Here is a 57671-nt window from a genome sequence, read left to right on the forward strand (position 1 = left end):
CGCCCGGCGTGCAACTGTTCTGGGTCGTCGGGAGTCTAGCGACGAGGGATTGTTCCCCACCCCCCGCCGGCGTGCTCCGCGGCCGGCCCGCGCCCTCCGCAACCGCCGTCGAAACACAACCGTTGTGCAACGGCGGCCGGCCGCTCGCCGCGCAGGTCATCCTGCTTCGGCCCAGGTCACGCCGCCGGGGTGGGCGCAACATCGCTCCGGAACCGGCTGTTCCCCGGCCCGCCTGCACGGATACCCGTGCCGGATCCCTTGACGAGCCAGTCTCCGGGGGATTAACTCACGTCCTAAATTAAGCCATGAGGGGCTTCGGAAGCCGAACGTCGGTCCAGGCGTCCGCATCAGCGGGCGCCCGGCCTTCGCGAAGCCCTCTCGGGGTTCTCGACTCCCGGAAAGGCACAGCTGGAGCCATGCGCAGCATCCGAGCCGCGGCCGTAGGCGCCGTCACCATGTCTCTCGCCCTCGCGGCCACGGCCTGCGGTGGCGGTTCGTCCACCGGCGGCGGGTCCAACGACTCCCCGAAGACGCTCACCTACTGGGCCTCCAACCAGGGTGCCAGCATCGAGGTCGACAAGAAGGTGCTCCAGCCGGAGCTCGACAAGTTCCAGAAGCAGACCGGCATCAAGGTCAAGCTGGAGGTCGTGCCCTGGTCGGACCTGCTCAACCGGATCCTGACCGCAACCACTTCCGGTCAGGGCCCCGACGTGCTCAACATCGGCAACACCTGGAGCGCCTCGCTGCAGGCGACCGGCGCGCTGCTGCCCTGGGACGCGAAGAACTTCGAGAAGATCGGCGGCAAGGACCGCTTCGTCGACTCCGCGCTCGGCTCCACGGGCGCCGAGGGCAAGGACCCGGCGTCCGTCCCGCTGTACTCCATGGCCTACGCCCTCTACTACAACAAGAAGATCTTCGCCGACGCGGGCATCGCCAAGCCCCCGGTCACCTGGGACGAGCTGATCGCGGACGGCAAGAAGATCCAGGCGAAGGGCAAGTCGGTCCTCGGCGCCGAGGGCGGCAACGTCTCGGAGAACATCCACCACGTCTTCGTCTTCGCCAAGCAGCACGGTGCGGACTTCTTCACCGCCGACGGCAAGCCCAACTTCACCGACCCGAAGGTCGTCGACGCGGTCAAGCAGTACGTCGACCTGATGGCCAAGGACAAGGTCATCCCGACCGGTGACGCCGAGTACGCGCAGAACCAGTCGGTCAGCGACTTCGCCAAGGGCAAGCAGGCCATGCTGCTGTGGCAGTCGGCGTCCTCCAACCTCAAGTCGCAGGGCATGAGCGACAGCGACTACGGCATCGCCCCGGTGCCCGTGCAGTCCGGTACCCCCGGCACCGGCACCCAGGTCAACTCGATGGTCGCCGGCATCAACCTGGCGGTCTTCAAGAACACCAAGAACCTCGACGGCGCCACCAAGTTCGTGAAGTTCATGACCAGCGACGACGAGCAGAAGATCCTCAACACGGCCTACACCTCCATCCCGCCGGTCAAGACCGCCCAGGAGGACGCGGCCTTCAACACCCCGGCCAACTCGGTCCTGAAGAACACCCTCGCCACCAGCGCCGCGGCCCTGCCCCAGGTGGCGGCCGAGTCGCAGTTCGAGACCACGGTCGGTACGGCCGTGAAGAACCTGTTCGCCGACGCCGCCGCCGGCCGCGCCATCACCACCGACACCGTCAAGGCCGAGCTGGAGAAGGCCCAGCAGCAGATGCCGGCGGCCTGAGCACCATGACGACCACCACCACCGCTGTGCAAGAACCGGCGCGGGTGAACTCCCCCGGGGCGGCGGGCGGCTCGGGCCGCCGCCCCGGGCGGATCCGCCGCATCGGACTGCCCTACCTGCTGCTCCTGCCCGCCCTGCTGCTCGAACTCCTCGTCCACATCATCCCGATGGTCATCGGCGTCGTGATGAGCTTCAAGGAGCTCACCCAGTTCTACATCCGCGACTGGACCACCGCCCCCTGGGCCGGATTCGGCAACTACAAGCTGTCTGTCGAGTTCAACGCCCCCATCGGCAACGCCCTGTTGCACTCGTTCTTCGTCACCGTCGGCTTCACCCTGCTCTCCGTCGGCCTGTGCTGGCTGATCGGCACCGCGGCCGCGGTGTTCATGCAGGACACCTTCAGGGGCCGCGGCCTGCTGCGCGCCCTGTTCCTGGTGCCGTACGCGCTGCCCGTCTACGCGGCCGTCATCACCTGGGTGTTCATGTTCCAGCACGACAACGGCCTGGTGAACCACGTCCTGCACGACCAGCTGCACCTGACCGACAAGCCGTCCTTCTGGCTGATCGGCGACAACAGCTTCTACGCGCTGCTCACCGTGTCGGTGTGGAAGGGCTGGCCGTTCGCCTTCCTGATCGTGATGGCCGGCCTCCAGAACATCCCGCGCGAGCTGTACGAGGCGGCCGCCCTGGACGGCGCCGGCCTGTGGCAGCAGATCCGCCGCATCACCCTGCCGTCGCTGCGCCCGGTCAACCAGGTGCTCGTCCTGGTCCTGTTCCTGTGGACGTTCAACGACTTCAACACGCCGTACGTGCTGTTCGGGAAGTCCGCGCCGGAGGCCGCCGACCTGATCTCGGTCCACATCTACCAGGCCTCCTTCGTCACCTGGAACTTCGGCACCGGCTCGGCCATGTCCGTGCTCCTGCTGCTCTTCCTGCTGGTGGTGACCGGCGTGTACCTGGTGTTCACCTCGCGCGGACGGAGGTCCTCGGATGTCTAGCTCGCCCATGGCCCCGCCGAGGTCCTTCCTCTGGTCCCGGCGGATCTTCCTCACGCTGCTCACCGGGTTCGTGCTGGTCCCCGTGTACGTGATGATCTCCAGCTCGCTCAAGCCCCTCTCGGACGTCACCGGCAAGTTCCGCTGGCTGCCGAGCGGGCTGACCGTCCGGCCGTACATCGACATCTGGTCGACGATCCCGCTCGCCCGGTACTTCGTGAACTCGCTGATCGTGTCGGTCGCGGCGACCGTCTGCTCGGTCGTCGTCGCCGTGTTCGCGGCCTACGCCGTCAGCCGCTACGAGTTCCGCGGCAAGCGCGTCTTCACGGTCACCGTGCTGTCCACGCAGATGTTCCCGGGCATCCTCTTCCTGCTGCCGCTGTTCCTGCTGTACGTCAACATCGGCAACGCCACCGGCATCGCCCTGTTCGGCTCCCGCGGCGGCCTGATCCTCACCTACCTGACGTTCTCGCTGCCGTTCTCGATCTGGATGCTGATCGGGTACTTCGACTCGGTGCCGCGGGACCTGGACGAGGCGGCGCTGGTGGACGGCTGCGGACCGCTCGGCGCGCTGCTGCGGATCGTCGTACCCGCCGCGATCCCCGGCATCGTCGCGGTCGCCGTCTACGCCTTCATGACGGCCTGGGGCGAGGTGCTGTTCGCGTCGGTGATGACCAACGACACCACCCGCACCCTGGCCGTCGGCCTCCAGGGCTACTCCACGCTCAACAACGTGTACTGGAACCAGATCATGGCCGCCTCACTGGTGGTCAGCGTTCCCGTCGTGGCCGGCTTCCTGCTCCTCCAGCGCTACCTCGTCGCCGGGCTGACCGCCGGCGCCGTCAAGTGAACTCGCCAGTTCCGAAGGGAATTTCGTGACCATCGACCTCGCCGCCCTCCCGCACGACTTCCTGTGGGGCACGGCAACCGCGGCGTACCAGATCGAGGGAGCCGTCGCCGAGGACGGCCGCGCGCCCTCCATCTGGGACACCTTCTCGCACACCTCGGGGAAGATCGCAGGCGACGACAACGGCGACGTCGCGTGCGACCACTACCACCGCTGGCCCGAGGACATCGACCTGATGCGTCGGCTGGGCGCCAACGCCTACCGGCTGTCGGTCGCCTGGCCGCGCGTGCGGCCCGCCGGGGACGGCCCGGTCAACGCCAAAGGGCTCGACTTCTACGACGAGTTGATCGACGCCCTGCTGGCGGCCGGGATCACCCCGTCGGTCACCCTCTACCACTGGGACCTGCCGCAGGCCCTCCAGGACCGGGGCGGCTGGCCCGAGCGGGCGACCGCCGAGCACTTCGCCGGGTACGCCTCCGTGGTCGCCGAACGCCTCGGCGACCGGGTCAAGCACTGGACCACGCTCAACGAGCCGTCCTGCTCGGCCTGGATCGGCCACCTGGAGGGCACGATGGCCCCCGGCTGGACCGACCTCACGGCCGCCGTCCGGGCCTCCTACCACCTGCTCCTCGGCCATGGCCTGGCCGCCCAGGCGATCCGCGCCGCCGCGCCCGGCGCCGAGGTCGGCATCGTCAACAACCTCTCCACCGTGTTCGCCGCCACGGACCGCCCCGAGGACGCGGCCGCCGTCCGCCGCCACGACGGGCACGTCAACCGCTGGTGGCTGGACCCGGTGCACGGCCGCGGCTTCCCCGCCGACATGGTCGAGACGTACGGCGTCGAACTCCCCGAGCGCCCCGGCGACCTGGAGACCATCGCCACCCCGCTCGACTGGCTGGGCCTGAACTACTACTTCCCGGCCTACATCGAGAACGACCCGGACGGCCCGGCGCCCTACGCGCGTTCGGTCCACCGCCCCGGGGTCCCGCGCACCGGCATGGACTGGGAGATCGACGCGAGCGGCATCGAGACGCTGCTGCTGCGCCTCACCGAGGAGTACGGCGCCCGCAAGATCTACGTCACCGAGAACGGCTCCGCCTACCCGGACGTGGTCCGCCCGGACGGCACGGTCGACGACCCCGAGCGCCAGGAGTACCTGGTCGGCCACCTGGCGGCCTGCGCCTCGGCGGCCCGCAAGGGTGCCCCGCTGGCCGGTTACTTCGCCTGGTCGCTGCTGGACAACTTCGAGTGGGCGTACGGCTACGACAAGCGCTTCGGCCTGGTCCACGTCGACTACAAGACCCAGGTCCGCACCATCAAGGGCAGCGGCCACCGGTACGCGGACATCATCCGCGAGCACCGGGGACAGGCCCACCGGGCGGCCTGACACGCACCGCGGTGGGCGCGGACCGGGGGAGTGCCGCGTCCACCGCATGTTCGACCGTCCTACGCGTGAGCGACGACAACGCACCCTTCCAGGTGCGCGATGCGTACGCTGCCTCGGCGTACGAGGGCAATGCGTGGACCGTACGTGGATCTTGCCGTCACTCTGGGTGAGTTGAGCGCGGGGAGCGGAGTGCGCACGTACCTGGAGGTGGCCGCGTATGACGAACGGTGTGGACGAGAGTGACGGCGACGACCTGGTGGGCTGCGAGGTGGAGCGCGAGCCCGATCCCTCCGACAGCCTGCGGACCTTCGGGGCCGTCGTCCATGCCCTGCGGGAGCACGCCGGGTACAGCAGGTCCGAGTTCGCCGAGCTGGTGCGGTACTCCAAACACACGGTCGCGTCCGTGGAGCTGGGAAGGCGGATGCCGGACCGGGCGTTGGTGGAGCGGGCCGAGGAAGTGCTCGGCAACACCGGGGCGTTACGGAAGGCGGCCCAGTTCCTGACGCGGGGCGACAAGGGGTTGGCGGTCTGGTTCCGGCGGTGGGCCCAACTGGAGCGGATCGCGGTCAGCCTGTGCACCTACGAATGCCGGCTGGTGCCGGGGCTGTTGCAGTCGGACGGATACGCGCGGGCCGTGTTCGACGGCACCATTCCGGTGGTCACCGACGAGGGGCTGGAGAACCTGCTCGACGTACGGATGAAGCGGCAGCGCATGCTGTTCGAGCGGCCGACGGTGCCGTTCAGCTTCATTGTCGAGGAGCACGTGTTCCTGCGGCGGTTCGGGCGCGCGGAGCTGATGCGCGAGATGTACGACCACGTGCTGGAGCGGGCCGCCCTGCGCAACGTGACGCTGCAGATCGTGCCGTTGGAAGCGGGGCTGCACGCGTGTCTGGACGGACCGGTCCAACTCTTGGAGACGCCGGAGGGGCGGCGCTTCGCTTATTCGGAAGGGCAGCAGAACGGGCGGCTGATCGGTGACGTGAAAGAGGTGAGCCTTCTCCAGCAGCGCTATGACACACTGCGCTCGCAGGCCCTCAACCCCAAAGAATCGCAGGGCTTGTTGGAGCGACTGCGAGGAGAACTATGAGCACGACGGATCTCGCCTGGTTCAAGTCCAGCCACAGCGGTAGCCAGGGAGACAGCTGCATCGAGGTCGCTGTCACTGAGCGGGCTGTCTGCGTACGGGACTCCAAGGATGTGTCCCGACCGCACTTCGCCGTGTGCCGTGACGGTTGGACGGAGTTCGTGGCGTTCGTCGCCGAGGCCTGATCCTCGGGACGTTCACGTGTCAGGGGGATGCATTCCGGCTGGCTTCACCTTCACAGCGGCCGACGCCGAGGAGGCGAGGCGGCGCGTGCATGAAGACCCGGGGCGGCATACGGACCCGCCCGCCGGATGTGTGGCCGAGGAACGGGTGACATCGCGCTGCGCTGCGAGCGCCTCGGAGCCACGCTGCTCGACGCGGGCCGGTCACGGCCGTGCTGAGCTACTGCGGCTGCTCGACGCAACTGGGATCCGGTGACAGCAGACCGCGCTCACAGCAGACCGCGGCCGTCGCACGGGAAAGCCCCAGCCATGAGTGAACGGGGCGTCCCCGCCGCGCGTACCACCCCACCGTGGGAGGATCGCTCACCATGAATGCGTCGCCGGCGGTACGGAGCCTGCGTGCCGCGGTGTTCGCCGCGGTGTGCGTGCTGCTGGGTGCCGCCGGGCACGGGCTCGCCATGGGCGACCTGCCGCCGCTGTGGGCCGACGCGGCCGGGTTCGTGGCGGTGTTCGCCCTGGGCCGCGGACTCGCGGGACGCGAGCGCGGACTGCCGGAGATCGGCGTCGGCATGCTGCTCACCCAGGCAGGCCTGCACTTCGGCTTCGACGCGGCCCGCGCGGTCACCCCCGCTGCTCACGCGCCCGCCATGCCCATGGCCCAGATGCGCATGCACGGACATGCCATGGCGGGCATGGCCGGTATGCGTGGGGTGGCGCAGCAGCATCCGCACCTGCATGTCCTGACCGCGCACGCCACCCTCGCCCACATCGTCGCCGCGCTCGTCGCCTCCTGGTGGCTGCGGCGCGGTGAGGCCGCGCTGTGGTCGGTGCTGCGGCGGACCGCCGCGCTCGTCCCCGGTCTGGCCGCCTGGTGGCGCGACGCCCCGCTGCCCGCCCCGGCCGGCGGCCCCCGCCTGGCCCCGGCCGGCCCGATCCGGCCCCGCCCGCTGCGCGCGCTGCGGCACGCGGTGAGCCGGCGCGGGCCCCCCACCCCGGTCCCGTACACGGCGTAACGCCTCCAAGGCCCTCTGACAGACTTCACCCGTACGGAGATCGACTCACTCATGTCCAGCACCAGGCTCACCCTCCGCCGCGCCGCCACCGTCACCGCGCTGACCGCCGTGTCGGTCCTGGCCGCGGCCGGTATCGCCGCCGCGCATGTCACCGTCCACCCCGAGAGCTACGCCAAGGGCGCCACCGACGGTGTGCTGACCTTCCGCGTGCCCAACGAGGAGGACACCGCCTCCACCACCAAGGTCCAGGTCTACCTGCCCACCGACCACCCGGTCCTGGGCGTCCTCGTCACCCCGCACGACGGCTGGACCGCCAAGGTGACCACCACCAAGCTCAAGACGCCGGTGAAGACCGACGACGGCACCATCACCGAGGCCGCCTCCGAGATCACCTGGACCGGCGGCAAGATCGGCGCCGGTCAGTTCGAGGACTTCGACGTCGCCTTCGGGCAGCTGCCCGAGGACACCGACCAGTTGGCCTTCAAGACCCTGCAGACGTATTCCGACGGCAAGGTCGTCCGCTGGATCGAGGAGGCGCAGAGCGGCGACGACGAGCCGGAGAACCCGGCGCCGACGCTCAAGCTAACCGCGGCGGGCGCCGACGCCGCGGGCGACGACTCCGCCGCGTCGGCCGCCCCGGCCACGAAGACCGGCGGCAAGGCGGCCACCACGACCGCCGACTCCAGCGACTCCACCGCCCGCGGCCTCGGCATCGCGGGCCTGATCGTCGGCGTCCTCGGCCTGGCGGCCGCCGCGTTCGCCGTCGTACGGACGCGGGGCGCGAAGTCGTAGGCCGTCACCCGTCGGCAGACACGGAAGGGGCCCGGACCGGTGAACGGTCCGGGCCCCTTTTGTGTGCCGGGTTCAGCGCACCGCCAGTTCCAGGATCTCCAGCTCCTCGGCGGAATCCGGCACCCGCTCCGCCGCGGCGGCGGCCGCCTCCCGGGCAGCCGGCCGCGCGTTGCGCCACAGCCACCGCACGTCCCGGCCGAAGGACCACACGAGGGAGCCGAGCGCCAGCAGCACCACGCCCAGGTTGGCCAGGTACGGCAGCAGGTCCGCGCCGGCGAGGAGCAGGCAGATGCCCTGCATCGCGGCGACCGTCTTACGGGCCATGGAGTGCGGCAGCGGGGCGTTGAGCCAGGGCGCGAACCTGGCGGCCGCGACGAACGCGTAGCGCATCCCGCCGATCAGGAGGACCCAGGGCCCGAGCTGCGTGGACACGTACACGCTCAGCACCAGGATCAGGAACGCGTCGACCTCCATGTCGAAGCGGGCGCCCAGCGCGGTGGACGTACCCGTCCTGCGGGCCACCTTGCCGTCCACGCCGTCGAGGATGAGGGCCACGGCCGTCAGGCCGACCAGGAGGGTGACCGGCGGGGAGCTCTCGAAGGAGTCGGCGACCAGGGCGGTCACGCCGCCGACCAGGATCGCGCGGCCGAGCGTCACCCGGTTGGCGGGGCCGAAGGAGCGCGGCCGGGTGCGGTGCAGGGCCCGGGAGAGCACCGCCCAGGTGGCTATCGCGAACGCGAGACCCGTGAGCCAGCCGGCCGGCCCCATGCCGATCGCCGTCCCGAGCAGGGCCAGCAACAGGACCTGTACGCCCGCTCCGACAGCGGTCTCCTGCTGGACCAGCCTGGCTTCGTAAGTGTTGTTCAGGGCCACCGCACGTCCTCCGGCCGAGTGACAGAGTCGATCAACGCCGCGTACTGTGCGCGGCCTGTGCACTTCTCGCTGTGCACAACTCCGTACGTGAACCACTTCCCGATCGTTCAGGAGGATGCCGATGAACTCCTCGGCCCGCGCGTTCTGGCTCCGCTCCCCGGGCCACGGAGAGCTGCGTGACGTCACCCTCGCGGCCCCCGGTGAGGGCGAGGTGCTGGTGCGCGCGCTGTACTCGGGGGTCAGCCGGGGCACGGAGACACTGGTGTTCCGGGGCGGGGTGCCGAAGAGCCAGCACGACGTGATGCGGGCGCCGTTCCAGGAGGGCGACTTCCCCGGTCCGGTGAAGTACGGCTACCTCAGCGTCGGCGTCGTCGAGCAGGGCCCCGACGACCTGGCCGGGCGCACGGTCTTCTGCCTGTATCCGCATCAGACCCGCTACGTCGTTCCGGTGAACGCGGTGACGGTGGTACCGGAACGGGTACCCCCGGCGCGTGCGGTACTCGCGGGCACGGTCGAGACCGCCGTGAACGCCCTCTGGGACGCGGCGCCGCTGCTCGGCGACCGGATCGCGGTCGTCGGCGGCGGCATGGTCGGCTGCTCGGTCGCCGCCCTGCTCGCCCGCTTCCCCGGTGTCCGGCTCCAGCTGGTCGACGCCGACCCGGGCCGGGCCAAGACCGCCGAGGCCCTCGGCGTGGACTTCGCGGCCCCCGAGGACGCGCTCGGCGAGTGCGACCTGGTCGTGCACGCCAGCGCCACCGAGCAGGGCCTCGGCCGCGCCCTGGAGCTCCTCGCGCCGGAGGGCACGGTCCTCGACCTGAGCTGGTACGGCGACCGGCGGATCGCCCTTCCGCTCGGCGAGGCCTTCCACTCCCGCCGGCTCACCGTGCGCAGCAGCCAGGTCGGCACCGTCTCCCCTGCCGCCCGCGCCGGCCGCACCTACGCCGACCGGCTCACCCTGGCCCTGGACCTGCTGGCCGATCCGGCGCTGGACGCCCTCATCACCGGGGAGAGCGCGTTCGAGGAGTTGCCGGAGGTGCTCCCGAGGCTCGCCTCCGGGGAGTTTCCGGCCCTCTGCCACCGGGTCCGCTACGGCGACAACGGCTGACGGATCGTCCAATAACGGCCGGTGGGGGCCGCCAAGAGGTCCTGACCTGAGAAAAGAGTGAGAGTGGACTGAACACGGGGAAGCGAGGAGCCGTATTAAGGGCATCCCCCGGCAGGGATCCGCCGGGGGACCAGACGCGCCGCACCTGGAGGGTCGTCCGTTGTTCAGCATCACCGTCCGCGATCACATCATGATCGCCCACAGCTTCCGCGGCGAGGTGTTCGGGCCCGCGCAGCGACTGCACGGCGCCACGTTCCTGGTGGACGCCACCTTCCGCCGTGAGCAGCTGGACGACGACAACATCGTCGTCGACATCGGTCTTGCCACCCAGGAACTCGGCGCCGTGGTCAGCGAGCTGAACTACAGAAACCTGGACAACGAGCCCGACTTCGCCGGGATCAACACCTCCACGGAGTTCCTCGCCAAGGTCATCGCCGACCGGCTCGCCGAGCGCATCGAGAAGGGCGCGCTCGGCGAGGGAGCCCGGGGCCTCGCCGGTCTGACCGTCACCCTCCACGAGTCGCACGTCGCCTGGGCGAGTTACGAGCGTGCCCTGTGACCGACATGGCCATCGGCCGCCCGGCGGCCCTCACCTACGTGCCCGCGCAGCGCGCGGCCACCACCGACAGCAAGGCTCCGGCGAGCATCGGGATCCTCCCCATGTCCCTGCGCAACGTGCACTTCGTCATGCCGGGCGGCGTCGACGACCCGGCCAGCCCGAGCGGCGGCAACGCCTACGACCGGCGGGTCTGCCTGGACCTGCCCGGCTTCGGCTGGCAGGTCACCAGGCACGCGGTGGCCGGCTCCTGGCCGCGCCCCGAAGCCGCCGCCCGCGACGCCCTCGCCCGCACCCTGCGGGAGCTGCCCGACGGCACCGTCGTCCTCCTCGACGGCCTGGTGGCCTGCGGGGTCCCGGAGATCGTCGTACCGGAGACGGAGCGGCTGCGGCTCGCCGTCCTCGTGCACCTCCCGCTCGGCGCCGAGACCGGCCTCGACGCGGCCGTGGCCGCCGACCTGGACGCCCGCGAGCGGACGGTGCTGCGCGCCGTGCCGGCCGTGATCGCGACCAGCGACTGGGCGGTACGACGACTGGTCTCGCACCACGGCCTGGCACCCGAACGGGTGCACGTGGCCGCACCGGGTGCGGACATCGCCCCGCTGGCCGGCGGCACCGACGGCGTCTCGCACCTGCTGTGCGTCGCCGCCGTCACCCCGCGCAAGGGCCAGCACCGGCTGATCGAGGCGCTCGCGACCGTCCGGGACCTGCCGTGGACCTGCACCTGCGTCGGCGGGCTCGACACCGCTCCCGAGTACGTCGCGCACCTGCGGTCGCTGATCGCGGAGCACGGGCTGACGGACCGCCTGCACCTGGCGGGCCCGCGCGCCGGCGCCGACCTGGACGCCAGTTACGCGGCCGCCGACCTGATGGTCCTCACCTCTTACGCCGAGACCTACGGCATGGCCGTCACCGAGGCCCTCGCCCGCGGCATCCCGGTGCTCGCGACCGACGTCGGCGGCCTGCCGGAAGCGGTCGGGCGCGCACCCGACGGTGGGGTACCCGGCATCCTCGTGCCGCCGGAGGACCCCGCCGCGCTCGCCGTCGAACTGCGCGGCTGGTTCGGCGAGGCGGACGTACGCCGCCGTCTCAAGGCCGCCGCGCGCGGCCGGCGGGCGGCGCTCGACGGCTGGGCGACCACCGCCCGGAGCCTGGCCGGAGTCCTGCTGCGGCTCCCTGACGAACCCCGGAGGGCGGCATGACCAGCGAGACCACCACCACTGCTCCGGTCGGCGCGATACCCGCGCAGCCGGGATCGACGGATGTTACGGATACTGGAGTGGGACGAGAACGCGAACAGACGTCTTCCGAGGTGATACCCGGCGCCGGCCCCGTCGTCGGTCCGGGCGAGCGGGCCACCGTACGGCTGCGCGAGACCGGGCCCGAGGAGCCGCCGCGGTACGCCCCCGAGTGGCTGGAGCTACGGGAGAGCGCGGACGCGGCCGCCCGCGCGCACGACCTGCTGGACCCGCTGCGGATCCGGCTGGCCAACCTGCCCGGCAAGGCGGGCGGGATCGTCGTGCACGACCTGGGCTGCGGCACCGGCTCGATGGGCCGCTGGCTCGCGCCCCGGCTCGACGGCCCCCAGCACTGGATCCTGCACGACCGCGACCCCTACCTGCTGCACTTCGCCGCCGTCGCCTCGCCCCGCGCGGCCGCCGACGGCAGCCGGGTCACCGTGGAGACCCGGCGCGGCGACGTCGCCCGGCTCACCCCCGACGCGCTGGTCGGCGCCTCCCTGGTGACCGCGTCCGCGCTCCTCGACGTCCTCACCCGGGAGGAGGTCGACACCCTCGCCGCGGCCTGCACCGGGGCCGGCTGCCCCGCACTGCTCACCCTCTCGGTCGCCGGGCGGGTCGAACTGACCCCCGCCCACCCGCTGGACGCCGAGCTCACCGACGCCTTCAACGCCCACCAGCGGCGCGGCGGCCTGCTCGGCCCGGACGCCGTCAACGCCGCCTGCGAGGCGTTCGCCGACCGGGGCGCCACCGTGAAGCTGTACCCCAGCGCCTGGCGGCTCGGCACGGACGAGAAGGCGCTCGCCGAGCAGTGGCTGCGCGGCTGGGTCGGCGCCGCCGTCGAGGAGCGGCCCGAACTGGCCGGGCGCGCCGAGGCCTACCTGGCCGAGCGGCTCGCCGCCAACGCGGCCGGCGAACTGCGGGTCGTCGTGCACCACAGTGACCTGCTCGCGCTCGCCCGGCCGACCGGAGGCACCTCATGAGTACCCCCACCCTGGTCCGGCAGCCCGTCGCTGCGCCGGCCGTGCCCCGGCGCCTCGACCTCCGTGCGGTCCGCACCCACCTGGGCACCGTCGCCGGAGCCGCCATCATCGCCGTGCTGCTGTGGCGGCTGGGCACCGGCGTCTTCCTCGACGGCCTGCGCCGGATCGACACCCCGACCCTGGTCGCCGGCCTGGTGATCGGCGCGGTCACGACCGTACTGAGCGCCTGGCGCTGGCAGTTGGTGGCCCGCAGCCTCGGCCTGAGGCTGCCGCTCGGGCCCGCCGTCGGCGACTACTACCGGGCCCTGTTCCTGAACGCGGCCCTGCCGGGCGGGGTCCTCGGGGACGTGCACCGGGCCGTCCGGCACGGGCAGAGCGAGGGCGACATCGGCCGCGGGGTCCGCGCCGTCGTCCTCGAACGCGCCGCCGGGCAGATCGCGTTGACGGTGTTCGGCGCGGCCGCACTGCTGATCCTGCCCTCGCCGGTCCGTGACGAGGTGCGCAGCTTCGCCCCGCTGGCGGCGGCCGGGCTGGCCGGTGCGTGCGCGATCGTGGTCGCGCTCCGCATGAACAAGGCCCCGGGCAGGCGCGCCGGCGCCCTGCGGGCCACCCTCGGCGAGGCCCGCCGCGCGCTGCTGTCGCGCCGGAGCGGGCCGGGCGTCGCACTGTCCTCGGCGGTCATCCTCGCCGGGCACGTCGGGATGTTCGTGGTGGCCGCGCGGGTCGCGGGATCGGCCGCGTCCGTGGCGGTCCTCGTCCCGATCTCCGTCCTCGCCCTGGTCGCGATGGGCCTGCCGCTGAACGTCGGCGGCTGGGGCCCCCGGGAGGGTGTCACCGCCTGGGCGTTCGCCGCGGCCGGCCTCGGCGCGGACAGCGGCTTCGCCACCGCCGTGGTCTACGGCGTCCTCAGCTTCGTGGCGGCCCTGCCGGGTCTGGCGGTCCTGGTCGTCCGCTGGTACGCCGGACTGCGCTACTCCCGCCCGGCGGTGAGCAGTTCGAAAAGCGGGCCGAAGGAATCCGCGAGGCTCGACAGGAGTTCCTTCCCCTTTTCCGCCGATCCCAGGGAAGGACGGCCGATGACGCCCGACTCGGTATAGGCGGACATTCCCAGGGTGAGGAGATGACGACGGTCGTCAGCGGTGAAATCGGCAGACTCGTAACCAGGGCGGACCAATTCGGGATGAGTATGCAGCAGGATGGAGGTCTCGATTTCTCCGGCATGCATGTCGGAGAGCGCCGAGGTCTCCACTCCGGCCCGCGTGAGCGCTGTCTCCCAGTCCTCCACGGCCGGGTACAGCGCCAGCCGCTCGCCCCGCGCGGACGCCTCCTGCACGACGTTGCCCAGCACGTAGTTGCCGCCGTGGCCGTTGACCACGACCAGCGCCTCGACGCCCGAGCGGCGCAGCGAGCCGGCGATGTCGTTCACCACCGCGTGCAGTGTCACCGCGGAGATGCTGACGGTCCCCGGCCAGGCAGCGTGCTCGTGCGAGCAGGAGACCGTGACCGGAGGGAGGAGGTGCACCGGGTATGCGTCGGCGATCTCCCGGGCGACGGCACAGGCGACGAGGGTGTCCGTCGCGAGCGGAAGGTAGGGGCCGTGCTGTTCGAAGCTCCCCACGGGAAGGACGGCCACCTGTGTTGAAACGCCCGCCGCCCTGGTCCGTACCTCTTCCGTAGTGTCCGCCGGCAACAAACCGTCAGCCGCGGTACGCGCGCCCGAACCACTCATCTTTTCACGGCCTTTCGTCTCTGCTTAGGAATCAGATCATGACAGAAAACATCGGCGTACTCGGCACGAAGTCCCCACGGCGTTCGGGCGTGGAACGCGTCGTGAATGCACCGCTGCCCACCGTGTACGGGAAATTCCAGGCGATCGGCTACCTGGACCACGACCGCGGCGACGAGCAAGTCGCCCTGGTCTACGGGGACATCGACAGCGACCGGGTGCTGACCCGGCTGCACTCCGAGTGCCTGACCGGGGACGCGTTCGGCTCCCAGCACTGCGAGTGCGGCGACCAACTGGCCGCCGCACTGCGCGCGGTCGTCGCCGAAGGCAGCGGCATCGTCGTCTACTTGCGGGGCCACGAGGGCCGCGGCATCGGCCTGCTCGCCAAGCTGCGCGCGATGGCCCTGCAGGCGGAGGGCCTGGACACCGTCGAGGCCAACCTCGCGCTCGGCCTGCCCGTGGACGCCCGCGACTACGGGGTCGCCGCCGGCATCCTGAACGACCTCGGGGTGCGTTCGGTCCGCCTGATGTCCAACAACCCGCGCAAGCGCGAGTCCCTGGTACGGCACGGCGTCGAGGTCGCCGAGACGGTCCCGCTGCTGATCGAGCCGTGCGAGAACAACATCACCTACCTGCGCACGAAGCGCGAGCGGCTCGACCACGTGCTGCCCCACCTGGACGCGGTGGCGCACTGGTCCTGAGGTACCGGGCGGCCTCCCGGGGCAGGATCCGGGGAGACCGACAGGAGGTACACGCGTGAATCTTCGGGCCCAGGTCGTGATCATCGGCGGCGGGGTGATGGGGACCAGCATCGCCTGCCACCTCGCGAGGGCGGGCGTCCGCGACGTCGTCCTCGTCGAACGCGACGAACTCGCCGCCGGATCCACCTCGAAGGCAGCGGGCGGGGTGCGCGCCCAGTTCTCCGACGAGCTCAACATCCAGCTGGGCGCGCGCAGCCTGGAGGCCTTCGCCCGCTTCGGCGAGGAGACCGGGTACGACATCGGGCTGCACCGGGTCGGCTACCTGTTCCTCCTCTCCACCCCCGAGGAGGTCGTCTCCTTCGAGGCAGGGGTCCGGCTGCAGAACCACCTCGGCGTGCCCAGCCGGATGCTGACCCCGAAGGAGGCGGCCCGGCTCTCCCCGCTGATCACCACCGACGGACTGCTGGCCGCCGCCTACTCCCCGGACGACGGCCACTGCACGCCCGAGTCCGTCGTGCACGGCTACGCGGCCGCCGCCCGCGCCCACGGCGCCCGCATCCTGCGCCACACCGAGGTCACCGGCATCGAACGGGACGGCGCCTGCCTCACCGCCGTGCACACCACCCTCGGCCGGATCGCGACCGGCACGGTGATCTGCGCGGCCGGCGCCTGGTCGCTGGCGGTCGGCGCGATGGCCGGCGTGGACCTACCGGTGCAGCCGCTGCGCCGCCAGATCGCGGTCACCGAGCCGGTCCGGGGGCTGCCGGCGACGCTCCCCATGACCATCGACTTCACCACCGGCCTGTACTTCCACGCCGAGGGCCCGGGCCTGCTGCTCGGCATGTCCGACCCCGACGAGCGGCCGGGCTTCGCCACCGACACCCACGACCGCTGGATCCCGCGGCTGTACGCGGCGATGGAACGCCGCGCCCCGGCCCTGCTCGACCTGCGCCGCACCGGCGGCTGGGCGGGCCTGTACGAGAACACCCCCGACCACAACGCCCTGATCGGCGAGGCGCCCGGGGTCTCCCGGTTCCTGTACGCCACCGGGTTCTCCGGCCACGGCTTCCTCCAGGCGCCGGCCGTCGGCGAGGTGGTCCGCGACCTGTACCTGGGCCGTGCGCCCTTCCTGGACGTCGGCCCGCTGGGCGCCGGCCGGTTCGCGGCCGACGCCCAGCGCCCGGAGTCGAACCTCGTGTGAGCGGCGCTCAGTCCTGGATCGCCTCGTGGACCAGCCGGCGCAGGTCCGGGAAGATCTTCAGCGTCTTCGGCCGGACCTGTGTGTGGAACTGCACGGTCAGGTCGTGGGCGGGGTCGACCCAGAACGCGGTGGTCGCCGCGCCGGTCCAGCCGTAGGCGCCGGGGCTGCTCGGGGAGAGGGTGCGGCCCGGGTCGATCACCACGGAGACGCCGAGACCGAAGCCGAGCCCGTCGTTGCCGGGCTCCTGGTGGACCGGGGCGCCGTAGGTCCGCAGATCGGCCCCGCCGGGCAGGTGGTTGCCGGAGAGCAGCCCGACCGAGTCGGACGAGAGCAGCCGGACGCCGTCCAGTTCGCCGCCCCGGCGCAGCATCTCCATGAAACGGTGGTAGTCGTACGCCGTCGCCGCGAGGCCGCCGCTGCCGGACAGGAAGCGGGGGCGGCCGCGCAACGGCAGGCCGGGGATCGCCTCGATGCCGCCGCCCTCGGTCTCGCCGTACAACTCCGAGAGGCGGTCGGCCTGTTCGGGCACGATGTACAGGCCGGCGTCCGGCATGCCGAGCGGACGGAAGATGCGCTCCGCGAAGAACTCGTCGAGCCGCTGGCCGGAGGCCACCTCGACGACCCGGCTGAGCACGTTGAAGCCGACGGAGTAGTTCCACTGGGTGCCCGGCTCGAACTGCAGCGGCATCCGGGCGTACACCGCCATCGCCTCGGCGAGGTCCGCGCCCGACGGCACCGAGAACTCCAGGCCCGCCTCGCGGTACCGGGCGTCCACGGGGTGGGTGTGGTAGAAGGCGAAGGTCAGCCCGGCGGTGTGGGTGAGCAGATGGCGGATCCGGATCGGCCCGTCGGCGGGCCGGGTCACCATGGCGTCGCCCGAACCCGAGACATGGACCTGCGGGGCGGCGAACTCCGGCAGGAACCGGTCGACCGGGTCGTCCAGGGACAGCAGCCCGTCCTCCACCAGCAGCAGCACGGCGACCGCGGTGACCGGCTTGGTCATGGAGTAGATCCGCCAGATGGTGTCCGGCTCGACCGGCAGCCCGGCCGCGAGGTCGCGGTGGCCCTGGGCGGTGAGGTGGGCGACCCGGCCGCCGCGCGCCACGGCCACCAGGTAACCCGGCAGCCGCCCTTCGTCGACGTAGTGGGCGAAGTGCTGGTCGAGGCGGTCGAGCGCCTTCACGTCCAGCCCCACCTCACCGGGGTCGACTTCCTGTCGCAGCTGTGCCATCGCTCTCCTTGGGTCGTGTCGTCCGCGGTGCGGTCCGACCTCGGACCTCATCGTCGCGCAGGAAGAGCGGAACGGTCCCGCTCAACCGCGTGTGGTGTGACGGACGCTATAGAAGAGGCACCGGGAAACGGGCGCGCCCCCGCCACGCGCCGGGCGCCCCGCCGTACCCGTGCCGAACCCGCGTTCGTCGGCCGGAACCCGTCGTACGGCGCGGCCACGGCCGCGGGCCGGAGTCGTACGGCGGGTGATGACGGCTCATCAGTACATACCTGCCCGCTACGGCCCGCGCCGACTCCGGGCACACCCCGGCCGCTGCGGCGACCTGTGCGCCGGGCGCGGCCGCAGCGTGGCCGGGCGGCCACCCTCCGCGCACGGCCGGCTCCGCGCGCCCCGGCACGCGACGGGCGATGAGCGGGCGGGAATGCGCGACGGTCGCGAGAGGGTTTCACCTGACATGACCCAGGACGCTCTTCTCAAGCTGCTCGCCGAAGGACACGACGGGGTGCTGGTCACCCTCAAGACCGACGGACGCCCCCAGCTGTCCAACGTCAACCACGCCTACTACCCCGACGAGCGGACCGTGCGCGTGTCGATCACCGACGGCCGGGCCAAGACCCGCAACCTGCGCCGCGACCCCCGTGCCTCGTACCACGTCACCAGCCCGGACCGCTGGGCCTACACGGTCGCCGAGGGCACCGCGGAGCTGTCGCCGGTGGCCGAGGACCCGTACGACGCGACCGTCGAGGAGCTGATCCGCCTCTACCGCGACGTCCGCGGCGAGCACCCCGACTGGGAGGACTACCGGGCCGCGATGGTCCGCGACAGGCGGCTGGTGCTGCGGCTGCGGGTGGAGCGGGCGTACGGCGTGCCGCGCGCCTGACGGCGGGCGCAGCCGGGCCTAGGACCTGTGACGCAGGGCGATCGGCCGATGGTCGCGCGAGCACCGGGCACCTAGGCTGCCGGAGAGGAAGCGGCAGCTCAGGAAGAGGTCACGATGCCCGTCAACGGCCGTAGTCGGATCCGGATCGCCCGGCCCTCCCGGGACCTGGCGGCGGCCGAGCGGTTCTGGGTGCGGGGGCTCGGGCTCGGCGTGCTGTGGCGGGCCGAGGGCGGTCCCGAGCCCGGCGAGCACGACCTGCTGATGACGGGCTGGCCGGACGCCGACTGGCACCTGGAGCTGGTGCACGAGCCCGTCCGGCCGGTGGCGCCCCGCCCCACCGAGGAGGACCTCCTGGTGATCTACCTCGACGGGCCGGTTCCGGAGGACCTGGTGGCCCGGCTGGAGGAGTGCGGCGGTCGCCGGGTGCCCTCCCCGAACCCGTACTGGAACCGGTGGGGGGTCACCGTCGAGGACCCGGACGGGTACCGGCTGGTGCTCTGCGAGCGGGGCTGGTCCAACGCGTGAGTGGAGGTCCTTGCCGCCCGGCTCTCCCGGGGCTAGCCTCCGCGCGTGATCAATGGGGCACATGTGGTGATCTACACGCGCGACGCCGAGGCGGACCGGGTCTTCCTCCGGGACGTGCTGGGCTGGCCGCACGTCGACGCCGGACACGGCTGGCTGGTCTTCCGGCTGCCGCCGGCCGAGGTGGCGTGCCATCCGGCCGACGGCGAACCGTCGCACGAGCTGATGCTGATGTGCGACGACCTGGACGAGACGGTCGCCGAACTCACCGTCAAGGGCGTCACGTTCAGCCGACCCGTCCAGATCGCGGCCTGGGGCCGGGTGACGGGCTTCCGGCTGCCGGGCGGAGGCGAGGTCGCCCTGTACGAGCCGCGTCACCCGCGCGCCTAGTGCCGGTCTCCTCCCGCACCCAGGTCTCCAGCCACTGTGTGAACTCAGCGGCCTTGTCGGGCCAGTTGAAGTGGGTGAGGGCCGCCTCGCGGCCACGCTGGGCCGCGGTGTGACGCAGGACCGCGTCGGCGCCGAGCCGGTGGATCGCCTCCGCGGCCGCTCGCGGATCCTCGTACGGGACCACGATTCCGCAGCCGTGCCGCTCCACCATGTCCGCGGCCAGCGGGGTGGGCGTGGTGATGACGGGCACGCCGTGAGCCATGTACTCGACGACCTTGGTGGGCCGGGAATGGCGGTAGTTGGGCTGGTCGTGCAGGAGCGAGAGGCCGGCCAGGGCGCCCGGGAACAGGGCGAGGGCGCGGTCGTTGGGCAGGAAGCCGTGCCAGCGCAGGACACCGTCCCGGTCGGCGGCCCTGAGCGCCTCCCGGACGTCGGGGTCGGCCGCGCCGGCCACCTCGACGCGCACGCCCGGGCCCAGGTGCCGGGCCGTCGCTATCAGGTCCAGCGCGCCGCGCGCCCGTGACAGATGGCCGACGTAGACGACCCGTTCGGTGCCCGGCGGCTCCGGTGCCTCGACCGGGGCGGTCGTGAAGTTCGGCACCACCGGGTGGGTACGGCGGAACCGCTCCTGGTAGGCGTCCTCGGCGAGCAGCAGCCGCAGATGGCGCTCCGCCAGCCGCTCGGCCGCGCGGACGCCGAGCCGCAGCGGCGGCCGCAGGGCTCTCGGCACCCAGCGCTTCATGGCGAGCGCGGCCGCGGTGTCCTCGTGCACGTCCCAGACGACCACCGGACAGGTGCCGGACCGCCGCCAGCGGCGCAGGGTGCCGGGGAGGGCCAGCAGCAGCTCCGGGTCGTGGAGCAGGATCAGGTCCGCCTCGTGGCCGTGCCGGGCCAGCATGGCCCGGGCCGCGCCGACGGCCGTACGGCGGCTGCGGCCCGCGGCCCGCGGCAGGTCGATGCCCTCCAGGTCCGGGCGGGGCCGTACCTCGCGGGCCGAGAACGGCGCCGCGTAGACGACATGGTGCCCGCGGTCCCGCAACGCACCGATCTGCCGGTGCAGGATGCGCGCGTCCTCGGGGTGGTGAACGACGGTGACGACGAGTATCCGCATCTGAGCGCCTTTCGACTCCGTGGCCCGGAGCCCTTCGACTCCGAGCCACGGAAGGGGAGTTGCTCCACAGGTCGGCTACAGCACCTCGACACCGGGCCGGAAGATCCGCCCCCGGGTGTCGAAGAGCAGGCGGGCCTCGTCGCCGAGGACCGGGAGGTCGTACGCGGAGTGGTCCTGGAGCAGGATCGTCAGGTCGTGCGAGCGCACCGCGGCCATGACGTCAGTGACGCGCGGCACGGCCACCCCGTCCACGAACCAGGCCGGTACGAACGGGTCGTGGAAGGCGATCTCGGCCTCCCGCTCCCGCAGCAGCCGGGCCACCGGCACCGCCGGTGCCTCGCGCTGGTCGGCGACGTCCGGCTTGTAGGTGACGCCGAGGAGCAGTACCCGGGAGCCGTGCAGCGCGCGGCCCTCGTGGTTGAGCAGGTCCTGGGCGCGCCGGACGACGTACTCCGGCATGTGCGCGTTGATCTCCCGGGCGAGTTCCACGAACCGGAACTCGTATCCGATCGAACGCACCTTGTAGGACAGGTAGTTGGGGTCGATCGGGATGCAGTGACCGCCCACCCCGGCGCTCGGCCGGAAGGGCTGGAAACCGAACGGCTTCGTCCCGGCGCAGCGGATCGCGTCCCACACGTCGACGCGCAACTCACGGCACAGAATGGCCAGTTCGTTGACCAGCGCGATGTTGACGTGCCGGTAGGTGTTCTCCAGGAGCTTGGCCATCTCGGCCTCGCGGGTGCCCTTCGCCTGCACGACCGTGTCGACGAGCTTGCCGTAGAAGGCGGCGGCCTTCGCCGCGCACGCCGGGGTGCAGCCGCCGACCACCTTGGGTGTCTGGCGCAGCCCGTGGGTGGTGTTGCCGGGGTCGATGCGCTCCGGGGAGAAGGCGAGTGCGAAGTCCTCGCCGGCCCGCAGCCCGGACTCCTCCAGGAGCGGTCTGACGATCTCCTCCGTGGTGCCCGGATAGGTGGTCGACTCCAGGACGACGAGCCGTCCGCGGCGCAGCCGGCCCGCCACCGCCCGTACCGCGGAGGTCACCGCGCTCAGGTCGGGGCCGCCGTCCTCGCTGAGCGGGGTCGGCACGCAGATCACCACGGTCTGCGCCCGGGCCAGGCACTTGTCGTCGGTGTACGCGGTGAACCCGGCCGCCCGCATCCGGGCGACGTCCTCGTCGGAGACGTCGTCCACGTGCGAGTGCCCGGCGTTGAGGCCCTCCACGACCCGTGGGTCGAGGTCGAGCCCGGCCACTCTCAGGCCGACCAGCGACGCCTCCCGCGCGAGCGGGAGCCCGACGTAGCCGAGCCCGATGACGGCCAGTTCGAAACTGTCGGTCTGTTCCTCATCCCCGAGCGATGCGCTCGATTCCCCGAGCGGTACGGCCTTTTCGACCTGCATAGGGATTCACTCCGCCCTCGACGGCAGCAACGGCAGACGCCGTATGGATCCGAAGAGCCCGGACGGTGAGCGGTTCCGGGCGCGGGGTCTCAGACACATCCAAGAGCGCGGTACGCGTCTCGGGTCGTGGCAGCGACCCTTTTCCAGGTGCGTTCACGCGCCACCAGCGCGCGGGCGGATGCTCCCCATTCATCCCGCCGTTTTCGACTGTAAAGCAATACTTCGAGAGCTTCTGCCCAAGCCTGTGGAGATCCGGGAGGGACGAGCCGCCCGTTCACGTCGTCCTGGACCAGTTCCCGTAGGGCGGTGAGATCACTGGCCGCCACGGGAACACCGCTCGCCATCGCTTCGACCGGCTTGAGCGGGGTGACCAGACGGCAGACCCGTTCGTCGGTGCGCGGGACCGCGAAGACGTCCAGAACCGCGTGGTAGGCGCGCACTTGGCGGTGCGGCACGCGGCCGGTGAACAGGGCCGTGCCGTCGCCGAGACCGAGCCGTCCGGCCAGCTCCTGGAGCCTGCCGCGCTCGGGCCCGTCGCCGACGATCAGCAGCCGCAACGGGACCCCCCGGCGGCGCAGCGCGGCACCCGCATGGAGCAATGTGCCGATTCCCTCGTGTGGAGTAAGGCTGCTCACGGTGCCCACCACGAAGTCGCCCGCGGCGATCCCGAGCCGGGCACGCAGTCCCGCCCCGTCCGGCAGCGGGGCGAGGAAGCCGTCGTCCACCGCGTTGGGCACGATCAGGACCCGCTCCCCGGGCACCCCGCGGGCCACGATCTCGGCCTTCATCGCCGCGCCCAGGGTCAGCACCAGATCGGCCCCGCGCATGCAGTACGTCTCCAGGGCACGCCGGGCCCGGTACGAGGGGTCGTCCGCACTGCGGCCGGGCGCCTGGGTCAGCCAGGTCTCCTCCAGGAAACCCCGCACCTCGTACACCACCGGCAGCCCGTAGGTCTCCCGCAGGGCCAGCGCGATCCGGCCGTTGCCGTGGTCGGTGGCCGCGTGCAGCACGGCGGGCCGCAGCCGCTCCACCAGCCGTCCGGCCAGCTCGGCGTTGCGGGCCAGCACCGCCCCCGGCCCGTGGGGCAGCGCGTACGGCAGCAGCCGGTGCTGCGGCACCCCGTTCACGACCTGCAGCGGACGGGCGTCCAGGACGCCCTGCGCCACCGGGAACCCGATCCGGGTCACCACGTGCGGGTCGAGCCCGGCGCCCCGCTGGGCCTCGGCGAGCGCCTGGGTGCGCACGGTGTAACCGGCGTGCTTGAACGGCAGCCCGTTGGTGACCAGATGGAGCACCCGGCCCGGCTCGGGCCGCACCGGCCGCCCGGCGGGCGCCGGCACCCGGGCGGCGGACGGGGCGGTGGTGGGCCCGGCCGTACGGGCCCGGCCGGCCAGCTGCTTCTCGACGGGCTCCAGCCCGCGCCGCACCCGCCCCGGCAGCAGCCGCACGGCGAGCAGCGCGGCCCGGGCGGGGTCGTGCCGCAACTCGCCCCAGGCGACGGATGCGGCCAAGCTGATTGCACGGGGGATACGACGCGGCTGGTGCCGGGACGGACGTCGGGCCATGTCGCCAAGGTAGGCCGACAGAGCGGAGAACGTACGACATGAACGGCCGCGTACTCCATGTCGTAGGGACCAGGCCGAACTTCGTGAAGGCCGCGCCCGTGGTCGCCGCCCTGCGCGCGACCGGGCACGACCAGGTCCTGGTGCACACCGGTCAGCACTACGACGAACGGATGTCGCACGTCTTCTTCCGGGAGCTGGGTCTGCCCGCCCCGGACACCGACCTCGGCGTCGGCTCCGGCAGCCACGCCCGGCAGACCGCCGACCTGCTGGTGGCCCTCGAGGCCGAGCTGCCGGCCCACGCCCCGGCCCTCGTCGTCGTCTACGGCGACGTGAACTCCACCCTGGCCGCGGCCCTCGTCGCCGCCAAGCTCGGCATCCCGGTCGCCCATGTCGAGGCAGGCCTGCGCAGCTTCGACATGGCGATGCCGGAGGAGGTCAACCGGCGCCTGGTCGACCAGCTCGCCGAGCTGCTCTTCGTCACCAGCCCGGAAGCCGTCGGCCACCTCGCCCGCGAGGGCGTCGACCCGGGCCGGGTGCACTTCGTGGGCAACCCCATGATCGACACCCTGCTCACCCATCTGGAGCATTTCGACCCGGCCGCCGCCCGCGCCGCCCACGCGCTGCCCGAACGGTACGGCGTGGTCACCCTGCACCGCCCGGCCAACGTCGACGACCCCGAGGCCGCCGCGGCCGCCGCCCGCGCCCTCACCGAGGCCGCCGGCCACCTGGACCTCGCCGTGCCCCTGCACCCGCGCGGCCGCGAGGCGCTGCGCAGGGCGGGCCTCGCCGACGCGCCCGGCATCCACCTCCTCGAACCGCTCGGCTACGTCGAGTTCATGGGCCTGGTCCGCGGTGCCGCCGCCGTGATCACCGACTCGGGCGGTGTCCAGGAGGAGACCACCGTGCTCGGCGTGCCCTGCCTGACGCTGCGCACCACGACCGAACGCCCGGTCACCGTGACCCACGGCACCAACCGCCTGGTGAGGCACGGCGAACTGGTGCCCGCCCTGCGCAAGGTCCTCGACGGGCAGCCGGCCGCCGGCCCCGAGGGACCACCGCTGTGGGACGGCAAGGCCGGTCCCCGGATCGCCCGCGTGCTCACCGAGTGGCTGGAACGCCACGACCACCGAGTGGCTGGAGCGCCATGACCGACGCCACCCGCACCTGCGCCGAAGCCCCCCTCACCTACTGGGACACCCGGCACCGCGAACGCGACGACCTCGCCTCCGGCGGCCACATCGGCCTGGACCGGCCCGGCAACGAGATCTTCTACGCGATCCGGCTCGGCCAGCTCCTCACCCTGATCGGCGACCTGGCCAGCCCCGCCGCCCCGCTCTTCGTCCTCGACGCGGGCTGCGGCAAGGGGCACTTCGCCCGCTCGCTGGCCCGCTGCGGCCACCACGTCGACGCCTTCGACGCCAGCGGGACGGCCGTCGCCCACGCCCGGACCGAGGGCGGCGGCCCCCGCTACGCCGTGGCAGGCCTCGACGAGTGGCGCAGCCCCTGGCTCTACGACGTGGTGCTGTGCGTGGACGTCCTCTTCCACCTCCTGGACGACGCCCAGTGGGCGGCGAGCCTGCGCAACCTCGCCTCACTCGTCCGGATCACCGGCCGGCTGATCGTCACCGACGAGAACACCGACGAACCCGTACCGCGCGGCGACTACATCGTGCACCGGCCGATCGCCGCCTACCGCAGGGAACTCGATCCCCTGGGCCTGCGCCACACCCTCTTCCGGCCCTACGGCTTCCGTGAGAACCGGGTCGGCTTCCATGTCTTCACAAGGACCCGCTGATGCGCCTGACCGATCTGCTCCACCCGCACCTGGACGACGTGACCTCGGTCGTGGACGCGACGAGCGGCGGCCTGCGTCTGGACCCCTATCTGCACCTGCCGCCCGGCGTCGAGCTGCGGCGGCACCAGGAACCCGTCGGCGAAGGGGAGCTGATGCTCCTCTGCTACGGCCCCGACCTCGCCCTGCACGGCGCCGAGGCGGACTGCCTCGCCGCACTGGAACGGATGCGGCCCGGCGGCCGCGGCCTGATCGTCTTCGGCCACCCCGGCACCGACCTGCCCTACCACCGGCTCCTCGACTCCCTGGTGGCACACCGCTGCCAGGTGCTGCACGCGGCCGCGCTCGGCTACACCCACCTGCACTCCGGCGCGGTGTTCGCGTGCACCGAGGAACTCCTGCCGCCGCACGACTGGTTCGGCCACCCGCTGCCGGCCGACGGCTTCGCCACCGCCCTCAGGATCGCCGACGAGTACGTCCTCGCCGACTTCGTCTCCCGCTCCCAGCGGGCCCGCCTGATCGACCTGGAGCGGGCCGCCGAGGACACCGCCCGCGCGCTGGAGAACGCCCGCGAGGACGGCCTCGCCGAACGGCTCGCCGCCGCGCTCCGGGACAAGGACCAGCTCTCCTCCGCGCTGCGCCGGGCCCGGGAGCGGACCGGCGTCCTGGAGGCCCGGGTGGCCATGCTGGAGGGCTCCACCTCGCTGCGGGTCGGCAAGGCCCTGGTGTCCGCGGCCCGGTCGCCGAAGCGCCGCGCGGCCCAGCTGCCCGGCGAGCTGTACGGGCTGTGGCGGCAGCGGAAGGCCAAGGGCGGCCGCCCGGCCGGCCCGCGGCCCGCGACCGTCGCCCCCGCGCCGGAGCCGCAGGCCGACGACCGCTTCCACCTCGCCCACCGCGCCCTGTCCGTGGCGCCCCGCGACCGGCTGGTGATCACCGGCGTGCTCACCGACGGCACCGCCCGGGACTTCGCGGCGGACGCCGTGGTCAGCCGGGTGCTGCCGCACGACGGCCGGCTGCTGGTCGAGCGCACCGACCCGGACGTCTTCCTCGTCCAGCTGAGCGCGTGCGCGGCCCAGGAAGGGCCCTGGTCGCTCACCGGCACCGGACTCGCCCCCGACCTGGACCGGCGCCTGGCCGAACTGGTCGCACAGGCAAGGGGGCTGGGCCGCACCGCGGTGCTGTGGCGGGACGGCCCGGCGTCGTCCGCCCCCGGCCTGTCCCTGCTGCCCTGGGACACCGTCCTCGACGGCGACACCGGGACGGCGCTGTTCCGCCTCGACCCGGTCACCGACGGCCGGGACCGGCTCCGGGACGTCTTCCTCCAGGACAGCACCCGCATCCGGCTGGCCCGGCTCGCCGCCCTCATCGGCGGTCCCGACCCGCTCGCCGAACGCCGGATCGCCGTCCTCGCCGCGCCCCGCGACGCCACCGACGTGGCCCGGCTCGTCGCCCAGGCGCTCGGCCAGCTGCACCGGCCGGCCGAGGTGGTCGTCGCCGACCCGGCGGGCCTCGCCCTCGACGAACTCACCGCCGCCTCGGTCGCCGTGCACGCCGGACCGCCCACCGCACCCTGGGTCGCCGACTGGACGGACCTGACCGAGGACCGCCCGGACACCCTCCTCCTCGACCTGCTCTGCGCCCAGGAGTTCTCGGGCGCCGACGCGGTGGGCCACACCCCCGCCGCCGACGACTACGCCTTCGTACCGGCTCTGAAGCCGCTGCTCGTGCGCCGGTCCCTCCTCGACACCGGCACCCCGCCGGACACCTGGTCGCGGGCCGGGCACCGCCTGTTCGCCGTGCGTGGAAAGGAACCGTCATGACCCGCACCCTCAGGGCGCTCGTCTACGGCGACGTGGACCTGAACCTCATCGACGGCTCCGCCGTCTGGGCCCAGTCGACGGTCCAGGCCCTGTCCCGTGCCGGCTGCCGGACCCGCCTCGTCCTCAAGGCCCCCGTCGAGACGGGCAGGCTGACCGACCCCCTCGCGGGCCTGCCCGGCGTCACCGTGGTGCGGCCGTACGAGGAACACCTCGTCCCCGGTCAGGGCGCGCACCCGCTCTCGCCCTTCCAGGCCTCGCAGCTGCTCGCCCGGCTGGACGCCGAGGAGCCCTGCGACCTGCTGGTGCTGCGCGGCCGCCGGCTGGTGAAGCAGATCGTCGGCGACGGCGCGTTCGACGGCCGGATCTGGGCCTACCTCACCGACATCCCGCAGTCCCCGGCCGACATGACCGAGGAGGCCCGCGCGGACCTCGCCCGCATCGCCGCCGCCTCCCGTCAGCTCCTGTGTCAGACGGAGGAGTTGCGCTGCTTCCTGGAGGCCTGGGTGCCGGAGGCCTGCGGCCGGTCCGTGCTCTGCCCACCCGCGGTGCCCGAGCCCGGCTTCCCGGTGCCGGACCGGAGCGGCCTGCACGGTCCCGTACGCCTCGTCTACACCGGCAAGTTCGCACCCCGCTGGAACACCCTGCCCATGACGCGGCTGCCCGCGATGCTCGCCGAACGCGGGATCAGGACCGAACTGCACACCGTCGGCGACAAGATCCACACGGATCCGGGGCACCCCGGCTTCGACACCGCCATGGCCGAGGCGCTGCGCACCACCCCCGAGGTCGTCCACCACGGCGGCGTGCCGCGCGATGAGGCGATGCGCCTGGCCGCCGACTGCGACCTCGGCCTCGGCTGGCGTCACGCCTCCCTCGACGCCAGCCTCGAACTCTCCACCAAGGTGCTGGAGTTCGGGTCTCTCGGCCTGCCCGTCGTACTCAACCGGACCCCCGCCCACGAGGCCCTGCTCGGCGCCGACTACCCCCTGTTCGTACCGGGCTCCGCCACCCTCGCGGACGCGGCGGACGCCGTGTCCCTCGCCGTACGCGACACCGCGGCCCGGCACCTCGCCGCCGACCGGTGCGCCGCGGCCGCCCGGGAGTACACCATGGAGGCGGCGGCGGCCCGCTGGCGCGGCCACCTCGACCGTGCCTTCCCCGCCGCACCCGCCGCCGTCACCGGCCGGGCGCGCCCGCTGCGGGTCGGGGTCGCCGGCCACGACCTGAAGTTCCTCACCCGCCTCCTCGACCACCTCGGTGCGCTGCCCGGCCTCGACGTCCGGATCGACGCCTGGCCCGCGCTCGCCCGGCACGACGCGGCCGCCAGCCGCGAACTCGCGGCCTGGGCCGACGTGGTGGTCGTCGAGTGGTGCGGGCCGGCGGCCATCTGGTACAGCCGCCACAAGCGGCGCGGCAGCCGGCTGATCGTGCGCCTGCACCGCTTCGAACTCGACGCCGGATACCCGCGCCAGGTCGACGTCGACGCCGTCGACCGGGTGGTGTGCGTCAGCCCCTACTACGCCCGCGCCACCCGGGACCGCACCGGCTGGCCCGCCGCGAAGATCACCACGATCGGCAACTGGGTCGACGTCGACCAGCTCGACCGGCCCAAGGCACCCGGCGCCCGCCACCGCCTCGGCATGATCGGCATCGCCCCCAGCCGCAAGCGCCTCGACCTCGGCCTCGACGTCCTCGAAGCACTCCGCGCCCGCGACCGGCGCTGGCACCTCTCGGTCAAGTCCAAGCCGCCGTGGGAGTACTGGTGGATCTGGAACAAGCCCGAGGAGCGCGCGCACTACGACGCGGTCCTGCGCCGCATGCAGACCTCACCGTTGCTCGAAGGGGCCGTCGTCTTCGACGAGTTCGGCCCCGACGTCCCCAACTGGCTGCGCCGCGTCGGCCACGTCCTGTCCACCAGCGACGACGAGAGCTTCCACCTCTCCCCGGCCGAGGGCATGGCCTCCGGCGCCGTCCCCGCGCTGCTGCCCTGGCCCGGCGCGGACGAGATCTACGACCGGCGCTGGATCCACGACACCCCGCAGGCGATGGCCGACGCCGTCGCCGGACTCGCCGAACAGGACGACTGGCAGTCCGCCGGGGCGGCGGCCCGCGAGCAGGTACGGGAGGGGTTCTCGCTGGAGCGCGTGGCGAGGGAGTGGACGCAGCTGCTGGTGTCCGGGTGAGACACGCGCCGACCGAGGGGGGTCAGGCCGCCGACTCCTGGTGACCGGCCGGCTCGGGGAGCAGCCGGGCGGTGAGGCGGTCGGCGGTCGGCCAGCGGACGTCGTAGGCCCAGCCGAGCTTCTCGAAGATCCGGATCAGCCGTGCCGACGGGTCGAGCTGGCCCGGCAGCACACCGTGGCGCGCGCCGGTGGGGTCGGCGTGATGGGAGTTGTGCCAGCTCTCGCCGAAGGACAGCAGGGCCAGCGGCCAGAAGTTGGTGGCCTTGTCGCGGCTGGCGAACGGGCGCCTGCCCGCGACGTGGCAGACCGAGTTCACCGACCAGGTGACGTGGTGCAGCAGGGCCATCCGCATCACGCCGGCCCAGAAGAACCCGGTCAGCGCACCGGCCCAGGTGCCGGTGACCAGCCCGCCGACCAGCGCGGGGGCCAGCAGCGAGGCGACGGTCAGCGGCCCGAAGAGCCGGCCGACGACCCGCAGGTCGCGGTCGGCGTCGATGTCGGGCGCGAACCTGGCCCGGTTGCTCAGCTCGCGCTTGAGCATCCAGCCGATGTGCGCGTGGAGCAGCCCCTTGAGCAGCGCGCGCGTGTCGGTCCCGAAGCGCCAGGGCGAGTGCGGGTCGCCCTCGCGGTCGGCGAAGGCGTGGTGGCGCCGGTGGTTCGCCACCCACTGCACGGGCGAGCCCTCGACCCCCAGCGAGCCCGCGACGGCCAGCGCGATGCGCAGCCCCCGCTTCGCCTTGAACGAGCGGTGCGTGAAGAGGCGGTGGTAGCCGACCGTGAGGCCGAAGCCGGACACGAGGTAGGCGATCACGGCCATGGTGACGTCCAGTGCCGACAGGCCCCGCCCCCACAGCAGTGGCACCGCGACGACCAGGCAGATCAGCGGGCCGACCACGAAGATCCACATCGCGGCGCCCGCCGCGGCGTTCTGCGGGGCGTCCAGGAGCGGCCGGGCTCCGGCTGCGGTGTCGGCGTCGCCTTGGGCGACGGTCTGTTCGGGACGGTCAGCTGTGCTCGGGTTCATCGGTTCCCCGCCGTTGCTCAAGGATGTCGGACACGGTGCCGCCTGCGCCCCACGGTCGCACCGCACGGCATCCCCGCAGGTCGTCGCGCATGTCCAGGGTGTGAACGGCGCGGGACCAAATCTCCTTCGGAGGAACGGCGACGGTCCGCCCGGGCACCGGAGGCCCGGGCGGACGACTGCCCGCTGCCCGGCGGGGGCTCAGGCCGTCACGGTCTTCGGCCGGGACGCCTCGCGGGCGGTGCGGGACCCGAGGTCCTCGGTCGCCACCGTGTGGGTCTCGCGGGCGGACAGCGCGGCGATCACCGGCGGTACGCACAGCGCGGCCGTGAACAGCGCCACCGCCGCCCAGTCGTCGCCGCCCGGACCCGCTATCCGCGCCGCGAAGGTCACCGCGAACCCGGCCACCGCGAACCCGATCTGGGTACCGATCGCCATGCCCGACAGCCGCACCCGGGTCGGGAACATCTCGCCGTAGAAGGACGGCCAGACCCCGTTCGCCGCGCTGTAGACGACACCGAAGGCGACGATCCCGAGCAGCATGACCAGCGGGTACGAACCGGTGGAGATCGCCCACAGGTAGCCGGACATCGCCACCGCGCTGCCCACCGCGCCCACCAGGTACACCGGCCGCCGGCCGATCCGGTCCGACAGCGTCGCCCACGCCGGGATCGCGCCCAGCGCCACCAGGTTCGCCAGCGCACCCACCCACAGCATCGACGTCTTCGACATCCCGACCGAGTCGCTCGTCGCGTACGCCAGCGCCCATACCGTGAAGATGGTGCTCACCGAGGCGATCAGCGCGCCCCCGACCACCCGCAGCACGTCCGCCCAGTGGTACCGCAGCAGCGTCACCAGCGGCAGCCGTACGACACCCTCGGTCGCCGCCTGCTCGGCGAAGGCCGGGGTCTCCTGGAGCCTGCGCCGGATGAACCAGCCGACCACGGCCACCAGGACACTCAGCCAGAACGGCACCCGCCAGCCCCAGGACATCAGTTGCTCCTCGGGCAGTTGGGAGACCGCGATGAAGACCAGGGTGGCGATCAGCTGACCGCCCTGGGTGCCGCCGAGCGTGAAGCTGGTGAAGAAGCCGCGCCGGTCCGGCGGCGCGTGTTCGAGGCTCATGGAACTCGCGCCGGCCTGCTCGCCGGCCGCCGAGATGCCCTGCAGCACCCGGCACAGCACCAGCAGCACCGGCGCGAGGCCGCCCACCTGGGCGCGGGTCGGCAGGCAGCCGATCAGGAACGTCGACAGGCCCATCAGCAGCAGCGTGAAGACCATGATCTTCTTGCGGCCGACCCGGTCCCCGAAGTGCCCGAGGAACAGGGCGCCGACCGGGCGGGCCGCGTACGCCACCCCGAACGTGGCCAGCGACAGCAGGGTGGCGTTGGCCGGGTCCGACTCGTCGAAGAAGACCTTGGGGAAGATCAGCGCGGCCGCGCTGCCGTAGATGAAGAAGTCGTAGTACTCCAGGGCGCTGCCGATCCAGGCGGCCAGGGCGGCCTTTCTCGGCTGGCCATCGGGCGGTTCGGCGGTGGCGGCGGGCTGGGCGGGGACGGACACGGCGGTGCTCCTTCGGGGGACTCCGGCGTGGGCGGAGTGAGCGGCGGGGGAGAAGGCCGGTTCCCAGGGATGACGGGGACGGCGCACCAGGGGGCCGAGTGCTAATTAACCCACTGGATAGTTAGTCGCGATGGGTACGGATGTTGCGCTCGCGTTTCCCCGGTGTCAAGAGGTCGTGCCGGTGCCGTACGGTCCCCACCCGGTTTCCGCCGTCCGGCGCGGTCAGTCCGCCGCGCGCTCCGCGGTGAGGTAGGCGATCACCATGTCGCCGAGCATGGCCCGATAACGCGCGCGCCGCGCGGGGTCCACCAGGTCGCGGCCGAAGAGGGCGCCGAAGGTCGCCCGGTTCGCCACCCGGAAGAAGCAGAAGGAGCTGATCATCGCGTGCAGGTCGACGGCGTCCACGTCCGCCGTGAACAGGCCCGACTCCTGCCCGGCGGCCAGGATCCGGCGGATCACCTCCAGGGCCGGGGAGCCGATCCTGCCGAGCTTCTCGGAGGCCGCGATGTGCTCGGCGCCGTGGATGTTCTCGATGCTGACCAGCCGGATGAAGTCCGGGTGCTGCTCGTGGTGGTCGAAGGTCAGCTCGGCGAGCCGGCGGATCGCCGCGACCGGGTCCAGGTGCTCGACGTCCAGCTGCTGCTCGGCCTCGCGGATCACGCCGTACGCGCGCTCCAGGACCGCCGTGAACAGCTGCTCCTTGCCGCCGAAGTAGTAGTAGATCATCCGCTTCGTGGTGCGGGTGCGGGCCGCGATCTCGTCGACGCGGGCCCCGTCGTAGCCGGCCCGGGCGAACTCCTGGGTGGCCACGTCGAGGATCTCGGCCCGGGTGCGGGCGGCGTCACGGAGCCGCCCGTTGGTCTGTGCCGGTTCGTCGACGCTGGTCATCGGGTTCCTTCGGGTTCCTGTCGGGTTCCTTCACGGGGGAGTCCGGTGCGGAGATTCTAGAAGCCCGAACGGGAGGTGTTGCAGGCGAGGTCTTCCCCCGTGGCGGTCGCCGGTGTTATAGCTAACGTACTAGTTCGTACATTAGCTGTTCGTGTCGCCGCTCTGGAGGGCCACGTGGCCAAGGACTCGTATCTCGTCGGACTGATCGGTGCCGGTGTCGGCCCGTCGCTCAGCCCTGCCCTGCACGAGCGCGAGGCCGACCGGCAGGGACTGCGGTACGTGTACCGGCTGATCGACATCGACGTGGTCGGCGTCCCGCCGGAGGGCGTGGGAGAGCTGGTGCGGGCGACGCGTGATCTCGGCTTCGACGGGCTGAACATCACGCACCCCTGCAAGCAGCTGGTCATCGAGCATCTGGACGCCCTCTCCCCACAGGCCGAGGCGCTCGGCGCGGTCAACACGGTGGTGTTCGAGGCCGACGGGAGGACCGTCGGCCACAACACGGACGTGACCGGGTTCGCGGCGTCGTTCGCACGCGGGCTGCGGGACGCTTCGCTGGAGAGCGTCGTGCAGCTCGGTGCCGGGGGCGCGGGGGCCGCGGTGGCGCATGCGACGCTCACGTTGGGGGCGGAGCGGGTCACCCTGGTGGACGCGCTCGCCGACCGGGCCGTCGATCTAGCGGGCTCGCTGAACCGGCACTTCGGCGCGGGGCGCGCGGTCGCCGCGACGCCGGACCGGTTGCCGCAGCTGCTTGCGGGCGCCGACGGGCTCGTGCACGCGACGCCCACGGGGATGGCCGCGCATCCGGGGCTGCCCTTGCCTGCGGAGTTGTTGCGCCCCGGGTTGTGGGTGGCCGAGGTGGTGTACCGGCCGCTGGAGACCGAACTTGTCCGTACCGCAAGGGCGTTGGGATGTGCCGTGCTCGACGGGGGCGGGATGGCGGTGTTCCAGGCCGTGGACGCCTTTCGGCTGTTCACGGGGAGGGAGGCGGACAGCGGGCGGATGCTGGCCGACATCGCGGAGTTGGCCGGGTCCGTGGAGCGCAATGCCGTGTGATCGCCGCGGGTTGTCCGTGGCTGGTCGCGCCGTTCCCCGCGCCCCTGAAAACAGGGACGCCGCCCCCTCCTCAAGGACAAAGGCAATGCGTACTTCCATCGCTACCGTCTCGCTCAGTGGATCTCTCACCGAGAAGCTCACCGCGGCCGCCCGGGCCGGGTTCGACGGGGTCGAGATCTTCGAGAACGACCTGCTCGCCAGCCCGCTGTCTCCCCGCGAGATACGGACCCGGTGCGCCGATCTCGGGCTGACCGTCGATCTCTACCAGCCCATGCGGGACGTCGAAGCCGTCCCCGACGACGAGTTCGCACGCAATCTGCGACGCGCCCGGCACAAGTTCGAGCTCATGCGGGAGCTGGGCGCCGACACGGTCCTCGTCTGTTCCTCGGTCTCTCCGTTCGCGATCGACGACGACGATCTCGCAGCCGAGCAGCTCTCCGAACTGGCCACGCTCGCACAGCAGTCAGGCGTCCGCGTCGCCTACGAGGCGCTCGCCTGGGGGCGGCACGTCAGTACGTACGACCGCGCCTGGCGGATCGTCGAGGCGGCAGGGCACCCCGCGCTCGGGACGTGTCTCGACAGCTTCCACATCCTCTCGCGGGGGTCCGATCCGAAGGGCATCGAGGAGATACCCGGCGAGAAGATCTTCTTCCTGCAGTTGGCCGACGCCCCATTGCTTGCGATGGACGTGCTCCAGTGGAGCCGGCACCACCGGTGCTTCCCCGGGCAGGGCGGGTTCGACGTCGCCGGGCTGGTGCGGCACGTGCTGCGCACCGGGTACGACGGGCCGCTCTCCCTCGAGGTCTTCAACGACGTCTTCCGGCAGGCCGAGGCCGGACCGACCGCCGTCGACGCGCACCGTTCGCTGCTGGTGCTGCAAGAGGCGGTAGGTGCAGGTGAGCTGCCCGCGCCGGTCGTGCCGACCGGAGTCGCCTTCGCCGAACTGGTCACGCCGGACGCCGAGCCGGTCGCGGCGCTGCTCGGTGCTCTCGGCTTCGCCCGGACCGCGCGTCACCGGAGCAAGCCCGTCGACCTGTGGGAGCAGGGCGAGGCCCGGATCCTGGTCAACACCGGTCCCGTCGCCCGCCGCGACGGCACCGGCCTGGCCGCGATCGGCCTGGAGTCCCCCGACCCACGGGCCGCCGCCCGACGGGCCGAGGCGCTGCTCGCCCCCGTGCTGCCCCGCCGCCGCGCCCCGCAGGACACTCCGCTCGACGCGGTCGCCGCCCCCGACGGCACCGAACTGTTCTTCTGCGCCGCCGGCCGTGATCCGGAACGTGCGGACTGGCGCGCCGACTTCACCGCCGTACCGCACGAACCGGGGGCGGCCGGGGCGCGCATCGACCACCTCGCGCTCACCCAGCCCTGGCACCAGTACGACGAGGCGACCCTCTTCCACCGCAGCGTCCTCGGCCTGCACCCCGAGGAGAGCGTCGACGTCGCCGACCCCTACGGGCTGCTGCGCTCCCGCGCCGTCACCAACGCCGACGGCACCGTCCGGATCGTCCTCGGGGTCGGCGCCGCCCCGGCCGACGACACCCTGCACGCCCAGCACATCGCCCTGGCCGTCCCGGACGTGGTCGCCGCCGCCCGCGCCCTCCGGGCGGCCGGCGGCGGCCTGCTGCCCGTCCCCGCCAACTACCACGACGACCTCGCCGCCCGGTACGAGCTCGCCGACGGTGAGCTGGACACGTACCGCGACCTCGGCATCCTCTACGACCGGGACGCGGGCGGTGTCTTCCGGCACTGCTACACGCGGACGGTCGGCCGGGTCTTCTTCGAACTGGTCGAACGGGATCCCGGATATCGCGGGTACGGCGCCCAGAACGCCCCGGTACGCCTCGCCGCCCAGCACGCCCGGCGGTGAGACACGGGCAGGACTCAGGATTCTTACAACCTCCATGACCGATACTCACGAACATCCTGAATGTTCCTTGACAGCCCGGACGTGACGTTCACCGGAATCCGGTCGTCCTACAGGCCGGAGCAATCCAGGGCGTTCCGGAAGCCCTGGACACCGGGAGTCCTGGAGGCCGTCCGCGATGCCGAGCCCTGTCAGCGCCGAGCCCCTCGAACGTGCCGAGGAGCCGCCGCCCCCGCCGGACCCGGCGCGGAGCCGCACCCGGCGCTACGAGCGCCCGATCCTCGCCGGCATCGCCGCCGTCGCCGCGCTGCTCGACTTCTGGGGCATCTGGCACAGCGCCTACCACACCTTCTACGCGAGCGCGGTCCGCAGCATGACCGACAACCCGGTCGCCTTCCTCTACGGCTCCTTCGACCCGGGCAACTCCATCACCCTGGACAAGCTGCCCGGCTTCCTGTGGCCGCAGGCCCTGTCGGCGCTGGTCCTCGGCTTCCACCCGTGGTCCCTGGTGGTCCCGCAGGCCCTGGAGGGCGTGGCCTCGGTGGTCCTGCTCCACGTGGTGGTACGCCGCTGGGCCGGCGTCCCGGCCGGGCTGCTGGCCGCGGTCTTCCTCACGCTCACCCCGGTGACCGCGGGCCTCGGCCGTTCGGTCACCGAGGACGCGCCGTTCGTCCTGCTGTTGCTGCTGGCCGCCGAGGCCACCCAGCGGGCCACCGCCCGTGCGCGGCTACGCACCCTCGTGCTGGCGGGTGTCTGGGTCGGGGTGGCCTTCCAGTGCAAGATGCTGGAGGCGTGGGCGGTGCTGCCCGCGCTGACCACCACCTACCTGGTGGCCGCTCCGGCCACGCTGCGCCGCCGCCTGCGGGACCTCGCCGTGTCCGGGGCGGTCATGCTGGCGGTGTCCCTGTCCTGGATGCTGGCCGCCGGCCTCACCCCGGCCGCCGCCCGCCCCTATCTCGACGGCACCACCGACAACTCGCCGGTCGCCCTGGTCGTCGGCTACAACTTCCTGACCCGCTTCCAGGCGCTGGGCGTCGACGCGGCCGGCACCGGGAGCATCGTCACCGACCGGGCGCACGGCAGGGCCTCGGCCGGGATGGGGGAGAGCGTCTGGAAGATGTTCAGCCCCGGACTGGCCAGCCAGACGGGCTGGCTGTACCCGCTGGCGGCGCTGGGCCTGGCCGCCGGGCTGTACGGCCTGTGGCGCCGCCGCCCGCCGCGCACCGACCCCTTCCTGGCCGGGTACCTGCTGTGGGGCATCTGGCTCGTGACGTTCTTCCTGGTCTTCAGCTTCGGCAGCGTGACCGGACACACCTACTACATGGGCGTGGTGGCGGTCGGCCTGTCGGCCCTGGCCGCGACGGCCGTGACCCGGGTGCGGCACCGCAGCGTGCTGGGCGCGGTCCTCGCCGTCAACGTCGGCTGGTGCGCGGCCCTCACCCTGTACTACCCGCGCTTCTTCACCTGGTCGGTCGGTGTCGCCGCGGTCCTCGCCCTGCCGGCGCTGGTCCTCTTCGCCGCCGGCGGGTCACGTCCGCGCCGGGCCGCCCTGGCCGTCGCCCTCGCCGCCGTCCTGGTCGTCCCCACGGTCTGGTCCGCCTCCGCGACCTCCCTGCGCTACAACCAGCCCGGCGGGTTCGGCCGGATCGGCCCCGGCAGCACCGTCACCCGCAACGGTGTCGCCGCCCTGGACCCGGCCCAGCGGCACGTTCTCGCCTACCTCACCGCCCACCGCGACGGCGCCCGCTACCTGGCCGCCGTACCCCGCTGGCAGATGGCGGCGCCGTACATCCTCTCGGACAACGCCGCCATCCTCCCGCTCGGCGGCTTCACCGCCCATGTGCCGTACCCGGCGCCCGGGACCTTCCACCACCTGATCGACACCGGACGGCTGCGCTACGTCGTGCTCTCCGCGGACGACCTCACCCGCCGCGCCCGGGGCGCGCGGACCCCGGGCCGGGCCCTGGTCCGCTGGGCCGTCGGCCACTGCGCGCCGGTGCGCGTCTCGGCCTACACCCTGTACCGCTGCGGACCGGGCCACGGAGGGTGAGCGTGCGCCGGATCAGCCGATGTCCGAGAACACGAAGGAGAACTCGGCGGGTCCGGCGTGGAGCTGGTACGGCGGCAGGACACCGGGCCCGCAGGACTGAGAGCCGATGCCGTGCTGGCCGTGGTCCAGGTTGACCCACACCGTGTCACCCGGGATGAGATCACTGCGGTGAGCGGCCGCGTCCAGCTGTTCGGTGGTCCAGCGCCGGGCCGTGAACCAGAACTCCGGGTCGCCCTCGATGCGCAGTCCGCCGAGCTCCGCCCAACGGACGTCCGCGCGGGCCCCGTTCTCCTGCGGACGGAGATACGGCGTCTGCATCTCGTCCACCGTGGACTGCCAACGGCCCACCAGCGAGGCCGCCCTGGTGTCCGGGTACGCCTCGCCCGGGCCGCCGCCGAACCACCGCACACGGTCCGCCGCCGGCAGTCCGAAGCGGACGCCGAGCCGGGGCAGCGGCACCGTCCAGTCGCCGTCGGGGGTCACGGAGACGGTGAGCCGGAGCCGGCTGCCGTCGGTGGTCCACCGGTACACGGTCGCCAGCCCGAACTCCCAGGCGGCGGGCGCCACCCGGGTGCGCACGGTCAGCGCCTCGGCGGACGGCTCCACCGCGTCCAGGCGGTGCCGCATCCGGTGCAGACCGAACTTCCGCCACAGCGCGCCGTACCGGAGGTCGCTCTGCCACGCGGCACCGTCGTCGTTGTCGGTCGTCGCCCGCCACACGTCCAGCCGCAGTCCGGTCACCGCCACCGAGCCGATGCTCCGCAGCGCGCCGCTGCGCGCGTCGAAGACGGCCGGGCCGAGACTGACCGACCCGTCGCCGGACACCACCGGGCCTGCGGACGCGGCGAAGGACGGCGACTGCCGCCCCGAGACCGGGAACCGGCCCCAGGCGACCACGTGCCCCCGCGGTCCCCAGCCGGCGTCCGCCGCCAGCACCGCCCGCACCGTCCACTGCGTCTCGCCGCTGCCGGCGGCGACCGGCGGCTCCGGCAGCTTCACCTCCGCCGACCCACCCGCCGCCAGGGCCGGTACGGTCAGCGAGCCCGACGCCACGGTCTCACCGCCGACCTGGTACGACCACTCGAAGTCCAGCGCGGACAGATCGGCGAAGTCGTACGCGTTGGTGACGTGCACGGTCCCGTTGCCGCCGTCGCCCTCGATGCGGACGGGTTCGATCACCTTCTTGTACTCCACCAGACCGGGGGAGGGCTCCCGGTCCGGGAAGACCAGCCCGTCGCAGACGAAGTTCCCGTCGTGCAGCTCCTCGCCGAAGTCGCCGCCGTACGCGTAGCCGTACCGCTCGTCCTCGATGCCGTGGTCGATCCACTCCCAGATGAAGCCGCCCTGGAGCCGGTCGTAGGACTCGAAGATCCGCTGGTAGTCGGCGAGGCCACCGGGGCCGTTGCCCATCGCGTGCCCGTACTCGCAGAGGATGAAGGGCAGTTGCCGACGCCGGTGGGTACCGCCGTCCAGCCTGCGGCCGATCCGCTCCACCTCGGCGTGGTCGGCGTACATCCGTGAGTAGACGTCCGTGTCCCGGCAGTCGATGTCACCCTCGTAGTGCACGAGCCGTGACGCGTCCCGGCCGTGGATCCACTCGGCCATCGCGGTCAGGCCCCGCCCGGTGCCGGCCTCGTTGCCCAGGGACCAGATCACCACCGAGGGGTGGTTCTTGTCCCGCTCGACCATCCGGGCCGCCCGGTCCAGCAGGGCCGGGGTCCAGCGGTCGTCGTCGACCGGGTTGTCCCGCCAGGCCTGCTCGGTGAAGCCGTGGGTCTCCAGGTCGCACTCGTCGATCACCCACAGGCCGTACTCGTCGCACAGGTCGAGGAAGGCCGGGTGCGGCGGGTAGTGGGAGGTGCGGACGGCGTTGATGTTGTGCCGTTTCATCAGCAGCACGTCCGCGCGCATGGTCTCCGCGTCGAGGGCGCGGCCGTTGCGGGGGTGCCACTCGTGCCGGTTGACGCCCTTGAAGAGGACCGCCCTGCCGTTGACCTTGACCAGCCCGTCCTCGACGACGACGGTCCGGAAGCCGATCCGCAACGGCACCCGCTCGCCCTCGGTGGCCAGCACCCCGTCGTACAGCCTCGGGGTCTCGGCCGTCCACGCCTCGACCGGGACGGTGACCGGCTCGCCGGTGGCGACGTCGACGCCCAGCTCCGGGACGGTCACCCTGCCGGCCACGTCGGAGTCGACGCGCAGGGTGCCCGCGCCGGCGACGTGGTCGTAGGAGGCGTGCACGAAGAAGTCGCGGACGCTGCCCGCCGGGCGGTGCAGGAGGGTCACGTCCCGGAAGATGCCGGGCAGCCACCACTGGTCCTGGTCCTCCAGGTACGAGCCCGCGGACCACTGGTGCACGCGCACGGCCAGCACGTTGCCGGCCGGCTTCAGCAGCTGGCCGACGGCGAACTCGTGCGGCAGCCGGGAGCCCTTGAACTCGCCGATCTCCGTGCCGTTCAGCCACACCCGGGCGCAGGACTCGACGCCGTCGAAGCGCAGCACCGTTTCGCCCTCCGCCGGGTCCCAGCCCGCGGGCAGGTCGAAGAACCGCAGGTGGTCACCGGTGGGGTTCTCGGTCGGGACCCTCGGCGGGTCGACCGGGAACGGGTAGAGGTGGTTCGTGTAGATCGGCGCGCCGTGCCCCTGGAGCACCCAGTGCCCAGGGACCGACACCTCCGCCCAGCCGCCGGCGTCGTACCCCGGCGCGGCGAACGAGGCGTCCTCCGCGTCCGCCGTCGGCGACAGCCGGAACCGCCAACTGCCGTTCAGGGAGAGGGCCGCGGCGTCCGACGCCGGGTACCAGGCACGGGGCGGCAGGGCCCCGGAGCCCGGCGAGACGTCCTCGACGTAGTCGGTGGTGGTGCGCAAAGACATCGGTCTCCAGGTCTTTCGAGGAGGGTCAGCCCTTGATGCCGGTCTGCGCGATCCCCTGGACCAGCCAGCGCTGGAGGAAGAGGAACACGAACACCAGGGGCAGGATGGAGATGGCGGTGGCCATGAAGATCGTGTGGAAGACGACGGTCTGGTTGGTCATGTACGACGAGAGCACCACCTGGACGGTCCACGCTCCCGGATCCTGGCCGATGACCAGCGGCCACAGGAAGGCGTTCCAGGCGCCGATGAAGGTGATGGTGGCGATCGCCGCGAAGAAGTTCAGCGAGTTGGGTACGACGACACGCCAGTACGAACCCCAGTAGCCGAGCCCGTCCACGCGTGCCGCCTCCTCCAGTTCCTTGGGGAACCCCAGGAAGTACTGCCGGAACAGGAAGCAGGTGAAACCACTGAACAGGCCCGGGATGATCAGACCGCGGTAGGTGTCCACCCAGCCGAGCGAGGAGACCAGCACGAAGCTGGGTACGAAGGTCACCGAGGTCGGCACCATCAGGGTGCCCAGGACGAGGTAGAAGATCTTGTTGGCGTGCTGGTAGGGGATACGGGCCAGGGCGTAGCCGGCCAGCGAGCACACCAGCAGGATGCCGACCGTCATGGAGACGGCGACGACCAGCGAGTTCCACATGGAGCGGGCGAAGTCGACCTGTGGGTCGTCGAACAGCTCCTTGATGTTGCCCCACTGGAGGTGCGTGGGGAAGAACTGCCAGCTCGGCCCCGTGATGGCGGCGTCCGTGGTGAGGGAGTTGCGGACCAGGACGTAGAACGGGACGAGGAAGAGGAAGGTGGCGACACCGGTGGCGATCCACAGGCCGGTGTTGCCGAGCAGTCCGCCGCGCCGGCCCTTCGAGGGCGCGGACTTGCGTGTGCCGGGCGTGGTGGTGGTCACTTGGACTCCTCCCCCCTTCCGAAGCCCATGATCTTGCCCTGGAACAGGGTGACGATGATGATCAGCAGGGTCAGGACGACGGCTCCCGCGCTGCCGGCGCCGTAGTCCTGGGACGTGCCCAGGGCAGTGGCGTACAGCTCGACCAGCGGCGGCCGGCCCCAGGTGGTCTTGTCGAGCAGGTTGTAGAACTCGTCGAAGGCCTGGTACGCGGCGATGAGCAGCAGCAGGACCACGGCCGTCGAGGTGGCTCGCAGCTGGGGCAGCGTGATGTACCGGAAGGTCTGCCAGCCCCGCTTGGCACCGTCGATGGCGGCTGCCTCGTACAGCTCGCCCGGGATGTTCTGCAGGGCCGCCAGGAACAGGATCATGTAGAAACCGGACTGCAGCCACAGCCGGAGCGTGACGATGACGAGCCAGTACCAGGGCGGACTCGGCGAGGCCAGCCAGGCCACGCTGTCGATGCCGAACCAGCCGAGGACCGTGTTCAGCAGGCCGAAGCGGACACCGCTGAAGAGGGACATCTTCCATATCAGCGAGGCGGCGACGTAGCTGCACGCCGTCGGCAGGAAGAACACCGACCGGAAGAACGCCCGCATGAACCGGATCCGGTCCACCAGCAGTGCGAGGCCCAGCGACACCCCCCAGGTGGTCGGCACGATGAACGCGGCGAACACGGTGAAGGTGACGAGCGACCCCGTGAACTTGGGGTCCGTCAGCATGTAGGTGTAGTTGTCGAAGCCGACGAACTTGTCCGGTGTGACGGTGAAGCGTGCGTCGAAGAAGCTGAGGTAGAGGCTCCAGCCGATCGGCACGTAGACGAAGACGATCAGCCCGATCAGGAAGGGGCTGATGAAGAGCCAGAAGTTGAGCGTGCGGCTGCCCCGCAGGCCCCGCCGCGGCTTGGCCGGACTGGCCTTCGCCGGGGCGGGGTTCGCGAGGTCGCGCGTGGTGGTCGTCGACATGGTCCGGGCCCGTCCGCGACTTATCCGAAGAGCTTCTTCAGCTCACGGTTGACGGTCTTGTCGCACTGGTCGAGGGCCTGCTCCGGGTCACCGGCCTTGCGGACGCAGTTGGACAGGACGTCCCACGACGCCTGGATCATCGCCTGGGTCCAGCCGATGTTGTCGAAGTGGCCGAACTCGTTGAAGAGCTTCACGCCCTCCGCGGGCAGACCGGACTTGAGCTTCGTGGCCGACGCGGCGATCGAGGTGCGCGGCGGGATGTGGAAGCCGTACGAGGTCGCGAAATCCTCCTGGTCCTTCTTCTGGTCGATCCACAGCCACTTGACGTACTCCTTGGCCGCGTCCACGTTGTCGCCCTTGGCGTTGACGAACATCGACCAGCCGCCGTTGTAGACGGACTGCTTGCCGGAGTCGACCGTCTTCGGGAAGGGGAAGATCCCGAGGTCGTCGCCGAGCACCTTCTGGAACTGAGGCATCGCCCACATACCGCAGAACTGGATGGCACACAGGCCCTGGTTGAGCGAGGACGGGTCCCAGTAGTCGGTCGGGGCGCCGAGCAGCAGGTCGCCGCTGGTGAACAGCTTGCGCAACTTCTTCAGGCCCTCGGCGACGCCGGGCGTGTGATAGGCGATCTGGTTCTTGTCGTCGAGGGTGTCGGCGCCCGCGGACCAGATCAGCGGGCTGATGATCGAGTGCAGGTCGTTGCCGAGGAAGACGCCCTTCATCTTGCTGGTGGTGAGCTTGGCGGCGGCCTCGATCAGCTCGTCGAGGGTCTCCGGGACCTTGACACCGGCCTTCTCGAAGAGCGAGGGCCGGTAGAAGAAGAACTGCGGGTCGTCGATCATCCTGATGCCGTAGATCTTGCCGTCGACCGTGTGCGACTTGATGTCGGCCGGGTTGAAGTCGTCCTTGACGGGGTCGATGAGGTCGCTCAGGTCCGCGACCTGGCCGCTCTTCACCAGCTGGATCTGCGGGTGGAACTCGAACACGTCCGGCGCGCTCTTGGTGAGCAGCGTCGCGAAGAGCTTGCTCTCGTAGTCGGAGCTGGTGATCCACTGGGTGGTCACGTTCGCGCTCTTGTAGCCGGAGGCATACCGCTTCAGCGCCTGCTCCACGCCCGCCTCGCCGTAGGCGTGGTACATCTGCGTGAGCTGCTCGCCCGAACCGGAGCCGCCGCTCCGTCCGTTGTTGCCGCCGCACGCGGCCAGCGTGCCGGCGGCGGCCATGCCCGCGGCCGCGCGGAAGAGAGACCGGCGGGACCAGTTGGTGTTGCTGAGTGCCGACATGCTGACGTCCTTGTCTGTCGAGTGCGGCGGTGCCTCTACGGCCCGTGGGACCTCGGAGACCAGATGGCTGAAAATGCGTCGCGGAGCGGGACGTTAACCTTCGGCTAATGCTTCGGCAAGAGGTTGGACGAAGTCTGCGTGAAACGTTGCACCCGGTTCGGGATGACGAACAGGGCCGAAGGAAAAGCGAGTTGAGGGCCACCGGGTCAGGGAGTGCCCGGCGGCCCTCGGTCGGTGCCGAGGCGTGCGGTTACCGCCTGGTCCAGGCCTCGTTGGCGCCGCTGTTGCAGCTGTAGAGGATCACTTTGCTGCCGTCGGCGGTGGCCTGCCCGCTGACGTCGAGGCATTTGCCGGACGCCTCGCCGAGGATCTGCCCGTTGGCGTTCAGCAGCCACCGCCGGCTCGCGTCACCGGTCGGGTCCGCGGTGGCCGTCAGGCCGGAACCGGAGGCCGTCAGATAGCCGTTCGGGCCCTTCAGGGTGCCCTTCCCGTCGTACGACCAGGACTGGTCCGCCGCGCCCGTGCAGGTGGCGATCGCGGCCCCGGAGGCGTCCGCCGTCAGGCACTTGCCGGACTGCCGACCCGCCAGTGCGCCGGTGACGGCCGAACTGCCGCGGCCCTTCTGGTCGAGGACGTACGTCGTGATCGAGCGGGCGGCGAGGGTGGCCGAGACCGTCCCCGCGGCCACCGACGGCTTCGCCACGTCCGCCCAGTCCTCGGTGGCCGACGTGCGCACCGCCTGCCTGGCCTTCACCGGTGCCGCGTTGTTGAAGTGCAGACTCACCGGGGTGTCGGTGGCGTTCTGGTTGTTGACCACGACCACCCACTTGCCGCCGCTGTCGTACGCCGACACCTCGACCCCGTCCGGCGCCCCGGTCACGTTGTGTGCGACCGAGCCCGGTCTCACGAACTTGCTGTACTGGCCGAGCGCGTAGTACCGCTTGGTGAAGTACAGCGTCTGGTTGCCGTTCGTCGCGTAGTCGGGGTCGTAGTAGATCAGGCCGTCGTTCCAGCCGACGTCGTTCTTCGCGTACGGGTCGGTGCCGTAGCCGCCGGCCAGCGCCACCCACCACTGGAAGGCGGAGTCGTGGGCGCTCGCGAAGTCCTTGTAGATGATCCGGGACATCAGCAGGGCGTTGTCGATGGACGGGTCGTACTCCTGGTTCCAGCCCGTCGAGCCCTTGCCGAAGCAGCAGATCTCGCTGGCCCAGGACTTCTGGCCGACCGCCCTCGACGTCTCGTAGACGTTGCCGAGCTGGCCGTCGCTGGGGTTGTTGTACGTGTGGTGGGCGAGCGCGGACACGTACTGCGCGGTGCCGGGCTGCGAGATCCACTGCGGGAGCTCGGAGACGAACTGGGTGGTCTGGCTCGACTCGTCCGCGATGACCGTCGTCCTCTGGTGCCGGGCCCGCTGCTCGGCGCCGAGCGCCCGCACGATGTCGTCGCGCTGGTCGACCGTGACCTGCATGCCCTCCTGGCCGCACGAACCGAAGTCGTCGTCCGGCTCGTTGAAGGGGCTGATGTAGTCCAGTTCCACGCCCTGGCGGGAGAAGTGGTCCGTGACGTCGGCGATGTACTTGGCGTAAGCCGTCTCGTCCTCGGGCTTCAGCCGGCCGCCACAGCTCTGCCCGTTGGTGGTCCACCGGGCGGGGGCGCTGTTGACGAAGCCGATCAGGTCCTCGACGCCGTACTTCGCCGCGTACCCGAGGAACGTCCGGCCTCCCTTGTCCCTGCTCCAGTCGTAGGAGCCGTCGGAGGTCAGGAAGTCCTCGGCCACCCGGGCCGGGGTGGTGACCGCGGCCCCGCCCCCGCCGATGTTGTAGCGGTACGAGCTGAGGTCCAGGCCCTGCTTGGAGAAGAGCAGCTTCGCCACCCGGGCCTGCACCTTGGGGGAGAAGTGCTGGAGGTCGTTGACCCACCAGGCGCCCGAGGCGCCGATGTCGTCGATGGTCTGCGCGGCGTGCGGGGAGACCTCGGCGGCGGGTGCGCCGGCGGTGGCAGCCGAGGTGGGCGGGGCGGATACCAGGGGTCCGGCGACGGCCAGTGCGGCCGCGGCCGTCAGGAGGACCGATCTCCTGCGGTGAAGGTGGGACACGTGCATCCTTCCGTCGTCATGAAGGTGGCGCGGTACGGCTCCGTGCGGTGGTGATGGTGCGTCTGGCGGTCCGCTGCCCCACCGCCAGCAGGGCGCCCTCCAGGGCGAACGTGGCCGCGCCCAGGCAGACCGGGTCGGTGGGGATGGGGGAGAGGACGATCTCGGTGGCGGCGAACGGCCGCCCGAGCGCGTGCCGCCGGACGGCCTCGCGCACCTCGTCGAGCAGGGGGGTGCCCAGCCTCCGGGCGACCCAGCTGCTGAGCACGACCACTTCGGGGTTGTACAGGTTCACCAGGTCCGCGATGCCCGCGCCCAGGTAACGGGCGGTGTCGCGGACCACCTCGACGGCCACCGGATCGCCCGCGGCCACCCCGTCGGCCAGCGCGTCGACCGTGGCCGTCTGGTCCCCGGGGTGCAGCAGCGGGCTCTCCGGGCTCCGCTCGCGCAGGTTCAGCATGATGCCGGGGGCGCCGACGTACGTCTCGACGCAGCCGTGGTTGCCGCAGTGGCACGGCCGCCCGTCCAGGACGAGCGTCGTATGACCCCACTCCCCGGCGCTGTTGCTCACGCCCCGGTACAGCCCGCCCCCGAGCACCAGCCCGGCGCCGACGCCCGTGCCGAGGTTCACCACCACGGCGTCCCCGCGCCCGCGCGCCGCCCCGAACCACTGCTCGGCCACCGCACACGCCCGCAGCGGGTTGTCCAGGTGCAGCGGGTAGGCGACGTGCTCGGCGAGCAGGTCGAGCAACGGCACGTCGTGCCAGTCCCAGTTGGGCGCGTACTCGGCGATGCCGGTGGCCCGGTCCACCTGCCCCGGCACGCTCACCCCGACGCCCAGCACCCGCGCGCCCTCGACGCCGGCCTGCGCCACCACCGACCCGACGGCCGTGGCCACCTGGCCGACCGCCTGCTCGGGGCGGCTCTGCCCGGGGCGCATGTCCTCCACCGCGCGGGCCAGCACGTTCAGCCCCAGGTCGAACAGCTCCACCCGGACGTACGTCTCCGCCATGTCGACACCGATCAGCGCGCCGCCCGCGCAGTTGACGGCGACAAGGCCGCGGGGCCGGCCGCCGGCCGAGTCCTCGAAGCCGACCTCGGTGATCATCCGGAGGTCGAGCAGCTCCCCGACGAGGGTGGCGACCGTGGCGACGCTCAGTCCGGTGGCGGCCGCCAGCGTCTGCCGGGAGGTGGGGGACCGGGCGATGATCTGGCGCAGCACCTCGTAGCGGTTCGCGGTGCGGATGTCACGCGACGTGCGCTTCACGCGGCTGCCCCTCCCATCCCGTGGCGGTCGGGCCGGGGCGTACGACGGCACCGGCGCGGCGTCAGGCTATGGGCTTCGCGGGACTTTCGACAAGGGGTTAGGAAATGGGCCATAGAAACAGGCATGACGGCTGTCGGGGGCCAACACGGCGAAACGGCCCGCCGGTTGTCACCGGCGGGCCGTGGCGAGGTTCCCTATGGCTGCTTGTTCCACTCGGCGATCACGGGCCACCCGTGCTCGGTGGAGAGCCGGCTGACCGTCCCGGTCGCCAGCTGGAACAGCCGGCCCTCGGCGGGCGGCAGCCCCAGGCGGCGGGCGGTCAGCACGCGCAGGAAGTGGGCGTGGGCCACCAGGACCACGTCACCCGTGCCGGAGGCCAGCGCCGTCTCGATCTTCCTGAGCACCCGGTCGGCCCGCTCGCCGATCTGCTCCGGCGACTCGCCGGGATGGTCCTGGGGGCCCGGTGGGACGCCGTCGGTCCACAGGTACCAGTCGGGACGGGTGCGGTGGATCTCCGCCGTGGTGATGCCCTCGTAGCCCCCGTAGTCCCATTCGTGCAGGTCGGGGTCGGGTACCACCCCGGTCAGACCGGCCAGTTCGGCGGTGCGTACCGCGCGGTCCAGCGGGCTGGACAGTGCCAGTGCGTAGGTCCGGTCGGTGAGGAGCGGGGCGAGGGACTTGGCCTGTTCCTCGCCGTGCTGGGTGAGGGGCAGGTCGGTCCAGCTGGTGTGCTGGCCCGACACGCTCCACTCCGTCTCACCGTGGCGGACCAGGAGGAGGTCCCCCACGGCACACCTACTTCGACTCGACGGCGTGGCCGCCGAACTGGTTGCGCAGCGCCGCGATCATCTTCATCTGCGGGGAGTCGTCCTGGCGGGACGCGAACCGGGCGAAGAGGGAGGCCGTGATGGCCGGCAGCGGCACCGCGTTGTCGATGGCCGCCTCGACGGTCCAGCGGCCCTCGCCGGAGTCCTGCGCGAAGCCCTTCAGCTTGTCCAGGTGCTCGTCGTCGTCCAGGGCGTTGACCGCGAGGTCGAGCAGCCAGGAGCGGATGACGGTGCCCTCCTGCCAGGAGCGGAAGACCTCGCGGACGTTGTCCACGGACTTGACCTTCTCCAGAAGCTCCCAGCCCTCGGCGTACGCCTGCATCATGGCGTACTCGATGCCGTTGTGGACCATCTTGGAGAAGTGTCCGGCGCCGACCCTGCCGGCGTGGACGTACCCGTACGGGCCCTCCGGCTTGAGCGCCTCGAAGACCGGGTGGAGACGCTCGACGTGCTCCTTGTCGCCGCCGACCATCAGCGCGTAGCCGTTCTGCAGGCCCCACACGCCGCCGGAGACACCGGCGTCGACGAAGCCGATGCCCTTGATGCCGAGTTCGGCGGCGTGCTTCTCGTCGTCCGTCCAGCGGGAGTTGCCGCCGTCGACGACGGTGTCGCCCTCGGACAGCAGGTCCTTGAGCTCGTCGACCACGGACTGGGTGGCGTGGCCCGCCGGGACCATCACCCACACCACGCGCGGGGCGTCGAGCTTCTCGACCAGCTCCTCGAGCGATTTGACGTCGGAGACGTCCGGATTGCGGTCGTAGCCGATGACGGTGTGGCCGGCGCGGCGGATCCGCTCGCGCATGTTGGCGCCCATCTTGCCGAGGCCGATCAGTCCGAGCTGCATGTCATTCACTTCCTAAGCGTTCGGTACGTCGAGACGAGGGCGGTGGTGGACGGGTCGAGGCCGGGCACGTCCGCGCCCTCCGTCAGCGCGGGCTCGATACGCTTGGCGAGCACCTTGCCCAGCTCCACGCCCCACTGGTCGAAGGAGTCGATGTTCCAGATCGCGCCCTGCACGAAGACCTTGTGCTCGTACAGAGCGACCAGCTGGCCCAGGACCGACGGGGTGAGTTCCTTCGCGAGGATGGTCGTCGTCGGGTGGTTGCCCTTGAAGGTGCGGTGCGCCACCTGCTCCTCGGCCACGCCCTCCGCGCGGACCTCCTGCGCCGTCTTGCCGAAGGCCAGCGCCTGGGTCTGGGCGAAGAAGTTCGCCATCAGCAGGTCGTGCTGCGCCTTGAGTTCATCGCTCAGCTCGGCGACGGGCTCGGCGAAGCCGATGAAGTCCGCCGGGATCAGCTTGGTGCCCTGGTGGATCAACTGGTAGTACGCGTGCTGGCCGTTGGTGCCGGGCGTACCCCACACCACCGGGCCGGTCTGCCACTGCACCGGACGGCCCTCCCGGTCCACCGACTTGCCGTTGGACTCCATGTCCAGCTGCTGCAGGTAGGCGGTGAACTTGGAGAGGTAGTGCGAGTACGGCAGCACCGCGTGCGACTGTGCGTCGAAGAAGTTGCCGTACCAGACGCCCAACAGGCCCAGCAGCAGCGGCGCGTTGGCCTCGGCGGGGGCGGTGCGGAAGTGCTCGTCGACCAGGTGGAAGCCGTCCAGCATCTCGCGGAAGCGGTCCGGGCCGATGGCGATCATCAGGGAGAGGCCGATCGCCGAGTCGTAGGAGTAGCGGCCGCCGACCCAGTCCCAGAACTCGAACATGTTGTCCGGGTCGATGCCGAACTCCGTCACCTTGCCGGCGTTCGTGGAAAGGGCCACGAAGTGCTTGGCCACGGCCTTCTCGTCGCCGCCCAGCCCGTCAAGGAGCCAAGTGCGCGCCGAGGTCGCGTTGGTGATCGTCTCGATCGTGGTGAACGTCTTCGACGCGACGATGAACAGCGTCTCCGCCGGGTCCAGGTCGCGGGTCGCCTCGTGCAGGTCGGCGCCGTCCACGTTGGACACGAAACGGAAGGTCAACTCCCGTGCGGTGAAGGCCCGCAGGGCCTCGTAGGCCATCGCCGGGCCGAGGTCCGAGCCGCCGATGCCGATGTTGACGACGTTCCTGATGCGCCTGCCGGTGTGGCCGGTCCACTCGCCGGAGCGGACCCGCTCGGCGAAGGCGCTCATCTTGTCGAGGACGGCGTGCACGCCGGGGACGACGTTCACCCCGTCGACCTCGACCACCGCGTCGCGCGGGGCGCGCAGGGCGGTGTGCAGGACCGCCCGCCGCTCGGTGATGTTGATCTTCTCGCCGCGGAACATGGCGTCCCGCAGCCCGAACACGTCGGTGGCGGTGGCCAGTTCCCGGAGCAGGGCGAGGGTCTCGTCCGTGATCAGGTGCTTGCTGTAGTCGATGTACAGGTCGCCGGCCCGTACGACGTACCGCTCGGCGCGCGCCGGGTCGGCCGCGAACAGCTCACGCAGGACGGGCTGGCCTTCGGCCCGGTGGTCCTCCAGGGCGGCCCACTCGGGCCGCCGGGTGAGCTCGGGGGTGTCAGGCATGGGAGACGGTCTCCTTGGTGCCCTCGCCCCGCAGGGCGACGGCGTACATCTCGTCGGCGTCGAGGCGGCGCAGTTCCTCGGCGATCAGTTCGGAGGTGGAGCGGACCTTCAGGGCGAGGGTGCGCGGCGGCTGGCCCGGCAGGGTCAGGGTGGCCAGCGGGCCCTCGGGGCGGTCGATGACGATCTCGCCGGTGGCGGTACCGAGCCGTACCTTCGTGACGACCGGGCCGGGGGAGACCACGCGGTCCACCTTGACCTTGAGGCGCGCCTCCAGCCAGCGGGCGAGGAGTTCGGCGCTGGGGTTGTCCGCCTCGGCCTCCACGGCCGCCGAGGTCACGTCGACCCGGGCCTGGTCGAGGGCGGCGGCCAGCATGGACCGCCACAGGGTGAGCCGGGTCCAGGCGAGGTCGGTGTCGCCGGGCGCGTAGTTGCGGGCGCGGGTCTCCAGGACCTCCATCGGCCGCTCGACCGCGTACAGGTCGGTGATCCGGCGCTGGGCGAGGGCGCCCAGCGGGTCCTTGGACGGCGTCTCCGGGGCCTCCACCGGCCACCAGACCACCACCGGGGCGTCCGGCAGCAGCAGCGGCAGCACCACCGAGTCGGCGTGGTCGGAGACCTCGCCGTAGGTGCGCAGCACGACCGTCTCGCCGGTGCCGGCCTCCGAGCCGACCCGGACCTCCGCGTCGAGACGGGAGGTGGTGCGGTCGCGCAGGGTGCGGGCGTGCCGCTTGATGACGACCAGGGTGCGCGAGGGGTGCTCGTGCGAGGCCTCCTCGGCCGCCTTGATCGAGTCGTAGGCGTTCTCCTCGTCCGTGACGATCACCATCGTCAGGACCATGCCCACGGCGGGCGTGCCGATGGCGCGGCGACCCTGCACCAGCGCCTTGTTGATCTTGCTTGCCGTGGTGTCGGTCAGGTCGATCTTCATGGCCTGCGCCAGCTCCGTCCGTCTCGTGCGAGCATCTCGTCGGCTTCCTGCGGTCCCCAGCTGCCCGACTCGTACTGTGCGGGCTTACCATGCTTGGCCCAGTACGTCTCGATCGGGTCGAGGATCTTCCAGGACTCTTCCACTTCCTGGTGACGAGGGAACAAATTGGCGTCGCCGAGCAGCACGTCCAGGATGAGCCGCTCGTACGCCTCCGGGCTGGACTCCGTGAACGACTCGCCGTACGCGAAGTCCATCGTCACGTCCCGGATCTCCATCGAGGTGCCCGGCACCTTGGAGCCGAACCGGACGGTCATGCCCTCGTCGGGCTGGACGCGGATGACGATCGCGTTCGCGCCGAGCTCCTCGGTGGCCGTGGAGTCGAAGGGGGAGTGCGGGGCCCGCTTGAAGACCACCGCGATCTCGGTGACGCGGCGGCCGAGGCGCTTGCCGGTGCGCAGGTAGAAGGGGACGCCCGCCCAGCGGCGGTTGTCGATGCCGAGCTTGACGGCCGCGAAGGTGTCGGTCTTCGACCTGGGATCGATGCCGTCCTCCTGGAGGTAGCCGATCACCTTCTCGCCGCCCTGCCAGCCCTCGGCGTACTGGCCGCGCACGGTGTGCCGGCCGAGGTCCTCCGGCAGCCGCACCGACTTCAGGACCTTCAGCTTCTCGGTGAGCAGCGCGTCCGCGTCGAACGCGATCGGCTCCTCCATCGCGGTGAGGGCCATCAGCTGCAGCAGGTGGTTCTGGATGACGTCACGGGCCGAGCCGATGCCGTCGTAGTACCCCGCGCGGCCGCCGATGCCGATGTCCTCGGCCATCGTGATCTGCACGTGGTCGACGTACGACCGGTTCCAGATCGGCTCGTACATCTGGTTGGCGAAGCGCAGCGCCAGGATGTTCTGGACGGTCTCCTTGCCGAGGTAGTGGTCGATCCGGAACACCTGGTCCGGGTCGAACACGTCGTGCACGACCGCGTTCAGGTCCTGCGCGGAGGCCAGGTCGTGCCCGAACGGCTTCTCGATGACCGCCCGGCGCCAGGAGCCCTCCGGCGGGGTCGCCAGGCCGACCTTCTTCAGCTGCTGGACGACCTTCGGGAAGAACTTCGGCGGTACGGAGAGGTAGAACGCGAAGTTGCCGCCGGTGCCCCGGGAGGAGTCCAGCTCGTCGACGGCCGACTTCAGCTGCTTGAACGCCGTGTCGTCGTCGAAGTCACCGGGGATGAACCGCATGCCCTCGGCCAGCTGCTGCCAGACCTCCTCCTGGAACGGGGTCCGGGCGTGCTCGCGCACCGCGTCGTGGACGACCTGCGCGAAGTCCTGGTCCTCCCAGTCCCGGCGGGCGAAGCCGACGAGTGAGAAGCCCGGCGGCAGCAGACCGCGGTTGGCCAGGTCGTAGATCGCCGGCATCAGCTTCTTGCGGGACAGGTCGCCGGTCACCCCGAAGATGACCAGGCCCGACGGGCCCGCGACCCGCGGCAGCCGCCGGTCGCGCGCGTCGCGCAACGGGTTGTCCCAGTCGGCCGCGGGCACCACCGGCACCCGCACCTCCTTGGCGGTCTCGCTCATTACGCCTCAACTCCCTTGCTGTCCAGGGACTTCGTGACGGCGTCCAGCAGGTCCTGCCAGGCCACCTCGAACTTGGCGACGCCCTCGTCCTCCAGCTTGCCCACCACCTCGTCGTAGGAGATGCCGAGCCGCTCCACCGCCTCCAGGTCCGCACGGGCCTGCGCGTAGCCGCCGGTCACCGTGTCGCCGTGGATGTCACCGTGGTCGGCGGTCGCGTTCAGCGTCGCCTCCGGCATGGTGTTGACGGTGCCCGGGGCCACCAGCTCGTCGACGTAGAGGGTGTCCTTGTACGCCGGGTCCTTCACGCCGGTGGAGGCCCACAGCGGACGCTGCCTGTTGGCGCCGGCCGCCGACAGCGCCGCCCAGCGCTCGCCGGCGAAGACCTGCTCGTACGCCTCGTAGGCGAGTCGCGCGTTGGCCAGCGCCGCCCGGCCCTTCAGCGCGAGCGCCTCGTCCGTCCCTATGACGGTCAGCCGCTTGTCGATCTCGCTGTCGACGCGGGAGACGAAGAAGGACGCCACGGAGTGGATCGCCGAGAGGTCCAGGCCCTTGGCCGCGGCCTGCTCCAGGCCGGCCAGGTAGGCGTCCATGACCTCGCGGTAGCGCTCCAGGGAGAAGATCAGCGTGACGTTGACGCTGATGCCCTCGGCGACGACCGCGGTGATCGCCGGGAGACCGGCCTTCGTCGCCGGGATCTTGATCATCACGTTGGGGCGGTCGACCAGCCAGAAGAGCTGCTTGGCCTCGGCGACGGTGGCGGCGGTGCGGTGGGCGAGGCGGGGGTCGACCTCGATGGAGACCCGCCCGTCGGCGCCGTGTGACACATCGTATACAGAATGCAGGATGTCGGCCGCGGCCCGCACGTCCTGCGTCGTCATCATGCGCACGGCCTCCTCGACCGTGACCCCCCGCACGGCCAGGTCGGCCAGCTGCTCTTCGTAGCCCTCGCCGGAGCCGATGGCGGCCTGGAAGATCGACGGGTTCGTGGTCACGCCCACGACGTTCTTCTCCGCGACGAGCCCGGCGAGGTTGCCGGTGCTGATCCGCTTGCGCGACAGGTCGTCCAGCCAGATCGAGACGCCCTCGTCGGTCAGGCGCTTCAGTGCTCCCGCGGTGGCGGTTGCTTCGGTCACAGTGATCATCTTCCTCTACTGAACGGTTTCTGGCTGGCGGATCAGGCGGTACGGGCGGCGGTGAGCGACTCGCGGGCCGCCGCGGCCACGTGCTCGGCGGTGAAGCCGAACTCGGCGAACAGGGTCTTGGCGTCGGCGGAGGCGCCGAAGTGCTCCAGGGAGACGATCCGGCCGGCGTCGCCCACGAAGCGGTACCAGGTCAGGCCGATCCCGGCCTCCACGGCGACCCGCGCCTTCACGGCCGGCGGCAGGACGCTCTCGCGGTACTCGCGGGGCTGCTCCTCGAACCACTCCACGGACGGCATCGACACCACGCGGGTGCCGACCCCCTCGGCCTCCAGCAGGTCACGGGCCTCGACGGCGAGGTGCACCTCGGAACCGGTGGCGATCAGGACCACCTCCGGGGTCTCGGTCGACGACTCGCGCAGCACATAGCCGCCCTTTGCCGCGTCCGGGTTCGGCGCGTACGTCGGCACGCCCTGGCGGGTCAGCGCGAGCCCGTGCGGGGCCGGGTGCGTGGCGTGCCTCTTCAGGATCTCGGCCCAGGCCGCCGCGGTCTCGTTGGCGTCGGCCGGGCGGACGACGTTCAGGCCCGGGATGGCGCGCAGCGCGGCCAGGTGCTCGACCGGCTGGTGGGTCGGGCCGTCCTCGCCGAGCCCGATGGAGTCGTGCGTCCAGACGTACGTCACCGGGAGCTGCATGAGCGCCGACATGCGGACGGCGTTGCGCATGTAGTCGGAGAACACCAGGAAGGTGCCGCCGTAGATGCGGGTGTTGCCGTGCAGGGCGATGCCGTTCATCTCGGCGGCCATCGAGAACTCGCGGATGCCGAAGTGGACGGTACGGCCGTACGGGTCGGCCTCGGGCAGCGGGTTGCCCTTCGGCAGGAACGAGGACGTCTTGTCGATGGTGGTGTTGTTGGAGCCCGCGAGGTCGGCGGAACCGCCCCACAGCTCGGGCAGCAGCGCGCCGAGCGCCTGGAGGACCTTGCCGGAGGCGGCGCGGGTGGCCACCGCCTTGCCCTCCTCGAAGACGGGGATCTCGGACTCCCAGCCCTCGGGGAGCCGGCCGGCCACGACCCGGTCGAAGAGCCGCGCCCGCTCCCCGTTCCCGGTGCGCCATTCGGCGATGCGCTTGTCCCAGGCCGCGTGGGCCTCGGCACCCCGGTCCAGGGCCCGGTGGGTGTGGGCCAGCACGTCGGCGTCGACCTGGAAGCTCCGCTCCGGGTCGAAGCCGAGGACGCGCTTGGTGGCGGCGACCTCGTCGGCGCCGAGCGCGGAGCCGTGCGAGGCCTCGGTGTTCCGGGCGTTCGGGGCGGGCCAGGCGATGATCGTGCGCATGGCGATGATGGACGGGCGCTCGGTCTCGGCCTTGGCCGCCTTCAGGGCCGCGTACAGGGCGTGCACGTCGACGTCGCCCTCGGCGGTCGGCTCGATGCGCTGGGTGTGCCAGCCGTAGGCCTCGTAGCGCCCCAGCACGTCCTCGGAGAAGGCGGTCGCGGTGTCGCCCTCGATGGAGATGTGGTTGTCGTCGTAGACGAGGACCAGGTTGCCGAGCCTCTGGTGACCGGCCATCGAGGAGGCCTCGGCGGAGACGCCCTCCTCCAGGTCGCCGTCGGAGACGATCGCCCAGATGGTGTGGTCGAAGGGGGAGGTGCCCTCGGCGGCCTCGGGGTCGAAGAGGCCGCGCTCGTAGCGGGCGGCCATCGCCATGCCGACGGCGTTGGCGACGCCCTGGCCGAGCGGTCCTGTGGTGGTCTCGACGCCGGCCGTGTGCCCGTACTCCGGGTGACCGGGCGTCTTCGACCCGTGCGTCCGGAAGGCCTTCAGATCCGCCAGCTCCAGCTCGTACCCGGCGAGGAACAGCTGGGTGTAGAGGGTGAGCGAGGTGTGCCCGGGGGAGAGGACGAAACGGTCCCGGCCGGTCCACTCCGGGTCGGCCGGGTCGTGGCGCATCACCTTCTGAAAGATCGTGTACGCCGCCGGGGCCAGGCTCATCGCGGTGCCGGGGTGCCCGTTGCCGACCTGCTGTACCGCGTCGGCCGCGAGGAGGCGGGCCGTGTCCACGGCGCGCCGGTCGAGGTCGGTCCACTCGAAGCCGTCGTCGACGCCCACCGATGTCTGCGTGCTCATCTTCAAGAAGTCCTCGTTCGAAGCGTTCTGGCTGGCCTGACGCGTTCAAAAGTAAAAGTCTGACTTTTGGGAGGGAAGGTCGGGGTGTGTCAGCCTGTGGTGAAAGTGGGACACGGATCTTCGACAGGGACGGCACGAGAAGGACATGGCGGACAGAACGCCCGACGGGCCAGGCGACGGTGACGGAATCAGGACCTTCCCCTTCCCGGTGGATCTGAGCGTCGGCGGCGTCGGCATCCAGGTCGGCCCGATGGGAACCGAACGCCTCTGGCACGCCGACGCCCCGCTGGAGCGCGTCCACCGCATCGACTTCCACGTGGTCATGCTCTTCACCGAGGGCCCGGTCCGCCACATGATCGACTTCGCCGGGTACGAGGCCCGGGCCGGCGACCTGCTCTGGATCCGCCCGGGACAGGTGCACCGCTTCTCGCGGACCTGCGAGTACCGCGGAACCGTCCTGACCATGCAGCCCGGCTTCCTGCCGCGGGCCACCGTCGAGGCGACCGGCCTCTACCGCTACGACCTGCCGCCGCTGCTGCGCCCCGACGCCCCGCAGCTCGCCGCGCTCCAGGCCTCGCTCGCCCACCTGCAACGCGAGTACGAGGACACCGAGACCCTCCCCCTGAGCCTGCACACCTCGGTGCTGCGGCACTCCCTGACGGCGTTTCTCCTGCGCCTCGCCCACCTCGCGGCCACCTCGGCGGAGGCGGCCCGCAGCCAGGCCGACACGACCTTCACCCTGTTCCGGGACGCGGTGGAGAGGGACTTCGCCACCAACCACAGCGTCAGCGCCTACGCCGACAGCCTCGGTTACTCCCGCCGCACCCTGGTCCGCGCGGTCCGCGCCGCGACGGGGGAGACCCCCAAGGGCTTCATCGACAAGCGGGTCGTCCTGGAGGCCAAGCGCCTCCTCGCCCACACCGACCTCCCGATCGGCCGGGTCGGCGCCGCGATCGGCTTCCCGGACGCGGCGAACTTCTCCAAGTTCTTCCACCTGCACACCGGTCAGAGCCCGGTCGCGTTCCGGGCGGAGCTGCGCTGAGGCGGGCGGGAAATTCGCGCGCGGGGAGTCCGGTGCCCCTTCTGTCGTGAACCGCTGCCGTCCGCCCGGGACGGCCGGAGGGGAGAGTCGGCGGCGTGCCCGATGTGTACGAGGCCCTGTTGGACGCCGAGTTGAGCAAGGCGTTCGACGTGTGGTCCGGCTATCTCGATGCGCGGACGGGCGAGGATCCAGGGGTCCGGGCCGCGCTGCGCTCCCTGCTGGACGACGCCCGCGCACTCGCCGCCGAGGGTGACAGGGCCGTCGCCCGCGCCCGCCTGGCGGACATGGACGACACGGCCCGTGCGGCCGGCCTGGCCTGGGCTCCGATGCCGCCCCGTCCCTGCGAGGCCGACCGGCAGGCCCGCGACTACGTCAAGGACACGGTGCCCCCGCTCCCGCTGTGCCTGCGGGACCGTCTC

General features: G+C 71.7%; 48 protein-coding genes and 1 pseudogene (1 of these 49 running past the window's edge). 27 read left to right on the top strand and 22 right to left on the bottom strand.

Annotation, left to right across the window (positions count from 1 at the left end):
- The first annotated feature begins 416 nt into the window (after nucleotides 1–416).
- From AB0472_RS34140 to AB0472_RS34175, 8 genes are all read left to right on the top strand, one after another.
- Nucleotides 417–1733 (top strand): sugar ABC transporter substrate-binding protein, encoded by a 1317-nt coding sequence (locus tag AB0472_RS34140; protein ID WP_366362283.1) that lies wholly within the window; start codon nucleotides 417–419, stop codon nucleotides 1731–1733.
- Between the two features lie 5 nt (nucleotides 1734–1738).
- Nucleotides 1739–2731, top strand: a complete 993-nt coding sequence (locus tag AB0472_RS34145) for a sugar ABC transporter permease (protein ID WP_366362284.1) — start codon at nucleotides 1739–1741, stop codon at nucleotides 2729–2731.
- Between the two features lie 7 nt (nucleotides 2732–2738).
- Entirely contained in the window at nucleotides 2739–3578 is an 840-nt protein-coding gene (locus tag AB0472_RS34150; protein ID WP_366362406.1) for a carbohydrate ABC transporter permease, read from the top strand.
- Nucleotides 3579–3603: 25 nt separating this feature from the next.
- The gene (locus AB0472_RS34155; protein ID WP_366362286.1) at nucleotides 3604–4962 is read left to right on the top strand and encodes a GH1 family beta-glucosidase; all 1359 of its coding nucleotides are present in this window, start codon (nucleotides 3604–3606) and stop codon (nucleotides 4960–4962) included.
- 217 nt (nucleotides 4963–5179) lie between these two features.
- Nucleotides 5180–6049, top strand: coding sequence for a helix-turn-helix transcriptional regulator (locus AB0472_RS34160; protein WP_366362288.1), 870 nt, complete (start codon nucleotides 5180–5182; stop codon nucleotides 6047–6049).
- Nucleotides 6046–6231: a DUF397 domain-containing protein gene (locus tag AB0472_RS34165; RefSeq protein ID WP_366362290.1), complete on the top strand. Its 186-nt coding sequence runs from the start codon at nucleotides 6046–6048 to the stop codon at nucleotides 6229–6231. Before AB0472_RS34160 ends, AB0472_RS34165 begins: the two co-directional genes overlap by 4 nt.
- 365 nt (nucleotides 6232–6596) lie before the next feature.
- Entirely contained in the window at nucleotides 6597–7241 is a 645-nt protein-coding gene (locus AB0472_RS34170) for a hypothetical protein (RefSeq protein ID WP_366362292.1), read from the top strand.
- Between the two features lie 51 nt (nucleotides 7242–7292).
- Complete coding sequence (locus tag AB0472_RS34175) at nucleotides 7293–8033, top strand: YcnI family protein (RefSeq protein WP_366362294.1); 741 nt, start codon at nucleotides 7293–7295, stop codon at nucleotides 8031–8033.
- 72 nt (nucleotides 8034–8105) lie between these two features.
- On the opposite strand, the gene AB0472_RS34180 is transcribed toward AB0472_RS34175, so the two are convergent.
- Nucleotides 8106–8906: a CDP-alcohol phosphatidyltransferase family protein gene (locus AB0472_RS34180; RefSeq protein WP_366362296.1), complete on the bottom strand. Its 801-nt coding sequence runs from the start codon at nucleotides 8904–8906 to the stop codon at nucleotides 8106–8108.
- Nucleotides 8907–9027: 121 nt separating this feature from the next.
- Here AB0472_RS34180 and AB0472_RS34185 point away from each other — a divergent pair, with 121 nt between their 5' ends.
- The 5 genes and pseudogenes from AB0472_RS34185 to AB0472_RS34205 form a co-directional block, all read left to right on the top strand.
- The gene (locus AB0472_RS34185; RefSeq protein WP_366362298.1) at nucleotides 9028–10011 is read left to right on the top strand and encodes a dehydrogenase; all 984 of its coding nucleotides are present in this window, start codon (nucleotides 9028–9030) and stop codon (nucleotides 10009–10011) included.
- 160 nt (nucleotides 10012–10171) lie between these two features.
- Nucleotides 10172–10570 (top strand): 6-carboxytetrahydropterin synthase, encoded by a 399-nt coding sequence (locus AB0472_RS34190; RefSeq protein ID WP_093497951.1) that lies wholly within the window; start codon nucleotides 10172–10174, stop codon nucleotides 10568–10570.
- Nucleotides 10567–11769 carry a glycosyltransferase family 4 protein gene (locus AB0472_RS34195; RefSeq protein WP_366362300.1) on the top strand — a complete coding sequence of 401 codons (1203 nt, stop codon included), beginning with the start codon at nucleotides 10567–10569 and terminating at the stop codon, nucleotides 11767–11769. The genes AB0472_RS34190 and AB0472_RS34195 overlap by 4 nt, the downstream gene beginning before the upstream one ends.
- Nucleotides 11766–12788: a trans-aconitate methyltransferase gene (locus AB0472_RS34200; RefSeq protein WP_366362302.1), complete on the top strand. Its 1023-nt coding sequence runs from the start codon at nucleotides 11766–11768 to the stop codon at nucleotides 12786–12788. Before AB0472_RS34195 ends, AB0472_RS34200 begins: the two co-directional genes overlap by 4 nt.
- Nucleotides 12785–13708, top strand: a pseudogene (locus AB0472_RS34205) (lysylphosphatidylglycerol synthase transmembrane domain-containing protein); the annotation flags it as partial. The gene AB0472_RS34200 and the pseudogene AB0472_RS34205, both read left to right, overlap by 4 nt.
- A gap of 50 nt (nucleotides 13709–13758) precedes the next feature.
- Here AB0472_RS34205 and AB0472_RS34210 read toward each other — a convergent pair.
- Nucleotides 13759–14517: a creatininase family protein gene (locus AB0472_RS34210; protein ID WP_366362304.1), complete on the bottom strand. Its 759-nt coding sequence runs from the start codon at nucleotides 14515–14517 to the stop codon at nucleotides 13759–13761.
- Nucleotides 14518–14555: 38 nt separating this feature from the next.
- Between AB0472_RS34210 and ribA the strand changes: the two genes are divergently transcribed.
- A complete protein-coding gene (gene ribA / locus AB0472_RS34215) occupies nucleotides 14556–15215 on the top strand; it encodes a GTP cyclohydrolase II (RefSeq protein WP_366362306.1) in 660 nt (219 codons plus the stop codon).
- Between the two features lie 55 nt (nucleotides 15216–15270).
- Nucleotides 15271–16416, top strand: coding sequence for an FAD-binding oxidoreductase (locus AB0472_RS34220; RefSeq protein WP_366362307.1), 1146 nt, complete (start codon nucleotides 15271–15273; stop codon nucleotides 16414–16416).
- 7 nt (nucleotides 16417–16423) lie between these two features.
- Here AB0472_RS34220 and AB0472_RS34225 read toward each other — a convergent pair whose 3' ends face one another.
- The gene (locus AB0472_RS34225; protein WP_366362309.1) at nucleotides 16424–17647 is read right to left on the bottom strand and encodes a serine hydrolase domain-containing protein; all 1224 of its coding nucleotides are present in this window, start codon (nucleotides 17645–17647) and stop codon (nucleotides 16424–16426) included.
- Between the two features lie 454 nt (nucleotides 17648–18101).
- Here AB0472_RS34225 and AB0472_RS34230 point away from each other — a divergent pair, with 454 nt between their 5' ends.
- The 3 genes from AB0472_RS34230 to AB0472_RS34240 all read left to right on the top strand — a co-directional run bounded on the left by AB0472_RS34230 (nucleotide 18102) and on the right by AB0472_RS34240 (nucleotide 19439).
- The gene (locus AB0472_RS34230; protein WP_366362310.1) at nucleotides 18102–18527 is read left to right on the top strand and encodes a PPOX class F420-dependent oxidoreductase; all 426 of its coding nucleotides are present in this window, start codon (nucleotides 18102–18104) and stop codon (nucleotides 18525–18527) included.
- 114 nt (nucleotides 18528–18641) lie between these two features.
- Nucleotides 18642–19052 (top strand): VOC family protein, encoded by a 411-nt coding sequence (locus tag AB0472_RS34235; protein WP_366362312.1) that lies wholly within the window; start codon nucleotides 18642–18644, stop codon nucleotides 19050–19052.
- Nucleotides 19053–19097: 45 nt separating this feature from the next.
- The gene (locus AB0472_RS34240) at nucleotides 19098–19439 is read left to right on the top strand and encodes a VOC family protein (RefSeq protein ID WP_366362314.1); all 342 of its coding nucleotides are present in this window, start codon (nucleotides 19098–19100) and stop codon (nucleotides 19437–19439) included.
- Here AB0472_RS34240 and AB0472_RS34245 read toward each other — a convergent pair.
- From AB0472_RS34245 to AB0472_RS34255, 3 genes are all read right to left on the bottom strand, one after another.
- Nucleotides 19336–20550: a glycosyltransferase gene (locus AB0472_RS34245; RefSeq protein ID WP_366362316.1), complete on the bottom strand. Its 1215-nt coding sequence runs from the start codon at nucleotides 20548–20550 to the stop codon at nucleotides 19336–19338. The two genes, AB0472_RS34240 and AB0472_RS34245, sit on opposite strands and share 104 nt — an antisense overlap.
- Nucleotides 20551–20625: 75 nt before the next feature.
- Nucleotides 20626–21948, bottom strand: coding sequence for a nucleotide sugar dehydrogenase (locus AB0472_RS34250; protein ID WP_366362318.1), 1323 nt, complete (start codon nucleotides 21946–21948; stop codon nucleotides 20626–20628).
- A gap of 89 nt (nucleotides 21949–22037) precedes the next feature.
- Nucleotides 22038–23459: a glycosyltransferase family 4 protein gene (locus AB0472_RS34255; RefSeq protein ID WP_366362320.1), complete on the bottom strand. Its 1422-nt coding sequence runs from the start codon at nucleotides 23457–23459 to the stop codon at nucleotides 22038–22040.
- Between the two features lie 92 nt (nucleotides 23460–23551).
- Here AB0472_RS34255 and wecB point away from each other — a divergent pair, with 92 nt between their 5' ends.
- Genes wecB through AB0472_RS34275 form a run of 4 tightly spaced genes read left to right on the top strand, consistent with a single transcriptional unit; the run spans nucleotide 23552 to nucleotide 29308 of the window.
- On the top strand, nucleotides 23552–24661 hold the full coding sequence (wecB, locus tag AB0472_RS34260) for a UDP-N-acetylglucosamine 2-epimerase (non-hydrolyzing) (protein WP_366362322.1): 1110 nt from the start codon (nucleotides 23552–23554) through the stop codon (nucleotides 24659–24661).
- A complete protein-coding gene (locus AB0472_RS34265) occupies nucleotides 24658–25308 on the top strand; it encodes a methyltransferase domain-containing protein (RefSeq protein ID WP_366362324.1) in 651 nt (216 codons plus the stop codon). Before wecB ends, AB0472_RS34265 begins: the two co-directional genes overlap by 4 nt.
- Nucleotides 25308–27125, top strand: coding sequence for a hypothetical protein (locus AB0472_RS34270; RefSeq protein WP_366362326.1), 1818 nt, complete (start codon nucleotides 25308–25310; stop codon nucleotides 27123–27125). The genes AB0472_RS34265 and AB0472_RS34270 overlap by 1 nt, the downstream gene beginning before the upstream one ends.
- Nucleotides 27122–29308 (top strand): glycosyltransferase, encoded by a 2187-nt coding sequence (locus AB0472_RS34275; protein ID WP_366362328.1) that lies wholly within the window; start codon nucleotides 27122–27124, stop codon nucleotides 29306–29308. Before AB0472_RS34270 ends, AB0472_RS34275 begins: the two co-directional genes overlap by 4 nt.
- Before the next feature lie 22 nt (nucleotides 29309–29330).
- On the opposite strand, the gene AB0472_RS34280 is transcribed toward AB0472_RS34275, so the two are convergent.
- From AB0472_RS34280 to AB0472_RS34290, 3 genes are all read right to left on the bottom strand, one after another.
- Nucleotides 29331–30332, bottom strand: a complete 1002-nt coding sequence (locus AB0472_RS34280) for a fatty acid desaturase (protein ID WP_366362330.1) — start codon at nucleotides 30330–30332, stop codon at nucleotides 29331–29333.
- Nucleotides 30333–30530: 198 nt separating this feature from the next.
- Nucleotides 30531–31892 (bottom strand): MFS transporter, encoded by a 1362-nt coding sequence (locus AB0472_RS34285; RefSeq protein ID WP_366362332.1) that lies wholly within the window; start codon nucleotides 31890–31892, stop codon nucleotides 30531–30533.
- A 222-nt stretch (nucleotides 31893–32114) separates the two neighbouring features.
- Nucleotides 32115–32780 (bottom strand): TetR/AcrR family transcriptional regulator, encoded by a 666-nt coding sequence (locus AB0472_RS34290; protein WP_366362334.1) that lies wholly within the window; start codon nucleotides 32778–32780, stop codon nucleotides 32115–32117.
- 174 nt (nucleotides 32781–32954) lie between these two features.
- On the opposite strand from AB0472_RS34290, the gene AB0472_RS34295 reads away from it, so the two are divergent.
- From AB0472_RS34295 to AB0472_RS34305, 3 genes are all read left to right on the top strand, one after another.
- The gene (locus AB0472_RS34295; protein WP_366362336.1) at nucleotides 32955–33836 is read left to right on the top strand and encodes a shikimate dehydrogenase; all 882 of its coding nucleotides are present in this window, start codon (nucleotides 32955–32957) and stop codon (nucleotides 33834–33836) included.
- A gap of 85 nt (nucleotides 33837–33921) precedes the next feature.
- The gene (locus AB0472_RS34300) at nucleotides 33922–35703 is read left to right on the top strand and encodes a TIM barrel protein (protein WP_366362338.1); all 1782 of its coding nucleotides are present in this window, start codon (nucleotides 33922–33924) and stop codon (nucleotides 35701–35703) included.
- 175 nt (nucleotides 35704–35878) lie between these two features.
- Nucleotides 35879–37750 carry a glycosyltransferase family 39 protein gene (locus AB0472_RS34305; RefSeq protein ID WP_366362340.1) on the top strand — a complete coding sequence of 624 codons (1872 nt, stop codon included), beginning with the start codon at nucleotides 35879–35881 and terminating at the stop codon, nucleotides 37748–37750.
- A gap of 12 nt (nucleotides 37751–37762) precedes the next feature.
- Here the strand turns inward: AB0472_RS34305 and AB0472_RS34310 are convergent, their stop codons facing one another.
- The 13 genes from AB0472_RS34310 to tkt form a co-directional block, all read right to left on the bottom strand.
- Nucleotides 37763–40624 (bottom strand): glycoside hydrolase family 2 TIM barrel-domain containing protein, encoded by a 2862-nt coding sequence (locus AB0472_RS34310; RefSeq protein WP_366362342.1) that lies wholly within the window; start codon nucleotides 40622–40624, stop codon nucleotides 37763–37765.
- 25 nt (nucleotides 40625–40649) lie between these two features.
- Nucleotides 40650–41528: a carbohydrate ABC transporter permease gene (locus AB0472_RS34315; protein ID WP_366362344.1), complete on the bottom strand. Its 879-nt coding sequence runs from the start codon at nucleotides 41526–41528 to the stop codon at nucleotides 40650–40652.
- Nucleotides 41525–42490, bottom strand: coding sequence for a sugar ABC transporter permease (locus AB0472_RS34320; RefSeq protein WP_366362345.1), 966 nt, complete (start codon nucleotides 42488–42490; stop codon nucleotides 41525–41527). The genes AB0472_RS34315 and AB0472_RS34320 overlap by 4 nt, the downstream gene beginning before the upstream one ends.
- A 20-nt stretch (nucleotides 42491–42510) precedes the next feature.
- On the bottom strand, nucleotides 42511–43776 hold the full coding sequence (locus AB0472_RS34325) for a sugar ABC transporter substrate-binding protein (protein WP_366362347.1): 1266 nt from the start codon (nucleotides 43774–43776) through the stop codon (nucleotides 42511–42513).
- A gap of 250 nt (nucleotides 43777–44026) precedes the next feature.
- Nucleotides 44027–45877, bottom strand: a complete 1851-nt coding sequence (locus AB0472_RS34330; RefSeq protein WP_366362349.1) for a glycoside hydrolase — start codon at nucleotides 45875–45877, stop codon at nucleotides 44027–44029.
- Nucleotides 45878–45887: 10 nt separating this feature from the next.
- Complete coding sequence (locus AB0472_RS34335; protein ID WP_366362351.1) at nucleotides 45888–47135, bottom strand: ROK family protein; 1248 nt, start codon at nucleotides 47133–47135, stop codon at nucleotides 45888–45890.
- 194 nt (nucleotides 47136–47329) lie between these two features.
- Nucleotides 47330–47923 carry a histidine phosphatase family protein gene (locus tag AB0472_RS34340; RefSeq protein ID WP_366362353.1) on the bottom strand — a complete coding sequence of 198 codons (594 nt, stop codon included), beginning with the start codon at nucleotides 47921–47923 and terminating at the stop codon, nucleotides 47330–47332.
- A 7-nt stretch (nucleotides 47924–47930) separates the two neighbouring features.
- Nucleotides 47931–48806, bottom strand: a complete 876-nt coding sequence (gnd, locus tag AB0472_RS34345; protein WP_366362355.1) for a phosphogluconate dehydrogenase (NAD(+)-dependent, decarboxylating) — start codon at nucleotides 48804–48806, stop codon at nucleotides 47931–47933.
- Between the two features lie 5 nt (nucleotides 48807–48811).
- Nucleotides 48812–50452, bottom strand: coding sequence for a glucose-6-phosphate isomerase (gene pgi / locus AB0472_RS34350; protein WP_366362357.1), 1641 nt, complete (start codon nucleotides 50450–50452; stop codon nucleotides 48812–48814).
- On the bottom strand, nucleotides 50445–51380 hold the full coding sequence (gene opcA / locus AB0472_RS34355; protein ID WP_366362359.1) for a glucose-6-phosphate dehydrogenase assembly protein OpcA: 936 nt from the start codon (nucleotides 51378–51380) through the stop codon (nucleotides 50445–50447). Before opcA ends, pgi begins: the two co-directional genes overlap by 8 nt.
- Nucleotides 51377–52945 (bottom strand): glucose-6-phosphate dehydrogenase, encoded by a 1569-nt coding sequence (gene zwf, locus AB0472_RS34360; RefSeq protein WP_366362361.1) that lies wholly within the window; start codon nucleotides 52943–52945, stop codon nucleotides 51377–51379. The genes opcA and zwf overlap by 4 nt, the downstream gene beginning before the upstream one ends.
- Nucleotides 52945–54087, bottom strand: coding sequence for a transaldolase (gene tal, locus AB0472_RS34365; RefSeq protein WP_366362363.1), 1143 nt, complete (start codon nucleotides 54085–54087; stop codon nucleotides 52945–52947). Before tal ends, zwf begins: the two co-directional genes overlap by 1 nt.
- A 32-nt stretch (nucleotides 54088–54119) precedes the next feature.
- On the bottom strand, nucleotides 54120–56210 hold the full coding sequence (tkt, locus tag AB0472_RS34370) for a transketolase (protein ID WP_366362365.1): 2091 nt from the start codon (nucleotides 56208–56210) through the stop codon (nucleotides 54120–54122).
- Between the two features lie 145 nt (nucleotides 56211–56355).
- Here tkt and AB0472_RS34375 point away from each other — a divergent pair, with 145 nt between their 5' ends.
- Nucleotides 56356–57252 (top strand): AraC family transcriptional regulator, encoded by an 897-nt coding sequence (locus AB0472_RS34375; protein WP_366362367.1) that lies wholly within the window; start codon nucleotides 56356–56358, stop codon nucleotides 57250–57252.
- Between the two features lie 95 nt (nucleotides 57253–57347).
- Nucleotides 57348–57671, top strand: partial view of a hypothetical protein gene (locus AB0472_RS34380; protein ID WP_366362369.1) — the 5' portion only. Its footprint extends 198 nt past the window's final position; only the first 324 of its 522 coding nucleotides appear in the window; it begins with the start codon at nucleotides 57348–57350; the stop codon falls past the right edge of the window.

This window comes from Streptomyces sp. NPDC086777 (assembly GCF_040702065.1).
Lineage (GTDB): Bacteria > Actinomycetota > Actinomycetes > Streptomycetales > Streptomycetaceae > Streptomyces.

Bases quoted from the DNA above. Each gene is read 5' to 3' on its own strand.
- AB0472_RS34140 (WP_366362283.1), top strand. From the start codon at position 417: ATGCGCAGCATCCGAGCCGCGGCCGTAGGCGCCGTCACCATGTCTCTC.
- AB0472_RS34145 (WP_366362284.1), top strand. From the start codon at position 1,739: ATGACGACCACCACCACCGCTGTGCAAGAACCGGCGCGGGTGAACTCC.
- AB0472_RS34150 (WP_366362406.1), top strand. From the start codon at position 2,739: ATGGCCCCGCCGAGGTCCTTCCTCTGGTCCCGGCGGATCTTCCTCACG.
- AB0472_RS34160 (WP_366362288.1), top strand. From the start codon at position 5,180: ATGACGAACGGTGTGGACGAGAGTGACGGCGACGACCTGGTGGGCTGC.
- AB0472_RS34165 (WP_366362290.1), top strand. From the start codon at position 6,046: ATGAGCACGACGGATCTCGCCTGGTTCAAGTCCAGCCACAGCGGTAGC.
- AB0472_RS34170 (WP_366362292.1), top strand. From the start codon at position 6,597: ATGAATGCGTCGCCGGCGGTACGGAGCCTGCGTGCCGCGGTGTTCGCC.
- AB0472_RS34175 (WP_366362294.1), top strand. From the start codon at position 7,293: ATGTCCAGCACCAGGCTCACCCTCCGCCGCGCCGCCACCGTCACCGCG.
- AB0472_RS34185 (WP_366362298.1), top strand. From the start codon at position 9,028: ATGAACTCCTCGGCCCGCGCGTTCTGGCTCCGCTCCCCGGGCCACGGA.
- AB0472_RS34200 (WP_366362302.1), top strand. From the start codon at position 11,766: ATGACCAGCGAGACCACCACCACTGCTCCGGTCGGCGCGATACCCGCG.
- AB0472_RS34210 (WP_366362304.1), bottom strand. From the start codon at position 14,517: ATGAGTGGTTCGGGCGCGCGTACCGCGGCTGACGGTTTGTTGCCGGCG.
- ribA (WP_366362306.1), top strand. From the start codon at position 14,556: ATGACAGAAAACATCGGCGTACTCGGCACGAAGTCCCCACGGCGTTCG.
- AB0472_RS34225 (WP_366362309.1), bottom strand. From the start codon at position 17,647: ATGGCACAGCTGCGACAGGAAGTCGACCCCGGTGAGGTGGGGCTGGAC.
- AB0472_RS34230 (WP_366362310.1), top strand. From the start codon at position 18,102: ATGACCCAGGACGCTCTTCTCAAGCTGCTCGCCGAAGGACACGACGGG.
- AB0472_RS34235 (WP_366362312.1), top strand. From the start codon at position 18,642: ATGCCCGTCAACGGCCGTAGTCGGATCCGGATCGCCCGGCCCTCCCGG.
- AB0472_RS34245 (WP_366362316.1), bottom strand. From the start codon at position 20,550: ATGCGGATACTCGTCGTCACCGTCGTTCACCACCCCGAGGACGCGCGC.
- AB0472_RS34250 (WP_366362318.1), bottom strand. From the start codon at position 21,948: ATGCAGGTCGAAAAGGCCGTACCGCTCGGGGAATCGAGCGCATCGCTC.
- wecB (WP_366362322.1), top strand. From the start codon at position 23,552: ATGAACGGCCGCGTACTCCATGTCGTAGGGACCAGGCCGAACTTCGTG.
- AB0472_RS34265 (WP_366362324.1), top strand. From the start codon at position 24,658: ATGACCGACGCCACCCGCACCTGCGCCGAAGCCCCCCTCACCTACTGG.
- AB0472_RS34270 (WP_366362326.1), top strand. From the start codon at position 25,308: ATGCGCCTGACCGATCTGCTCCACCCGCACCTGGACGACGTGACCTCG.
- AB0472_RS34275 (WP_366362328.1), top strand. From the start codon at position 27,122: ATGACCCGCACCCTCAGGGCGCTCGTCTACGGCGACGTGGACCTGAAC.
- AB0472_RS34280 (WP_366362330.1), bottom strand. From the start codon at position 30,332: ATGAACCCGAGCACAGCTGACCGTCCCGAACAGACCGTCGCCCAAGGC.
- AB0472_RS34290 (WP_366362334.1), bottom strand. From the start codon at position 32,780: ATGACCAGCGTCGACGAACCGGCACAGACCAACGGGCGGCTCCGTGAC.
- AB0472_RS34300 (WP_366362338.1), top strand. From the start codon at position 33,922: ATGCGTACTTCCATCGCTACCGTCTCGCTCAGTGGATCTCTCACCGAG.
- AB0472_RS34305 (WP_366362340.1), top strand. From the start codon at position 35,879: ATGCCGAGCCCTGTCAGCGCCGAGCCCCTCGAACGTGCCGAGGAGCCG.
- AB0472_RS34310 (WP_366362342.1), bottom strand. From the start codon at position 40,624: ATGTCTTTGCGCACCACCACCGACTACGTCGAGGACGTCTCGCCGGGC.
- AB0472_RS34320 (WP_366362345.1), bottom strand. From the start codon at position 42,490: ATGTCGACGACCACCACGCGCGACCTCGCGAACCCCGCCCCGGCGAAG.
- AB0472_RS34325 (WP_366362347.1), bottom strand. From the start codon at position 43,776: ATGTCGGCACTCAGCAACACCAACTGGTCCCGCCGGTCTCTCTTCCGC.
- AB0472_RS34330 (WP_366362349.1), bottom strand. From the start codon at position 45,877: ATGCACGTGTCCCACCTTCACCGCAGGAGATCGGTCCTCCTGACGGCC.
- gnd (WP_366362355.1), bottom strand. From the start codon at position 48,806: ATGCAGCTCGGACTGATCGGCCTCGGCAAGATGGGCGCCAACATGCGC.
- pgi (WP_366362357.1), bottom strand. From the start codon at position 50,452: ATGCCTGACACCCCCGAGCTCACCCGGCGGCCCGAGTGGGCCGCCCTG.
- opcA (WP_366362359.1), bottom strand. From the start codon at position 51,380: ATGAAGATCGACCTGACCGACACCACGGCAAGCAAGATCAACAAGGCG.
- zwf (WP_366362361.1), bottom strand. From the start codon at position 52,945: ATGAGCGAGACCGCCAAGGAGGTGCGGGTGCCGGTGGTGCCCGCGGCC.
- tal (WP_366362363.1), bottom strand. From the start codon at position 54,087: ATGATCACTGTGACCGAAGCAACCGCCACCGCGGGAGCACTGAAGCGC.
- tkt (WP_366362365.1), bottom strand. From the start codon at position 56,210: ATGAGCACGCAGACATCGGTGGGCGTCGACGACGGCTTCGAGTGGACC.
- AB0472_RS34375 (WP_366362367.1), top strand. From the start codon at position 56,356: ATGGCGGACAGAACGCCCGACGGGCCAGGCGACGGTGACGGAATCAGG.